Source organism: Streptomyces sp. NPDC028298, assembly GCF_055565895.1.
Map to the genome: position 1 here is coordinate 1,247,902 of NZ_JBVHTL010000002.1, position 56,565 is coordinate 1,304,466.

The 56,565-nt window shown below is 72.0% G+C and carries 47 protein-coding genes, 3 tRNA genes and 1 pseudogene (2 of these 51 cut by a window edge); 31 read left to right on the plus strand and 20 right to left on the minus strand.

The window, feature by feature from the left end; genetic code table 11:
- The 3 genes in view from ACZ4TO_RS13955 to ACZ4TO_RS13965 are tightly spaced (each overlapping or abutting the next) and all read left to right on the plus strand, a layout consistent with a single transcriptional unit that may run on beyond the window.
- Nucleotides 1–1,082: the 3' portion of a lysine N(6)-hydroxylase/L-ornithine N(5)-oxygenase family protein gene (locus ACZ4TO_RS13955; protein WP_385043870.1), read on the plus strand. 169 nt of this gene lie to the left of the window's left edge; 1,082 of the gene's 1,251 nt are visible here — the last part of the coding sequence; its start codon lies beyond the left edge, outside the window; it ends in the stop codon at nt 1,080–1,082.
- Nucleotides 1,079–1,624, plus strand: coding sequence for a GNAT family N-acetyltransferase (locus tag ACZ4TO_RS13960; protein WP_468024249.1), 546 nt, complete (start codon nt 1,079–1,081; stop codon nt 1,622–1,624). The genes ACZ4TO_RS13955 and ACZ4TO_RS13960 overlap by 4 nt, the downstream gene beginning before the upstream one ends.
- On the plus strand, nt 1,621–3,393 hold the full coding sequence (locus ACZ4TO_RS13965) for an IucA/IucC family protein (RefSeq protein WP_385043674.1): 1,773 nt from the start codon (nt 1,621–1,623) through the stop codon (nt 3,391–3,393). The genes ACZ4TO_RS13960 and ACZ4TO_RS13965 overlap by 4 nt, the downstream gene beginning before the upstream one ends.
- Before the next feature lie 79 nt (nt 3,394–3,472).
- Here the strand turns inward: ACZ4TO_RS13965 and ACZ4TO_RS13970 are convergent, their stop codons facing one another.
- A complete protein-coding gene (locus ACZ4TO_RS13970) occupies nt 3,473–5,059 on the minus strand; it encodes a beta-N-acetylhexosaminidase (RefSeq protein WP_468024250.1) in 1,587 nt (528 codons plus the stop codon).
- Nucleotides 5,060–5,195: 136 nt separating this feature from the next.
- Between ACZ4TO_RS13970 and ACZ4TO_RS13975 the strand changes: the two genes are divergently transcribed.
- Nucleotides 5,196–6,074: a DUF4429 domain-containing protein gene (locus ACZ4TO_RS13975; protein ID WP_382789898.1), complete on the plus strand. Its 879-nt coding sequence runs from the start codon at nt 5,196–5,198 to the stop codon at nt 6,072–6,074.
- A 116-nt stretch (nt 6,075–6,190) separates the two neighbouring features.
- On the opposite strand, the gene ACZ4TO_RS13980 is transcribed toward ACZ4TO_RS13975, so the two are convergent.
- A complete protein-coding gene (locus ACZ4TO_RS13980; RefSeq protein WP_468024251.1) occupies nt 6,191–7,759 on the minus strand; it encodes a purple acid phosphatase family protein in 1,569 nt (522 codons plus the stop codon).
- Nucleotides 7,760–7,923: 164 nt separating this feature from the next.
- Here ACZ4TO_RS13980 and ACZ4TO_RS13985 point away from each other — a divergent pair, with 164 nt between their 5' ends.
- The gene (locus ACZ4TO_RS13985; protein ID WP_037619090.1) at nt 7,924–8,181 is read left to right on the plus strand and encodes a hypothetical protein; all 258 of its coding nucleotides are present in this window, start codon (nt 7,924–7,926) and stop codon (nt 8,179–8,181) included.
- Between the two features lie 14 nt (nt 8,182–8,195).
- Nucleotides 8,196–10,013: a glutamine--fructose-6-phosphate transaminase (isomerizing) gene (gene glmS / locus ACZ4TO_RS13990; RefSeq protein WP_382789904.1), complete on the plus strand. Its 1,818-nt coding sequence runs from the start codon at nt 8,196–8,198 to the stop codon at nt 10,011–10,013.
- A 161-nt stretch (nt 10,014–10,174) separates the two neighbouring features.
- Here the strand turns inward: glmS and ACZ4TO_RS13995 are convergent, their stop codons facing one another.
- Together ACZ4TO_RS13995 and ACZ4TO_RS14000 are read right to left on the minus strand one after the other, a co-directional pair.
- Nucleotides 10,175–10,738: a GPR1/FUN34/YaaH family transporter gene (locus ACZ4TO_RS13995; RefSeq protein WP_468024252.1), complete on the minus strand. Its 564-nt coding sequence runs from the start codon at nt 10,736–10,738 to the stop codon at nt 10,175–10,177.
- A gap of 167 nt (nt 10,739–10,905) precedes the next feature.
- Nucleotides 10,906–11,433: a universal stress protein gene (locus tag ACZ4TO_RS14000; RefSeq protein ID WP_382789909.1), complete on the minus strand. Its 528-nt coding sequence runs from the start codon at nt 11,431–11,433 to the stop codon at nt 10,906–10,908.
- A 1,383-nt stretch (nt 11,434–12,816) separates the two neighbouring features.
- On the opposite strand from ACZ4TO_RS14000, the gene ACZ4TO_RS14005 reads away from it, so the two are divergent.
- The 4 genes from ACZ4TO_RS14005 (at nt 12,817) to ACZ4TO_RS14020 (ending at nt 15,585) form a co-directional block, all read left to right on the plus strand.
- Entirely contained in the window at nt 12,817–14,055 is a 1,239-nt protein-coding gene (locus ACZ4TO_RS14005) for a helix-turn-helix domain-containing protein (protein WP_382789912.1), read from the plus strand.
- A gap of 157 nt (nt 14,056–14,212) precedes the next feature.
- Nucleotides 14,213–14,815 (plus strand): oligoribonuclease, encoded by a 603-nt coding sequence (gene orn, locus ACZ4TO_RS14010; RefSeq protein ID WP_339129500.1) that lies wholly within the window; start codon nt 14,213–14,215, stop codon nt 14,813–14,815.
- Between the two features lie 109 nt (nt 14,816–14,924).
- Nucleotides 14,925–14,997, plus strand: a tRNA-His gene (locus tag ACZ4TO_RS14015).
- Between the two features lie 81 nt (nt 14,998–15,078).
- On the plus strand, nt 15,079–15,585 hold the full coding sequence (locus ACZ4TO_RS14020) for a GNAT family N-acetyltransferase (RefSeq protein ID WP_468024253.1): 507 nt from the start codon (nt 15,079–15,081) through the stop codon (nt 15,583–15,585).
- Between the two features lie 332 nt (nt 15,586–15,917).
- On the opposite strand, the gene ACZ4TO_RS14025 is transcribed toward ACZ4TO_RS14020, so the two are convergent.
- The gene (locus ACZ4TO_RS14025) at nt 15,918–16,973 is read right to left on the minus strand and encodes a LacI family DNA-binding transcriptional regulator (protein ID WP_382789920.1); all 1,056 of its coding nucleotides are present in this window, start codon (nt 16,971–16,973) and stop codon (nt 15,918–15,920) included.
- 389 nt (nt 16,974–17,362) lie between these two features.
- Here ACZ4TO_RS14025 and ACZ4TO_RS14030 point away from each other — a divergent pair, with 389 nt between their 5' ends.
- The 4 genes from ACZ4TO_RS14030 (at nt 17,363) to ACZ4TO_RS14045 (ending at nt 22,153) form a co-directional block, all read left to right on the plus strand.
- The gene (locus tag ACZ4TO_RS14030; protein ID WP_382789923.1) at nt 17,363–18,685 is read left to right on the plus strand and encodes an ABC transporter substrate-binding protein; all 1,323 of its coding nucleotides are present in this window, start codon (nt 17,363–17,365) and stop codon (nt 18,683–18,685) included.
- Nucleotides 18,682–19,710 carry a carbohydrate ABC transporter permease gene (locus ACZ4TO_RS14035; protein ID WP_382789926.1) on the plus strand — a complete coding sequence of 343 codons (1,029 nt, stop codon included), beginning with the start codon at nt 18,682–18,684 and terminating at the stop codon, nt 19,708–19,710. Before ACZ4TO_RS14030 ends, ACZ4TO_RS14035 begins: the two co-directional genes overlap by 4 nt.
- Entirely contained in the window at nt 19,707–20,618 is a 912-nt protein-coding gene (locus tag ACZ4TO_RS14040; protein WP_382789929.1) for a carbohydrate ABC transporter permease, read from the plus strand. Before ACZ4TO_RS14035 ends, ACZ4TO_RS14040 begins: the two co-directional genes overlap by 4 nt.
- Nucleotides 20,619–20,722: 104 nt before the next feature.
- The gene (locus ACZ4TO_RS14045) at nt 20,723–22,153 is read left to right on the plus strand and encodes a GH1 family beta-glucosidase (protein ID WP_382789932.1); all 1,431 of its coding nucleotides are present in this window, start codon (nt 20,723–20,725) and stop codon (nt 22,151–22,153) included.
- Between the two features lie 219 nt (nt 22,154–22,372).
- Here the strand turns inward: ACZ4TO_RS14045 and ACZ4TO_RS14050 are convergent, their stop codons facing one another.
- The 3 genes from ACZ4TO_RS14050 to ACZ4TO_RS14060 all read right to left on the minus strand — a co-directional run bounded on the left by ACZ4TO_RS14050 (nt 22,373) and on the right by ACZ4TO_RS14060 (nt 26,132).
- Nucleotides 22,373–23,851, minus strand: coding sequence for a glycoside hydrolase family 18 protein (locus tag ACZ4TO_RS14050; protein ID WP_468024254.1), 1,479 nt, complete (start codon nt 23,849–23,851; stop codon nt 22,373–22,375).
- 206 nt (nt 23,852–24,057) lie between these two features.
- Nucleotides 24,058–25,431 carry a HAMP domain-containing sensor histidine kinase gene (locus ACZ4TO_RS14055; RefSeq protein ID WP_468024255.1) on the minus strand — a complete coding sequence of 458 codons (1,374 nt, stop codon included), beginning with the start codon at nt 25,429–25,431 and terminating at the stop codon, nt 24,058–24,060.
- Nucleotides 25,428–26,132 (minus strand): response regulator transcription factor, encoded by a 705-nt coding sequence (locus tag ACZ4TO_RS14060; protein WP_355770372.1) that lies wholly within the window; start codon nt 26,130–26,132, stop codon nt 25,428–25,430. The genes ACZ4TO_RS14055 and ACZ4TO_RS14060 overlap by 4 nt, the downstream gene beginning before the upstream one ends.
- Before the next feature lie 156 nt (nt 26,133–26,288).
- Between ACZ4TO_RS14060 and ACZ4TO_RS14065 the strand changes: the two genes are divergently transcribed.
- A complete protein-coding gene (locus tag ACZ4TO_RS14065; protein ID WP_468024256.1) occupies nt 26,289–26,831 on the plus strand; it encodes a hypothetical protein in 543 nt (180 codons plus the stop codon).
- Nucleotides 26,832–26,964: 133 nt separating this feature from the next.
- On the opposite strand, the gene ACZ4TO_RS14070 is transcribed toward ACZ4TO_RS14065, so the two are convergent.
- Nucleotides 26,965–27,870: a spermidine synthase gene (locus tag ACZ4TO_RS14070; RefSeq protein WP_382789943.1), complete on the minus strand. Its 906-nt coding sequence runs from the start codon at nt 27,868–27,870 to the stop codon at nt 26,965–26,967.
- Nucleotides 27,871–27,932: 62 nt separating this feature from the next.
- Nucleotides 27,933–28,370 carry a hypothetical protein gene (locus ACZ4TO_RS14075; protein WP_382789946.1) on the minus strand — a complete coding sequence of 146 codons (438 nt, stop codon included), beginning with the start codon at nt 28,368–28,370 and terminating at the stop codon, nt 27,933–27,935.
- A 299-nt stretch (nt 28,371–28,669) separates the two neighbouring features.
- On the opposite strand from ACZ4TO_RS14075, the gene ACZ4TO_RS14080 reads away from it, so the two are divergent.
- The gene (locus ACZ4TO_RS14080) at nt 28,670–30,226 is read left to right on the plus strand and encodes a hypothetical protein (protein WP_468024257.1); all 1,557 of its coding nucleotides are present in this window, start codon (nt 28,670–28,672) and stop codon (nt 30,224–30,226) included.
- Between the two features lie 19 nt (nt 30,227–30,245).
- Here ACZ4TO_RS14080 and ACZ4TO_RS14085 read toward each other — a convergent pair whose 3' ends face one another.
- A complete protein-coding gene (locus ACZ4TO_RS14085) occupies nt 30,246–30,842 on the minus strand; it encodes a histidine phosphatase family protein (RefSeq protein WP_382789951.1) in 597 nt (198 codons plus the stop codon).
- A 242-nt stretch (nt 30,843–31,084) separates the two neighbouring features.
- Here ACZ4TO_RS14085 and ACZ4TO_RS14090 point away from each other — a divergent pair, with 242 nt between their 5' ends.
- From ACZ4TO_RS14090 to ACZ4TO_RS14120, 7 genes are all read left to right on the plus strand, one after another.
- Nucleotides 31,085–32,086 (plus strand): phosphatase PAP2 family protein, encoded by a 1,002-nt coding sequence (locus ACZ4TO_RS14090; RefSeq protein WP_468024258.1) that lies wholly within the window; start codon nt 31,085–31,087, stop codon nt 32,084–32,086.
- Complete coding sequence (locus ACZ4TO_RS14095) at nt 31,983–33,275, plus strand: hypothetical protein (protein WP_468024259.1); 1,293 nt, start codon at nt 31,983–31,985, stop codon at nt 33,273–33,275. The genes ACZ4TO_RS14090 and ACZ4TO_RS14095 overlap by 104 nt, the downstream gene beginning before the upstream one ends.
- Complete coding sequence (locus ACZ4TO_RS14100) at nt 33,266–34,861, plus strand: hypothetical protein (RefSeq protein WP_468024260.1); 1,596 nt, start codon at nt 33,266–33,268, stop codon at nt 34,859–34,861. The genes ACZ4TO_RS14095 and ACZ4TO_RS14100 overlap by 10 nt, the downstream gene beginning before the upstream one ends.
- On the plus strand, nt 34,858–36,192 hold the full coding sequence (locus ACZ4TO_RS14105; protein WP_468024261.1) for an AAA family ATPase: 1,335 nt from the start codon (nt 34,858–34,860) through the stop codon (nt 36,190–36,192). Before ACZ4TO_RS14100 ends, ACZ4TO_RS14105 begins: the two co-directional genes overlap by 4 nt.
- A gap of 137 nt (nt 36,193–36,329) precedes the next feature.
- Complete coding sequence (locus ACZ4TO_RS14110) at nt 36,330–36,707, plus strand: hypothetical protein (protein WP_382789963.1); 378 nt, start codon at nt 36,330–36,332, stop codon at nt 36,705–36,707.
- 234 nt (nt 36,708–36,941) lie between these two features.
- Entirely contained in the window at nt 36,942–37,610 is a 669-nt protein-coding gene (locus ACZ4TO_RS14115) for a bifunctional DNA primase/polymerase (RefSeq protein WP_382789965.1), read from the plus strand.
- Nucleotides 37,601–37,674: transfer RNA gene (locus ACZ4TO_RS14120), tRNA-Lys, on the plus strand. Before ACZ4TO_RS14115 ends, ACZ4TO_RS14120 begins: the two co-directional genes overlap by 10 nt.
- Before the next feature lie 939 nt (nt 37,675–38,613).
- On the opposite strand, the pseudogene ACZ4TO_RS14125 reads toward ACZ4TO_RS14120, so the two are convergent.
- Nucleotides 38,614–39,582 (minus strand): annotated as a pseudogene (locus ACZ4TO_RS14125) (M6 family metalloprotease domain-containing protein); the annotation flags it as partial.
- A 354-nt stretch (nt 39,583–39,936) separates the two neighbouring features.
- Here ACZ4TO_RS14125 and ACZ4TO_RS14130 point away from each other — a divergent pair.
- Complete coding sequence (locus tag ACZ4TO_RS14130) at nt 39,937–41,895, plus strand: putative bifunctional diguanylate cyclase/phosphodiesterase (protein WP_382789968.1); 1,959 nt, start codon at nt 39,937–39,939, stop codon at nt 41,893–41,895.
- Here the strand turns inward: ACZ4TO_RS14130 and ACZ4TO_RS14135 are convergent.
- Both ACZ4TO_RS14135 and ACZ4TO_RS14140 read right to left on the minus strand, forming a co-directional pair.
- A complete protein-coding gene (locus tag ACZ4TO_RS14135) occupies nt 41,856–42,974 on the minus strand; it encodes an LLM class flavin-dependent oxidoreductase (protein WP_468024262.1) in 1,119 nt (372 codons plus the stop codon). The genes ACZ4TO_RS14130 and ACZ4TO_RS14135 overlap by 40 nt on opposite strands.
- A gap of 228 nt (nt 42,975–43,202) precedes the next feature.
- The gene (locus ACZ4TO_RS14140) at nt 43,203–43,934 is read right to left on the minus strand and encodes a maleate cis-trans isomerase family protein (protein WP_382789974.1); all 732 of its coding nucleotides are present in this window, start codon (nt 43,932–43,934) and stop codon (nt 43,203–43,205) included.
- A gap of 246 nt (nt 43,935–44,180) precedes the next feature.
- On the opposite strand from ACZ4TO_RS14140, the gene ACZ4TO_RS14145 reads away from it, so the two are divergent.
- From ACZ4TO_RS14145 to ACZ4TO_RS14175, 7 genes are all read left to right on the plus strand, one after another.
- Nucleotides 44,181–45,164 carry a D-2-hydroxyacid dehydrogenase gene (locus tag ACZ4TO_RS14145; protein WP_468024263.1) on the plus strand — a complete coding sequence of 328 codons (984 nt, stop codon included), beginning with the start codon at nt 44,181–44,183 and terminating at the stop codon, nt 45,162–45,164.
- A 135-nt stretch (nt 45,165–45,299) separates the two neighbouring features.
- The gene (gene ehuB / locus ACZ4TO_RS14150) at nt 45,300–46,229 is read left to right on the plus strand and encodes an ectoine/hydroxyectoine ABC transporter substrate-binding protein EhuB (protein ID WP_382789980.1); all 930 of its coding nucleotides are present in this window, start codon (nt 45,300–45,302) and stop codon (nt 46,227–46,229) included.
- On the plus strand, nt 46,226–46,954 hold the full coding sequence (gene ehuC / locus ACZ4TO_RS14155) for an ectoine/hydroxyectoine ABC transporter permease subunit EhuC (RefSeq protein ID WP_468024264.1): 729 nt from the start codon (nt 46,226–46,228) through the stop codon (nt 46,952–46,954). Before ehuB ends, ehuC begins: the two co-directional genes overlap by 4 nt.
- 58 nt (nt 46,955–47,012) lie before the next feature.
- Nucleotides 47,013–47,663, plus strand: coding sequence for an ectoine/hydroxyectoine ABC transporter permease subunit EhuD (ehuD, locus tag ACZ4TO_RS14160; RefSeq protein ID WP_468024265.1), 651 nt, complete (start codon nt 47,013–47,015; stop codon nt 47,661–47,663).
- Entirely contained in the window at nt 47,653–48,453 is an 801-nt protein-coding gene (locus tag ACZ4TO_RS14165) for an amino acid ABC transporter ATP-binding protein (RefSeq protein WP_468024266.1), read from the plus strand. The genes ehuD and ACZ4TO_RS14165 overlap by 11 nt, the downstream gene beginning before the upstream one ends.
- Nucleotides 48,454–48,706: 253 nt before the next feature.
- The gene (locus ACZ4TO_RS14170) at nt 48,707–49,465 is read left to right on the plus strand and encodes an IclR family transcriptional regulator (RefSeq protein ID WP_382789990.1); all 759 of its coding nucleotides are present in this window, start codon (nt 48,707–48,709) and stop codon (nt 49,463–49,465) included.
- 147 nt (nt 49,466–49,612) lie between these two features.
- Nucleotides 49,613–49,686: transfer RNA gene (locus ACZ4TO_RS14175), tRNA-Lys, on the plus strand.
- Nucleotides 49,687–49,753: 67 nt separating this feature from the next.
- Here the strand turns inward: ACZ4TO_RS14175 and ACZ4TO_RS14180 are convergent.
- From ACZ4TO_RS14180 to ACZ4TO_RS14205, 6 genes are all read right to left on the minus strand, one after another.
- On the minus strand, nt 49,754–51,067 hold the full coding sequence (locus tag ACZ4TO_RS14180; RefSeq protein WP_385043710.1) for a M18 family aminopeptidase: 1,314 nt from the start codon (nt 51,065–51,067) through the stop codon (nt 49,754–49,756).
- A 608-nt stretch (nt 51,068–51,675) separates the two neighbouring features.
- On the minus strand, nt 51,676–53,376 hold the full coding sequence (locus ACZ4TO_RS14185) for an AMP-binding protein (RefSeq protein WP_468024267.1): 1,701 nt from the start codon (nt 53,374–53,376) through the stop codon (nt 51,676–51,678).
- A gap of 94 nt (nt 53,377–53,470) precedes the next feature.
- Entirely contained in the window at nt 53,471–53,941 is a 471-nt protein-coding gene (locus tag ACZ4TO_RS14190) for a DUF3592 domain-containing protein (RefSeq protein ID WP_382789999.1), read from the minus strand.
- 134 nt (nt 53,942–54,075) lie between these two features.
- Complete coding sequence (locus ACZ4TO_RS14195; RefSeq protein ID WP_382790001.1) at nt 54,076–54,729, minus strand: lytic polysaccharide monooxygenase auxiliary activity family 9 protein; 654 nt, start codon at nt 54,727–54,729, stop codon at nt 54,076–54,078.
- A gap of 138 nt (nt 54,730–54,867) precedes the next feature.
- Nucleotides 54,868–56,088: an SPFH domain-containing protein gene (locus ACZ4TO_RS14200; RefSeq protein ID WP_385043714.1), complete on the minus strand. Its 1,221-nt coding sequence runs from the start codon at nt 56,086–56,088 to the stop codon at nt 54,868–54,870.
- A gap of 60 nt (nt 56,089–56,148) precedes the next feature.
- A protein-coding gene (locus ACZ4TO_RS14205) for a peptidoglycan-binding protein (protein ID WP_468024268.1) crosses the window boundary here: on the minus strand, nt 56,149–56,565 show its 3' portion. Its footprint extends 921 nt past the window's final position; only the last 417 of its 1,338 coding nucleotides appear in the window; its start codon lies beyond the right edge, outside the window; its stop codon occupies nt 56,149–56,151.

Here is a 56,565-nt window from a genome sequence, read left to right on the forward strand (position 1 = left end):
CGGACCTGGTGACCCTCGCCGACCCGACCTCCCCGTACTCCTTCCTCAACTACCTGAAGGAATCGGGCCGGCTGTACTCGTTCTACATCCGGGAGAACTTCTACCCGCTGCGCGTCGAGTACGACGACTACTGCCGGTGGGCCGCGTCCAGGCTGAGCAGCGTCCGCTTCGGGACGACGGTCGCGGAGGTGACGTACGAGGACGAGGTGTACACCGTACGGACCGAGGCCGGTGAGCTGTTCCGCGCCCGGCACCTGGTCCTCGGCACCGGCACCTCGCCCCACGTCCCGGACCCCTGCGCCGGCCTCGGCGGCGACTTCATCCACAACTCCCGCTACATGCAGCACAAGCGGGAGCTGCAGGCCAAGGACTCGATCACCCTGGTCGGCAGCGGCCAGTCCGCCGCCGAGATCTTCCTCGACCTGCTCGGCGAGATCGACGTCCACGGCTACCGGCTGAACTGGGTGACCCGCTCGCCGCGCTTCTTCCCCCTCGAATACACCAAGCTCACCCTGGAGATGACCTCCCCGGAGTACATCGACTACTTCCACGCGCTGCCCGAGGCGACGCGCTACCGCCTCCAGTCGGAGCAGAAGGGCCTGTTCAAGGGCATCGACGGGGAGCTGATCGACGCGATCTTCGACCTGCTCTACCAGAAGAACCTCGGCGGCCCGGTCCCCGCCCGGCTGCTGACCAACTCCTCGCTGGAGAGCGCGCGGTACGACGAGGGCACGTACACCCTCGGGTTCCGCCAGCAGGAGCAGGGCAAGGACTACGAGCTGCGCTCGACGGGCCTCGTGCTGGCCACCGGCTACCGCTACGCCGAGCCCGCGTTCCTCGCACCGGTCCGCGACCGGCTCCGCTACGACACCCAGGGCAACTTCGACGTGGCCCGCAACTACGCCATCGACGTCACGGGCGGTGGGATCTTCCTGCAGAACGCGGGCGTCCACACCCACTCGATCACCTCGCCGGACCTCGGCATGGGCCCGTACCGCAACGCGTCCATCATCCGCGAGCTGCTCGGCACCGAGTACTACCCGGTCGAGAAGACCATCGCGTTCCAGGAGTTCACCGTATGACCACCGCCAGCGCCATCGGCGCCTTCACCGTCCGCCCCCTCGACCCGGTCGAGGACGCGCCGGTGCTCCACCGGTGGGTGACCCACCCCAAGGCCGCCTTCTGGATGATGCAGGAGGCGAGACTGCACGACGTGGAGCGCGAGTACATGGCCATCGCCGCCAGTGACCACCACGACGCCTTCCTCGGTCTCCTGGACGGCGAGCCCGTCTTCCTGATGGAGCGCTACGACCCCCGGTACGTCGAACTCGTCGGCCTGTACGAGCCGGAGCCGGGCGATGTCGGCATGCACTTCCTCGTCGCCCCGAGCGACACCCCCGTGCACGGTTTCACCCGGGCCGTGATCACCTCGGTGATGGAGCACCTGTTCGCCGACCCGGCGACCGAACGCGTCGTCGTCGAGCCCGACGTGGCCAACAAGGCCGTGCACGCCCTCAACGAGGCCGTCGGTTTCGTGCCCGTCGAGGAGATCCAGAAGCCGGAGAAGAAGGCGTTGCTGAGCTTCTGCACCCGGGAGCAGTTCGCGAAGGCGGTGGCCGCGTGACCCCCGCCGAGAGCGTCGCCCACCTCTCCCCCGAGCACTGGGCCCACGCCAACCGTCTCCTTCTGCGCAAGGCGCTCGCCGAGTTCGCCCACGAGCGGCTGATCACCCCGCGCGTCCTGGCCGACGGCCGCTACGAGGTCCTCGGCGACGACGGACTGACGAGCTACCGGTTCACCGCGACCCGGCACCTGCTCGACCACTGGCAGGTGGCCGCCGAGTCCATCACCCGGCACCGCGACGGCGCCGAACTCCCCCTGTCGGCACTGGACTTCTTCATCGAGCTGAGGACATCGCTCGGCCTGAGCGACGAGATCCTGCCGGTCTACCTGGAGGAGATCTCCTCCACCCTGGCGGGCACCTGCTACAAGCTCACCAAGCCGCGGATCCCGGTCCGCGAGCTGGCCGGCGCGGGCTTCCAGGCCATCGAGACCGGCATGACCGAGGGCCACCCGTGCTTCGTCGCCAACAACGGGCGGCTGGGCTTCGGTGTGCACGACTACCTCGCCTACGCACCCGAGACCGCGCACCCGGTCCGGCTGGTGTGGCTGGCCGCGCACCGCTCGCGCGCCGCGTTCACGGCGGGCGTCGGCATCACGTACGAGTCCTTCGTGCGCGGCGAGCTGGGCGCGGAGACGGTCGAGCGGTTCGACGGGATCCTGCGCGGACAGGGTCTCGACCCCGAGGACTACCTCCTCATACCCGTGCACCCCTGGCAGTGGTGGAACAAGCTGTCCGTGACGTTCGCGGCCGAGGTCGCCCAGCGGCGCCTGGTCTGTCTCGGCGAGGGCGACGACGAGTACCTGGCCCAGCAGTCCATCCGGACGTTCTTCAACACCAGCAGCCCGCACAAGCACTACGTGAAGACGGCGCTGAGCGTGCTGAACATGGGCTTCATGCGGGGTCTGTCCGCCGCCTACATGGAGGCGACCCCGGCCATCAACGACTGGCTGGTCCAGCTCGTCGAGAGCGACCCGGTGCTGAAGTCCACCGGCCTGTCGGTCATCCGTGAGCGGGCGGCCGTCGGCTACCGGCATCTGGAGTACGAGGCGGCCACCGACCGGTACTCCCCGTACCGCAAGATGCTCGCCGCGCTGTGGCGGGAGAGCCCGGTCCCCTCGCTGGGCGAGGGCGAGTCCCTGGCGACGATGGCGTCCCTCGTCCATGTCGACCACGAGGGCGCCTCGTTCGCGGCCGCGCTGATCGAGCGGTCGGGCCTCGCGCCGGAGGAGTGGCTGCGCGGCTATCTGCGCGCCTACCTCACCCCGCTCCTGCACAGCTTCTACGCGTACGACCTGGTCTACATGCCGCACGGCGAGAACGTCATCCTCGTCCTGGAGGACGGGGCGGTGCGGCGGGCGGTCTACAAGGACATCGCCGAGGAGATCGTGGTCATGGACCCGCAGGCGGTGCTGCCGCCCGCGGTGGAGCGGATCCGCGTCGACGTCCCCGAGGACACGAAGCTGCTGTCCATCTTCACGGACGTCTTCGACTGCTTCTTCCGCTTCCTGGCCGCCCAGCTCGCGGAGGAGGGGGTCCTCGCCGAGGAGGACTTCTGGCGGACGGTCGCCGAGTCGGTGCGCGCGTACCAGGAGGCGACGCCCGAACTCCAGGACAAGTTCAGGCAGTACGACCTGTTCGCGCCCGAGTTCGCGCTGTCCTGCCTCAACCGGCTCCAGCTCCGCGACAACCGGCAGATGGTCGACCTGGCGGATCCCTCGGGCGCGCTGCAACTGGTCGGCACCCTGAAGAACCCGATCGCCGGGTTCTGAGCACCGGGCCCCGCGCGGGGCTCCACAGACGGGCGGGCGCCCCGGAGACGGTCCTCCGGGGCGCCCGTCGGCGTCCGCCCTACCGGGCCGGCCAGGGGACCTGGGGCGAGCGGTAGTACGCGATGCCGAGGGCGTCCCAGCGCGGCGCCTGGGCGGCGAGGCGCACCTTGTAGGTGTCCCAGTCGTGCGTGGCGGCGGGGGACCAGCCGAGTTCGGCGGCCCCGGGCAGCCTGGGGAAGGCCATGACGTCGATGTCCGCGGAGCTCTGGATCGTCTCCGTCCACAGCGGCGCCTCGACGCCCTTGACGGCCTGGGCGGGCACGCCGGGAAGGTAGCTCCCCGGGTCCCAGTCGTAGGAGCGCCGCACTTCCACCAGTCCGGCCCAGTCCTGCCCGAGCGGGGTGTCGGCGGTGTACTTCATGTCGAGGTAGAGCCGGTCCGCGGGCGACAGCACGAGCCCGGTCCCGTTCCGCGCGGCCGCGGCGACCTGCGCCTTCTCCTCGGCACCGGTGTCGTCGAGCCCCCAGTACTGCGCGAGGGCGCCCTTGGCCGGGTCGGCCCCGGTGAGCTGGTGCCAGCCCATGACCTTCTTGCCGTACTTGGCGACGAGGGGCTGCACCTTGTCCATGAAGGTCACGTAGTCGGCGTGGCTGGTGGAGTGCGCCTCGTCGCCGCCGATGTGGAGGTACCCGCCGGGGGTGAGCGCGGCCAGCTCCCGGATGACGTCGTCCACGAAGTCGTACGTCACCGGCTTGCCCACGCACAGCGAGCTGAAGCCGACGTCGGTGCCGGTGTAGAGGTCCGGCGCGACTCCGTCGCAGTTCAGTCGCGCGTACGAGGCGAGGGCGGCGTTGGTGTGTCCGGGCATGTCGATCTCGGGGACGACCTCCAGATAGCGCGAGGAGGCGTACCGGACGATCCGGCGGTAGTCGGCCTTGGTGTAGAAGCCGCCGTGTCCGCCGCCGACCTGGGTGGAGCCGCCGTGGGCCGCGAGCCGGGGCCAGGAGTCGACCGCGATGCGCCAGCCCTGGTCGTCACTCAGGTGCAGATGCAGCTTGTTGACCTTGTAGAGCGCCAGTTCGTCGATGTACCGCTCGACCTGGGCCACGGTGAAGAAGTGGCGGGAGACGTCGAGCATGGCCCCGCGGTAGGCGTAGCGGGGTGTGTCCTCGATGGTGCCGCCGGCGATCAGCCAGGGGCCGCGCTGGACGGAGTCCTTCTCGACGGCGGCGGGCAGGAGCTGCCGCAGGGTCTGGACGCCGTGGAAGAGGCCCGCGGGCTCGCCGGCCGTGATGGTCACGCCCGAGGAGCCGCTGTCGAGGCGGTAGCCCTCGGTGCCGAGCCCCTTGCCGCCGAGCCGGAGCCGGATCGCTCCGGGGCCGTGCGAGGCGACCGGCAGCCGGTAGCCGGTGGAGGGCCGCAGGATGCCCGCGAGGTACTCGCCGACCGCGCGGACCGCGCGCGAGCCGTCGACACGGATGCGGGTGTCTCCCGTGACGCGGTACGGGGCTCCGCCCGGCTCGACGGAGGCGGGGGCCGGGACGACGCGGCCCAGCGGGGCGGCGGCGGCCCGGGTGTGCGGTGCCGCGCCGGCGAGGGAGAAGCCGGCCGCCGCCACGAGCAGCAGCGTACCGAGAAGGCGGGGCGTTCTGTGGTGCTGTCTCACATGCGCTCCCTTCGGTGCCCGGCGCAGGCTCTCCCGGCCCGTCCTCGGCCGTTTCCTGCGCCGTGCCCTTCGTTGTGGTCGATCCTCGAATTGGTCGAGACCACTCTGCCTCAGTCGCGGTGGAACAATCCTCCCCATGGCGGAAATCATCCAGCGGGACGGCACGTGGATCTTCGACGGCGACACTCTGCGGCTGACCCCGGGACGGGACAAGAACGTCAGCCTGCTGCGCCGGACACTGGGTGAACTCACCGTGCCGCTGCACGCGTTGGCGGGCATCTCGCTGGAGCAGGGCAGGAAGGCCGGGCGGCTCAGGCTCCGGCTGCGCGACGGCGCCGACCCGCTGCTGCAGTCGACGGGCGGCAAGCTCGCGGAGCCGAACGACCCGTACCGGCTCACGGTGGAGGCCGACCGGTTCGGCGTCGCCGAGTACCTCGTGGACGAGGTGCGCGGCGCGCTGCTCCTCGACCAGGTCCCCACGGGCCCGGTCGACGGCTATCTGCTGCCCGGGCCGCCGGTGCCGCTGTCCGCGTCCGCGGGGGACGGCACGGCGAGCTTCGACGGCGAGCGCGTACGCCTGGAGTGGAACTGGAAGACGGAGGAGGCGAAGTCCGCGGCGGGTGCCCGGACGCTCGCGCTCGCGGAGATATCGGCCGTCGAGTGGCGGCCCGCGGCCGGGCTGGAGAACGGCTGTCTGCGCTTCACCGTGCGCGGCGCCGACACCAAGGCGCCGCCGAAGTACGACCCCAACTCCGTTGAGCTGTGGGGCTTCAAGCGGGACCCGCTGATGGCGCTGCTCGCCGCGGCCGTGCAGGTGCGGCTTCCGCATCCGGCGTCCGTGGAGGACCGGACGGACGAGGAGCCGGCCCTGGAGGCCGCCGCCGGGCCGGGGCCGGAGGCCGACCACGACGCCCTCCTGCGCAGGCTGCGCGAACTGGGCGAGCTGCGCAAGGAGGGCGTCCTGACGGACGAGGAGTTCGCCCTGGCCAAGCAGGCGGTCCTCAAACGCCTGTAGGAACGGGCGGGCGAGGACCGCCGCGCGGGGACCGGCCGCCGGTCAGGGAGGCGGTACGCCCCGCCTTCCGGGCGTACCTGTGGATCCCTCGCCGGCGTACCCGCTCGGGCCCGGGGCTACTTCGCCCGGCGCGCGATCGTGAAGTGGTCGACCTCGGCACCGGTCTCGGCGATGCCGCGGACCTTCAGGGTGGCCAGGCGTCCCTTCGCGGCCGGCTGGACGTCGACGCGCAGGAACGAGTAGTTGAGGTAGCGCACGCGCGACCAGGTGACCGTCTCGTTCTGCTTGCCGTCCTTGAGGTTGACGAAGGAGGCGACGGACTCGACCTCGTTCTCCTTGCCCTCGTAGGACTCGGGGGCGGTGAACGCGTACAGGCTGCGGCCGGCCGCGCCCGCCGTCACGTACACGACACCCTCGGTCTCGGTGTACGCCGTGCCGCCGATCGGGAGCTTCTTGGTGACCGCGTTCCCCTTGATGACGTCGGTGCGCTCGTACTGGTGGTTGTGGCCGTTGATCACCAGGTCGACGCTGTACTTCTCGAACAGCGGCACCCACTCCTGTCGCACGCCCCCCTCCGAGGCGTGCGCCGTGGAGGTGCAGTACGCGCAGTGGTGGAAGAAGATCACCACGAAGTCGATGTCCTTCGAGGCACGGAACTTCTTGAGCTGGGCCTCCAGCCACTTGGTCTGGGTGCCGCCGGAGATGCCGAGGTTGGCCGGGATCTCGAAGGAGATGTCGTTGGCGTCGAGCGAGATGATCGCCGTGTTGCCGTGGACGAAGGAGTAGACGCCGGGCAGGTTGGCCTTGTCGGGTCCGTTGTCCGGAAGCGTCCAGCGGGCCTGCTCGCCGCCGTAGCCGTTGGGCGAGTACCAGGCCTCCATGTCGTGGTTGCCGTAGGCCGGCATCCACGGCACCTGCTTGGCGACCGTCTCGGTCTGGGCGAGGAACTGGTCCCAGATGCGCGAGTCGAAGCCGGTGTCGGCGGTCTTGCCCTGGCCGGCCGGGTCCGCGTACGCGATGTCGCCCGCGTGCAGGTGGAAGGCGGGGTTCTGGGCGAGCAGCAGGGCGTCGTTGGCGAGGCCGTGGTAGCCGACGCCCTCGTCGCCGAAGGCGGTGAAGGTGAAGGGCTCGGCGCGGTCGGGCGCGGTGGTGAAGGTGCCGAGCGTGCCGAGGAGGTGGGGCTGGGCCGGGTCGAAGCCCGCGTGGCCGACACCGTAGTAGTAGGTCCTGCCGGGGCGCAGGTGGGTGAGCTTGGCGTGCAGGTAGTACTGGGTGTGGTCGCCGCTCGCGCCCACGCCGGCCGGGGTGTACAGGGTGCGCACCTCGGCCTCGATCTTGCGCGAGAGGTCCCAGGGGTGGGCGCCGATGCGGATGTAGGGCTTGCTGACCGCGGCCGGCACCTGCCAGGAGACGGTCATCTCGGTGCGCGGGTCGTTGCCGAAGGCGAGGTGGCGGCCGAAGGGGGCGACGAGCGCGCCGTCGACCTTGTCCGTGGCGGCCGGGGCGGCCGTCCGCTGCGCCGGGACGGCGGCCTGTGCCGCGCCGGGCACGAAGGCGCCGCCCGCGACGGCGCCGATGGTCACGGCGCCGCCTCTGATCATGTTGCGCCGGGAGAATTTGGCGCGAAGGTACTCGTGCTGCTCGGCCATGGTCATCTTCTCGGCGAGCTGCTCGGGTACGCCCATGCGTGGAGTGTCCATGTCCCCTGAAGTTGCTCCGGGCAATCGACGGGGCGCAAGACGCCGGGTGGACAGTCTGTAAACAGCGGCCCATAAGAGATTCAACACCTGCTTGCCCGATATCGGGCAGGATTCTTGCGAATCGTCTTTCCGTGCCCCAGGATCAACGGGTGCACGACGAACTCGTTGATCATTTGACGCGGTCGACGCCCCTGAACCGGGGTGAGGCGCTGCGGGTGGTCCAGGACGTTCTCGCCTATTTCGACGAGACGGCCCAGGAGTTCGTCCGCCGCCGCCACCGTGAGCTCCAGGCCCAGGGCCTGGTGAACGCGTCGATCTTCGAACGGATCGAGGCGGACCTGAAATATCGCGCGGTCGCCCCGCCGGAGCTCACGCTCAGGCAACTGCGCCGCATCGTTTACGGCTGAGGGAATCTACCTGTATGTGCGGAATCGTCGGATACATCGGCAGGCGTGATGTGACCCCGCTGCTCCTCGAAGGCCTCCAGCGCCTGGAGTACCGCGGCTACGACTCGGCGGGCATAGTCGTGACCTCGCCGAAGTCGGCCGGCCTGAAGATGGTCAAGGCGAAGGGCCGCGTCCGCGACCTGGAGGCGAAGGTCCCCAAGCGCTTCGCCGGCACGACGGGCATCGCCCACACCCGCTGGGCCACGCACGGCGCCCCCTCCGACGTGAACGCGCACCCCCACATGTCCGCCGACAACAAGGTCGCGGTCGTCCACAACGGCATCATCGACAACGCCTCCGACCTGCGGAAGAAGCTCGAGGCCGACGGCGTCGAGTTCCTCTCCGAGACGGACACCGAGGTGCTCACCCACCTGGTCGCCCGCTCCCAGCAGGAGAAGCTGGAGGACAAGGTCCGTGAGGCGCTGCGGGTCATAGAGGGCACCTACGGCATCGCGGTGATGCACGCCGACTTCCCCGACCGCATCGTGGTGGCGCGAAACGGCTCCCCCGTCGTGCTCGGCATCGGCGAGAAGGAGATGTTCGTCGCCTCGGACATCGCCGCCCTGGTCACCCACACCCGCCAGATAGTCACGCTGGACGACGGCGAGATGGCCACGCTCAAGGCCGACGACTTCCGGACGTACACCACCGAGGGCACCCGGACGACCTCCGAGCCGACCACCGTCGAGTGGGAGGCCGCCTCGTACGACATGGGCGGCCACGACACGTACATGCACAAGGAGATCCACGAGCAGGTCGAGGCCGTGGACCGCGTGCTGCGCGGCCGGATCGACGACCGGTTCTCGACCGTGCACCTCGGCGGCCTGAACCTGGACGCCCGCGACGCGCGTGCCGTGCGCCGCGTGAAGATCCTCGGCTGCGGCACCTCGTACCACGCGGGCATGATCGGCGCCCAGATGATCGAGGAGCTGGCCCGCATCCCCGCGGACGCCGAGCCGGCCTCCGAGTTCCGCTACCGCAACGCGGTCGTCGACCCCGACACCCTCTACATCGCGGTCTCCCAGTCCGGTGAGACCTACGACGTGCTGGCCGCCGTGCAGGAGCTCAAGCGCAAGGGCGCCCGGGTGCTCGGCGTCGTCAACGTCGTCGGCTCGGCGATCGCCCGCGAGGCGGACGGCGGCATGTACGTGCACGCCGGCCCCGAGGTCTGCGTCGTCTCGACGAAGTGCTTCACCAACACCACCGTCGCCTTCGCGCTGCTCGCCCTGCACCTCGGCCGCACCCGCGACCTCTCGGTCCGCGACGGCAAGCGGATCATCGAGGGCCTGCGCAAGCTGCCCGCCCAGATCGCCGAGATCCTGGAGCAGGAGGACGAGATCAAGAAACTGGCCGAGCAGTACGCCGAGGCCCGCTCGATGCTCTTCATCGGCCGCGTCCGGGGCTACCCGGTGGCCCGTGAGGCCTCGCTGAAGCTCAAGGAGGTCTCGTACATCCACGCCGAGGCGTACCCGGCCTCCGAGCTCAAGCACGGTCCGCTGGCGCTCATCGAGCCGGCGCTCCCCACGGTCGCGATCGTCCCCGACGACGACCTGCTGGAGAAGAACCGCGCCGCCCTGGAGGAGATCAAGGCCCGCAGCGGCCAGATCCTCGCGGTCGCGCACCAGCACCAGGAGAAGGCCGACCAGACGATCGTCGTCCCGAAGAACGAGGACGAGCTCGACCCGATCCTGATGGGCATCCCGCTCCAGCTCCTCGCCTACCACACGGCGCTGGCGCTCGGCCGGGACATCGACAAGCCGCGCAACCTGGCCAAGTCCGTCACCGTCGAGTAGTCACCACCGGGCGGACCACCGGCCGTTGGCCCGCCCGCCCGTCCCTCGCCGCGCAAGTCCCCTGCCGGCGACCGGACATGGACGATCCCCGTGCGCACCACCCGCGCACGGGGATCGTTCTTCAAGGGCCGGAGCCGCCCAAACCCCGGCCCGCGCCGAGGTCAGCCGGTGGCCGTCACCCCCCGGCCGGCGGCGCGTCGCGGAAGTGCGGTGGGCCAGTGGGCGAGAGCGGCGGTCGCCGCGTACCAGGCGACCGCGCCGGCCGCGACGGCGAACCAGCCGCCGGCCTTGCCCAGGACGGTGCTGTCCGCGAAGCGGCCGATGGCCAGAAGCAGCAGGGAGACGAAGAACAGTCCGTAGGCGCCCTGGCCGAGGGTGTCCCCGCCCGCGAGGGCGAGCGAGAGCACGACGAGCGCGAAGAGCAGCAGGAAGAGTCCCGCCGCGTTGTCGGAGACCTGGCCGCCGGCCGAGACGGCCCAGGTGAACCAGAGGGCGCCGATTCCCGTGAAGGCCGTGCCGTTGGCCGTGTCACGGTCGCGGAGAGCGAGCAGACCGGCGACGAACAGCGCGACGCCGCCTACGTAGTGGGCCAGTGACACGGCATCCGCCGCCGTCACTCCGTCGATCAAGTCGGTGTACCCGAGGCCGAAGGCCAGCAGGGTCACGCCGAGCGCGAGTCTTCCGACGATGGTGGTGGTGCTTCCCGCAGAGACGTCGTTGTCCACGGCGGGCTCCCTTCATGCCTGTGCAGTTGTGCTGCGCCGTACCGGTCGCCGCGTAGGACCGGCGTCCCGTATATGCCCTTCACAAAGGCACAAACACCTCTACGCGCCAGTAGGTTCACTCACCGCACGGAGAACCCCGGCGATCGCGTCGCGGACGGCAGCGGGCGTCAGGGAATGACGATGACGGGGCGCTTGGCACGCTTGGCGAGGCGTCCGGCGACCGAGCCGAAGATGCGCCCGACGATGCCGTGCGTGGAGCCCACCACTATCGCGTCCGCCTCGTACTCCCGCCCCACTTCCTCGAGTTCGTGGCAGATGTCGCCGCCGCGCTCGACCAGGATCCAGGGCACCTCGGAGAGGTATTCGGCGCAGGCGAGTTCGAGCCCCAGCACCTCGGTGCGGTGGTCGGGCACGTCGACGAAGACCGGCGGCTCGCAGCCCGCCCACACCGTGGTGGGCAGCCGGTTGGCCACATGGACGATGATCAGGCCCGAGCCGGCGCGGTGCGCCATCCCGATCGCGTAGGCGAGGGCACGCTCGCTGGACGTCGAACCGTCGAAACCGACGACGACGCCGTGCTTGAAGGCGGGATCGCAGGAATGGCGGGGTTCTTCCGCCGCCAGGGGCTCGGCCGCCGTGGGATCGGCGAGCGGGCGCTTGCGGTCCGCGGGATCGAAGAATTCGTGACCGGCCATGGGTGTCTCGGCGTTTGGATCCTCGTGGTGGGGACGACAACGAACGGCAGAGCTGTGTCTGGGAAACATCTTCCCAACCCCATACCCCCAAGGGTACGGCGGCACGCCTCCTCTGCCCAGATCCCGCGCGCCTTACGCGGCATTCCAGGGAGCATGCACGAGAGGGTGCCCGTAACGCAATGGTTAGTGCCCCGTACAGGCGGTTTGCGCAAGGCCCCCCGTGAATTTGCACCGGCGCCCGGGAACGGGGAGTTCCGTCGCCCCGCGGGACCGGACGGCCCCCTGGCGGCCCCCTTGCCGGCGCACGCCCCACCCGCCGGGCAGTGACCGGCGGGTCGAACACGCGTTGAACCGGTCGCAGCCGTCGCCGCGAAGGCACCCCGTGGAGATCACACGCCGTGGGGAGGACGGAGAACACCGGAGCACCAGGGAGCAGTACGTGTCAGGACCCGACACCGCCCCGCGTTCCTCCGCACCCTCCGCACCCTCCGCCCCAGGGGCTCGCCCCGCCCCCTCCCCGTCGCCCGCGCCACCCCGCGGATCCCGCGCGGGATCACACTCCGGATCGCGATCGGGAACACGCTCCGCCTCGCGCCCCCCGGCGCCCGGCGCGGTGGACACGGTGAGCGACGTGGTCCGCTGGGCGGCCTTCGCCTGCGTCCTGGTGCCGGCGGTCCTCCTGTGGTGCGGCGGCTCGCTCGCCGGAGCGGCCGGTACGGCTCTCGGTCTCGCCGCGGTGACCGGGGTCTGTGTGATCCTGCTGCGTCAGTCCGAGCGGGGGGCGGCTCTCCTGGCCGATCAGCGGCGCGGTGCGGCCCGCTCGCACGCCCGCAGGCGGGCCCCGCGCCGGGGCGGACGGCACGGGAGGAGCGGTCCGGGCGGTACGGGGAGCGTGGGGGTCACGGGGCGCGGGAACCCGGCGGGGACGCGGGGCGGCCCACGGGGCGGGAACGGCACGGGAGTTCACCGAGGCGCTCGTCACAGTGGGGGAGGCAAGCCGGTCGACTGACCGGTTTGCGCGTACACCTACGCTTCTTTTCAGCCAACTTCCGGTAGTGGCTCATCCCTTGCTCGAACGACCCCCCAACCCCCGTTCGACCTGCACCTAAAGGGGTTGGGAGGGCTCGCGCACCCTACGTGGATTGGCCACTGCCACGAGGCGCACTTCCCTGCGACGCCCACGAGTGCAACGCTTCGTGATCGAATGCTTCACGCCAAGTTGCCATGTCGACATTCTGCGGAGTACCGAACTGGTCACCTTGGCGCCACGGGACACAGTAGATTCGATCTTGTCTTACGGCGGGGGACTCGTGCAGGACCGAGGGGAAACGTGCAGGAGCGACACAACCGAGGAGCCGCGACCACCGAGGGGGGCTTAGCAGGATGAGCCACGACTCCACTGCCGCGCCGGAAACCGCGGCCCGGAAACTGTCCGGGCGACGCCGCAAGGAGATCGTCGCGGTGCTGCTGTTCAGCGGCGGCCCCATTTTCGAGAGTTCCATTCCGCTGTCGGTGTTCGGGATTGACCGCCAGGACGCCGGCGTGCCGCGCTACCGCCTTTTGGTGTGTGCCGGCGAGGAAGGCCCGCTGCGGACCACAGGGGGCCTGGAACTCACCGCACCACATGGCCTGGAAGCGATCTCCAGGGCAGGCACGGTCGTCGTGCCCGCCTGGCGGTCGATCACCTCGCCACCACCGGAGGAGGCGCTCGACGCACTGCGCCGCGCCCATGAGGAAGGCGCCCGCATAGTCGGGCTGTGCACCGGTGCCTTCGTGCTCGCCGCGGCCGGTTTACTGGACGGCCGTCCGGCGACCACCCACTGGATGTACGCGCCGACGCTGGCCAAGCGCTATCCGTCGGTGCACGTCGACCCCCGCGAGCTCTTCGTGGACGACGGCGACGTGCTGACCTCGGCGGGTACGGCGGCCGGAATCGATCTCTGTCTCCACATCGTGCGGACGGACCACGGCAACGAGGCGGCCGGCGCGCTCGCCCGGCGCCTGGTGGTCCCACCGCGGCGCACCGGAGGCCAGGAGCGCTATCTCGACCGGTCACTGCCGGAGGAGATCGGCGCCGACCCCCTCGCGGAGGTCGTCGCCTGGGCGCTGGAGCATCTCCACGAGCAGTTCGACGTCGAGACGCTGGCGGCTCGCGCCTACATGAGCCGCCGGACCTTCGACCGCCGGTTCCGCTCGCTCACCGGAAGCGCTCCCCTGCAGTGGCTGATCACTCAGCGCGTCCTGCAGGCGCAGCGTCTCCTGGAGACGTCCGACTACTCGGTGGACGAGGTCGCGGGCCGCTGCGGCTTCCGTTCGCCGGTGGCGCTGCGGGGCCACTTCCGGCGGCAGCTCGGCTCGTCGCCGGCCGCGTACCGGGCGGCGTACCGCGCCCGCAGGCCGCAGGCCGAACGGTCCACGGATCCGGACGGCCCGACGGGTCCGGTCGGACCACCGCCGTCGCTGCACCAGGAGCACTCGGGCCCGGTCCCGATGCAGACCCGCCGCACCGCGGCGGCCGGCCTGGGCGCGGCCGCCTCGCTCTCCGCGGAGGCGATGCGGGAGCGGGCGGAGCTGTACGCGGCGGGCAGGCCGAGCCTGCCGGGACAGCGCAGCGCGCCGTAGTCCGGCGCCGGCGACAGCGCGGGGCCCGCACCTTCGGGTGCGGGCTCCTTTCGTATGCGGGCCCCGTCGCCCGCGGGCCCGGATCCGGCGCGATCCGCCGCCCCGGCGGGACGCAGGGGCGGGTTAACCGGAGGGAGCGGGCCGTAGGGTGAGACACATGAACGATCGCATGGTGTGGATCGACTGCGAGATGACGGGACTCTCGCTGTCGGATGACGCGCTCATCGAGGTGGCCGCGCTGGTCACCGACTCTGAGCTGAACGTGCTCGGTGAAGGGGTGGACATCGTGATCCGCCCGCCGGACGCGGCCCTGGAGACGATGCCGGACGTGGTGCGCCAGATGCACACGGCCTCCGGCCTGCTGGAGGAGCTCGCCGGGGGTACGACCCTGGCGGACGCCGAGGAGCAGGTCCTCTCCTACGTACGCGAGCACGTCAAGGAGCCGGGCAAGGCCCCGCTCTGCGGGAACTCCGTCGGCACGGACCGCGGCTTCCTACTGCGGGACATGTCCACGCTGGAGAGCTATCTCCACTACCGCATCGTGGACGTCTCCTCCGTCAAGGAGCTGGCCCGCCGCTGGTACCCCCGGGCGTACTTCAACAGCCCGGAGAAGAACGGCAACCACCGCGCGCTGGCCGACATCCGCGAGTCCATCGCCGAGCTCCGCTACTACCGCGAGGCGATCTTCGTCCCGCAGCCCGGGCCCGACTCGGACACCGCCCGCACCATCGCGGCCAGGCACGTCCTGCCCGTCGAATAGGCCTTTGACGGGGCCCTGCTGGGCCCCGGAAAAAGGTGTGCGCGAGCACCCCTCAGAACCCTGTACACTTTTTCTCGGCCGGTCAGGGAAACCTAGAAGACCGGACATGGTGGGTGTAGCTCAGTTGGTAGAGCACCTGGTTGTGGTCCAGGTGGCCGCGGGTTCAAGTCCCGTCACTCACCCTGAATGATCAGCCGGTGACCTTGTGAAAAGGTCACCGGCTGATTGCGTTCCCGGCCCCACCAGCCCGTACGCTCCCCCTCGTGCCCCACCCCACGGAAGCCTTCGCCACCGCCCGGCTCGACCTCCTGCCGTTGCGGGCCGAGCACGCCGAGGAGATGGCCGGGGTGCTGTCGGACCCGGCGCTGCACACGTTCATCGGCGGGGAACCGCACACTCCGCGGGAGCTGCGGGCCCGGTACGAGCGTCTCGTCGCGGGCTCGCCCGATCCCGCTGTCCTGTGGTGCAACTGGGTGCTGCGGGAGCGGGAGCGGGGATGCCTGGTGGGGACGGTCCAGGCGACCGTCTCGGGCGGGACCGCGGAGGTCGCCTGGGTCGTGGGCACTCCCTGGCAGGGGCGCGGGTACGCGTCGGAGGCGGCCGGGGCACTGGTCCGGCACGTGGTCGGGACGTACCCCGTCCGCACGGTCGTGGCCCATGTCCACCCCGATCACCACGCGTCGGCGGCCGTCGCCGCGGCGGCGGGACTCACCGCGACGGACGAACTCCACGACGGCGAGATCCGCTGGGAGCTGACGGTCCGACGATGACCCCGCCCGGTCCCGGACCGGGCACGACGGCCTCGCCCGGATGCGAGAGCCACCCCTGACGCCGTACGGCGTCGCGGGAGCGGCCACAGTGCGGGAGCACCCTTCGGACGACGAAGGCCGCCCCGGCCGGGGGCCGCGTGACCGGCCCGGCATACGGGGCCGCGTCGCCCCGTGTCACGCGCCGCCCCTCCGGGCGACGGAAACCACCCCGCCCGGCCTGCCGGGTGGCCCCGTCATGCATCGCGGGCCGCCTTCCGGACCACGGAAAGCCGCCCCGCCGGGAGGGTGCCACCCCGGCCCGGACCGGGGACGCCGGACGCCGCGCGCCGGCTTCAGGACGAGGCCCGCACCACCAGTTCCGCGGGCAGGACGAGCTGGCGCTTCTCCAGTCCGCGGGAGGCCACCGGGCGGCGGTCCGCGATCTCGCCGAGGAGGAGGTCGATCATGGCCCGGCCCATCTCCTCGATGGGCTGGCGGACGCTGGTCAGGGGCGGATCCATGTGACGGGCTATGGCGGAGTCGTCGTAGCCGATGAGCGCCACGTCGTCCGGGATGCGCCGGCCGCTCTCGCGCAGCACCTGGCGGGCGCCCGCCGCCATGACGTCGGACCCGGCGAACACCGCGTCGAGGTCGGGGAAGCGCTCGAGGAGCAGGGTCATGGCACGCCGGCCGCCCTCCTCGGTGAAGTCACCGGGGACGATCAGCCGCTCGTCCACCTCACGGCCCGCGTCCCGCAGACCCTGGCGGTAGCCGTCGACGCGCCGCTGGGCGCCGTAGACGTCCATGCGGCCGGCGAGGTGGCCGATCCTGCCGCGCCCCCGGGAGACGAGATGCTCCACGGCCGCGCGCCCGCCGCCGTAGTTGTCGGAGTCCACCGACGGAAGCGTCTCCTCCGCCGAGCGCCGGCCGCTGATCACGGCCGGGATCTCGAGCTGGGAGAGCAGATCGGGCAGCGGATCGTCGGCGTGCACCGAGACCAGCAGGACGCCGTCCACGCGGTGGGCCGCCAGATACTGCGCCAGGCGCTCCCGCTCCCGGTCGCTGCCCGCGAATATCAGCAGCAACTGCATCTCGGTCTCGGAGAGTTCGGCGCCGACACCGCGCAGCATGTCCGAGAAGTACGGTTCCGCGAAGAAGCGCGTCTCCGGCTCGGGGACGACCAGGGCGATCGCGTCCGTGCGGTTGGCCGCGAGGGCGCGCGCCGCCGTGTTCGGGACATAGCCGAGCTCGGCCACCGCCGCCTCGACCGCGGCCCGGGTGGCGTCGCTGACCCGCGGGGAGCCGTTGATCACCCGGGAGACCGTGCCACGGCCCACTCCCGCGCGCGCGGCCACCTCTTCGAGGGTCGGCCGCCCGCCACTGCGGCCCCGCGCTCCGTGGACTGCCATGGCTTCCGCCTCCCGTCGACACCAACCTGGCCTGGAATGTAACAGCCCCGTACGACGGGACCCGCGTCGCTGGGCCGCAGCCCAGGGAGGCGTCCCCTCACGGGTGGCCGCCCCGGGAGCGCCGGACGCGGCATGAGACGCTTCCGGCCATGTGGCGGAATGACATCTTCAGCTAACAGGCCGATAACTGAACGCATCTCTCCGCGCCCTCACCCTTGACACCCCCGCCGGAACCGACGACTCTTCAACACATCACCTGTGGGAGCGCTCCCACAGTACCTGACACATACACATCCCGCACGTTCCCCGCCCGAGCCGCAGCGAGAAACAACGGGCGCCACCAATGCAGTTGGCCGGGGGGTCGGCACGTCAGGCAACAGGAGGACGCAATGCGCACGAGTACCCGCCGGTCCCGCAGGCTGGGGGCCATCGCGGTCGTCGCCGCGCTGGCTACGGGACTGCTGGCCGGCTGTTCCAGCGACCCGGACAACGGCTCGTCGGACAACAACGGTGGTAGCGGCAAGGGCAAGACGACCCTGACCATAGGCACCTTCGGCGTCTTCGGATACAAGCAGGCCGGCCTCTACGACGAGTACACGAAGCTCCACCCCGAGATCTCCATCAAGGAGAACGTCACCACCCGTACCGACGTCTACTGGCCCAAGACGCTGACGCGTCTGCAGGCCGGCTCCGGGACCGACGACATCCAGGCGATCGAGGTCGGCAACATCACCGAGGCCGTCCAGACCCAGGCCGACAAGTTCGTCGACCTCGGCAAGGAGGTGGACAAGTCGCAGTGGCTGGACTGGAAGCTCTCCCAGGCCACCACCAAGGACGGCAAGACCATCGCGCTCGGCACCGACATCGGCCCGATGGCGATCTGCTACCGCAAGGACCTCTTCGAGAAGGCCGGTCTGGAGACCGACCGCACGAAGCTCGCGGAGCAGTGGAAGGGCGACTGGGCGAAGTACGTCGCGCTCGGCAAGGACTACATGAAGAAGGCGCCGAGCGGCACCAAGTTCGTGGACTCCGCCTCCTCGGTGTACAACGCGGCCCTCGGCGGAGAGAGCCAGCGGTACTACGACAAGGACGGCAACGTCATCTGGGACAAGTCCACCGGTGTGAAGAAGTCCTGGAACGCCGCCATGACCGTGGCGACCAGCAACATGTCGGCGAAGCTCAAGCAGTTCGACCCGACGTGGGACCAGGGCTTCGCCAAGGGCTCGTTCGCGACCGTGGCCTGCCCCGCCTGGATGATGGGCTACATCCAGGAGAAGTCCGGTGACGCGGGCAAGGGCAAGTGGGACGTGGCGGCCGCGCCGACCGCGGCCAACTGGGGCGGTTCGTTCATCGGTGTCCCGGTGGCCGGCAAGCACCAGAAGGAGGCCATCGCGCTGGCGAAGTGGCTGACCGCCCCCGAGCAGCAGGCGAAGGTCTTCGCCAAGCAGGCGAGCTTCCCGTCGACCCCGTCGGCCTACTCGAACCTGACGCCGGCCGCCGCCACCACGGAGTACTTCTCCAACGCGCCGATCACGCAGATCTTCGGCGACTCGGCGAAGACCATCCCGGTCCAGTACTTCGGCACCAAGGACCAGCCGATCGGCACCGCGATCACGGACGTCGGCATCCTCCAGGTCGAGCAGAAGGGCAAGACCCCGGCCCAGGGCTGGGACGCGGCAAAGGCTGAGATCAAGGACGTGCTCGGCCAGTGACCAGCTCCAAGCAGGCTCTCGCGCACCCCGCGACGAGCGCCGACGCCGCGCCCGGCTCTCAGCCGGGCGCGGCCCGGGGCGCTCAGGGTCGCGGTAAGCCGCCGCAGGACCCGGGTTCCTGGCGCAGCCGGCTGTACCGCTGGGACATGAAGGCGTCGCCGTACGCATTCATCGCCCCCTTCTTCATCATCTTCGGAGCCTTCGGGCTCGTACCGCTGCTCTACACGGCGTGGTACTCGCTGCACAATGTGCAGCTCTCCGGGCTCGACCACCAGACCTGGGCGGGTCTGGACAACTACAAGAATCTGCTGTCCTCGGAGTTCTTCTGGAACGCCCTGGAGAACACCTTCTCCATCGGCGTGATCTCCACGGTGCCGCAGCTGGTGATGGCGCTCGGGATCGCCCATCTGCTCAACTACCGGCTGCGCGGCTCGACCGTGTGGCGGGTCGTGATGCTCACCCCGTACGCCACCTCGGTGGCGGCGGCGACGCTCGTCTTCACGCTGCTGTACTCGTGGGACGGCGGCATGGTGAACTGGCTGCTCCACTTCGTCGGGGTCCACCCGATCAACTGGCGCGAGTCCGACTGGGGTTCCCAGTTCGCCGTCTCCTCGATCGTGATCTGGCGCTGGACCGGCTACAACGCGCTGATCTACCTCGCGGCCATGCAGGCGATCCCCACGGATCTGTACGAGTCCGCCGCCCTCGACGGCGCCGGCCGCTGGCAGCAGTTCCGCCACGTGACGATCCCCATGCTGCGGCCGACGATCCTGTTCACGGTGGTCGTCTCCACGATCGGCGCGACCCAGCTCTTCGGCGAACCCCTCCTGTTCGGCGGGGTCAGCGGCTCCAAGGGCGGCTCCGCGCACCAGTACCAGACGCTCGGCCTCTACATGTACGACCAGGGCTGGGGCATCGGCAACCTCGGCAAGGCCTCGGCGATCGCATGGACGATGTTCCTGATCCTGCTGATCATCGCCGCGATCAACCTGCTGATCACCCGACGGCTGAGGAAAACCCAATGACCACGACTGAACTGACTGTCACGGCGGAGGACGCGAAGCCGGTCCCGGACAAGCGCGAGCCCGGACGCCGCCGGGTGCTCGGCGCGGGCAAGCAGCTCCACGCGGGTCCGGTCACCTATGTCGTCCTGACCGTGTTCGCGCTGGTCTCGCTCGCTCCGCTGGTCTGGACGGCCATCGCCGCCTCGCGCAACAACACGCGGCTGGCGCAGTCGCCGCCGCCGCTGTGGTTCGGCGGGAACCTGTTCAAGAACCTGGAGGCCGCCTGGGACCAGGCCGGGCTCGGCACCGCGATGATCAACTCCACGATCGTCGCGGGGACCATCACCATCGGCACGGTCGTGTTCTCCACGCTCGCCGGGTTCGCCTTCGCCAAACTGCGGTTCAAGTTCTCCGGACTCCTGCTGCTGCTGACCATCGGCACGATGATGATCCCGCCGCAGCTCGCCGTCGTACCGCTGTACCTGTGGATGAGCAATCTGGGCTGGTCCAACCAGCTCCAGACGGTCATCCTGCCGACCCTGGTGAGCGCCTTCGGCACGTTCTTCATGCGCCAGTACCTGGTGCAGGCCCTGCCCTCCGAACTCATCGAGGCGGCACGGGTGGACGGCGCGAACAGTCTGCGCGTGGTGTGGCACGTCGTCTTCCCGGCGGCCCGCCCGGCGATGGCGGTGCTCGGCCTGCTGACGTTCGTGATGGCCTGGAACGACTTCCTGTGGCCGATCATCGCCCTGAACCAGCAGGAGCCGACGGTCCAGGTCGCCCTCAACGCGCTGGGCACCGGCTACATCCCCGACCAGGCCGTCATCATGGCGGGCGCGCTGCTCGGCACCCTGCCGCTGCTCATCGCCTTCCTCCTGTTCGGCAAGCAGATCGTGGGCGGGATCATGCAGGGCGCGATCAAGGGCTGACCGCCCCTTTCGGGGGCCGGGTCATCGCCGCCTCGGCCCCTCAGTCCCGCCTCACTTCCCCCCTCCAACTCGTCGGTCTTCACGACCCCCTTGGGAGCGCTTCCATGCCTGAGTCCGCAACACCCGTGACGTTTCCTCCGGCCTTCCTCTGGGGTGCGGCGACCTCCGCCTACCAGATCGAGGGCGCGGTGCGGGAAGACGGCCGAACGCCGTCGATCTGGGACACCTTCAGCCATACACCTGGCAAGACGGCCGGCGGCGAGCACGGTGACATCGCTGTCGACCACTATCACCGCTACCGCGACGACGTGGCCCTGATGGCGGACCTCGGCCTCGGCGCGTACCGCTTCTCCGTCTCCTGGTCGCGGGTGCAGCCCACCGGCCGGGGCCCCGCGGTCCAGCGCGGACTGGACTTCTACCGGCGTCTGGTCGACGAGCTGCTGTCGAAGGGCATCAAGCCGGCGATCACCCTCTACCACTGGGACCTGCCGCAGGAGCTGGAGGACGCCGGCGGCTGGCCCGAGCGCGAGACGGCGCTGCGCTTCGCGGAGTACGCGCAGATCGTGGGCGAGGCGCTGGGCGACCGTGTCGAGCAGTGGATCACGCTGAACGAGCCCTGGTGCAGCGCCTTCCTGGGCTACGGCTCCGGTGTGCACGCCCCCGGCCGGACGGACCCGGCGGCGGCGCTGCGCGCGGCCCACCATCTGAACCTCGCGCACGGGCTCGGCACGTCGGCGCTGCGTTCCGTGATGCCCTCCCGCAACTCGGTCGCGGTGAGCCTCAACTCCTGCCCGATCCGGCCGCTCTCGCAGGACCCGGCGGACCTGGCCGCGGTCCAGCGCATCGACGATCTCGCCAACGGCGTCTTCCACGGTCCGATGCTGCACGGCGCCTACCCGGAGACCCTGCTCACGGCGACCCGGTCGATCACCGACTGGTCCTACGTCCAGGACGGCGACCTCGCGCTGATCCACCAGCCGCTGGACGCCCTCGGCCTCAACTACTACACGCCGACGCTGGTCTCGGCCGCCACGGCCGTCTCGGACGGTCCGCGCGCGGACGGCCACGGCTCCAGCGCGCACTCCCCCTGGCCGGGCGCGGACGACGTCGCATTCCACCAGACGCCGGGCGAGCGCACCGAGATGGGCTGGACGATCGAGCCGCAGGGACTGCACGAGCTGATCATGCGGTACACCCGTGAGGCACCGGGTCTGCCCCTGTACATCACGGAGAACGGCGCGGCCTACGACGACAAGCCGGACCCGGACGGCCGCGTCCACGACCCCGAGCGCGTCGCCTACCTGCACGGCCACCTGTCCGCCGTGCACCGCGCGATCGAGGACGGGGCGGACGTCCGCGGCTACTACCTGTGGTCCCTGCTGGACAACTTCGAGTGGGCCTACGGCTACGAGAAGCGCTTCGGAGCGGTGTACGTCGACTACGCGACCCAGAAGCGCACCCCGAAGTCGAGCGCCCACTGGTACAGCCAGGCGGCCCGCACGGGAACGCTGGCTCCGGTGGCGCCCGCCGAGTAGGCCGGCGCCCGGGGACACGGGGGAAACGGGGCGCGACACCCGAGGGGGGTGCCGCGCCCCGGCCCGTGTCCGGGGGCCCGGTGGGAGTGCGAAAGGCGGGGGCCGCACCCGGAAGTCCTCCGGATGCGGCCCCCGCCTTTCATGTCCCGCTACGACGCCCCGGCCGGGTGGGGGGTGGAGAGGTCCGGCCGGGGCGCGCAACCCCCGTTCTCGCGATGGCTACTTGAGAGCGGCGAAGGCCTTGGAGAAGGCGCCGTCGCTCTGGACGATGGAGCTGCAGACCGCGTCCGCGGTGTTCTTGGCACCGCCGGCGCACTGCTTGTCACGGGTGGCGGACCACATCGAGAGCCAGCCGATGCCCTTGGACTTCGCGAAGGTCACGAGCTGCGAGGCGTCGTCGACCTTGAAGATCTCCGAGGACACGTCGTTGACGCCGATCATCGGGGTGATGGCGACCGTCTTCCACGCGGTGCTGTCGGAGAGGCCGAGGACGCTCTTGATCTGCGCCTGGGTGGCCGTGGCGGCCTGCTCGGCGAGGTCGCCCATGTCACCGCTGAAGGCCGGGCCGTAGTCCATCGCCATGATGTTCACGGCGCTGATCTTCACGCCGTTGGACTTGGCGTCGGCGAGCAGGTTGACGCCGTCCTGGGTGAGGCCCTGGGGCAGGACCGGCAGGGTGAAGGAGACGTCCAGGTCCGGGTGCTGCTGCTGCAGCTTGGCGATGGCCTTCGCGCGGTTGGTGTTGGCGGTGGTGTTGGGCAGCGCCCCGCCCTCGATGTCGAAGTCGACCTTCGTCAGCTTGTAGGCGTCCACGGCCTTGCCGTACGCCGCCGCCAGCGCGTCGGCGGAGGAGCAGGTGGTGGCCAGCTCCGAGCCGGAGGCCCCGCCGAAGGAGACCCGGACGTCGCCGCCCTTGGCGCGCAGCGCGCCGATCTGCGCGGCCACCCCATCGCTGGCGAGGTCGCTCACGCCGCCCCACTTCGGCGTGCAGCCGCCGCCGTCGGTGATGAAGGCGAGGTTGTAGTTCTTCACGCCGGTGGAGTCGGCCGCCTTCAGCAGGTCGAACGCCGGGTACAGGGAGGTGTCGACGTAGGGCGCGAAGCCGGCGGTCGTCGTGTTGCCGCTGCCCGAGGTCTGCGTGGGGGTGGGGGTGGCGGTGGCGGTGGCCGTCGGCTTCGGGGTCGCGCTCTGGGTCGCGCTCGCGGTCGGGGTGGGCGTGGCCGTGGCGGTCGCGGTCTGCGTCGGACGGCCGCTCGGCTCGGGCGTCGCACCGTCCACCGAGCACTTGGTGCTGTCGATGACACAGCCCGTCGGGTTCGCGGTGCCGTTCACGACGAAGCCGACGGTGACGGACTCGCCGGCCGCCAGGCCGTCCTTGTCCCAGGACGGCGGGGTCACGGTGACGTGCTGTCCGCTCACCGACGAGGTCGCGTCCCACAGCGAGCTGAGCTTGGAGCCCGAGGGCAGGTCGAACTCCAGCTTCCAGTCCGGCTTGCGCTGGCCGGTGTCGTTGGAGACGACGTACTGCGCGGTGTAGCCCGTGGACCACTCGCTGGTCCTGGTGTACGCGGCGCCGACGCTGGAGGCGTTCGCGACTCCGGTGAACAGGAAGGCGCCGCCGCCGACCACGGCCGCCGCGACGACGCCGCCTATCGCCTTGTTCCTGCCACTGACCTTGCGCCGGTGCGTACTGCTCATCGCGTGTGCCTGCCTTCGCGGAATCACGGGGGGGGATCGCTGGGGTCGTCCCAGGGGGTGCGGGCATCACGCTAGCGATCCGGAATCGGTCAAACCGCGTGATCCGGACGGCGGTTGAGGATCTTAGGGTCCGCTTAAGGAAGGCATCGGGAGACGTTAAAGGTCGAGACCAATGGGGGCGGTTTGCCGTGCGCCCGGCGGCAGGCTCAGCGCACGCCCGCGTTGCGTCTGCGGCGGCGCACCGTGCCCCGGTGGCCGGTGCGGAGGGGCGCTCTGCCGTCGAGCTGGATCCAGATGCGTACCTCGGTCCCGCCGAGCACGGAGGAGCCGATCCGTACGTCCCCGCCCGTCGACTCGGCGAGGCGTCGCACGATGTCGAGGCCGAGGCCCGTCGACCCGTCGGTGCCCGAACCCCGGCCGCGGGCCATCGCCGCCTCCGGGTCCACGATTCCCGCGCCCGCGTCCGAGACCAGCACGATCACGGCGTCCTCGGCGTTGTGCACGTCGACCGCGAAGGCCGTGCCCTCGGGGGTGTGGCGGAAGACGTTGCCGAGGAGGGCGTCGAGCGCGGCGGCGAGGTCGGCGCGGGCCACGGGTATGCGGCACGGCCGGTCCACACCGGCCACCCGGACCTTGCGTCCCTCGTCCTCGGCGAGCGCCGACCAGAAGTCCATGCGCTCACGCACGACTTCGGAGGCGTCGCACCCGGCTCCGGCACCGATCGCCGCGGTCTGCGGCTTGGCCTCCCGGGCCGTCCTGATGATCGTGTCGACCTCGCGTTCGAGCTGCTCGACGGCGGCCCGGGTCTGGTCCGCGGCCGGTCCGTCGCCGAGCGAGGCGGCGTTGAGGCGGAGCACGGTCAGCGGTGTCCGCAGGCGGTGCGAGAGGTCGGCGGCGAGTTCCCGCTCGTTGGCGAGCAGTTGGACGACCTGGTCGGCCATGGAGTTGAACGCGACGGCGGCCTGCCGCAGTTCGGTCGGCCCCTCCTCGGGCACGCGGGAGCCGAGCTTGCCCTCGCCCAGTTCGTGCGCGCTCTCGGCGAGGCGCTGCGCGGGCTGCACCATCCGCACGCCCAGCCGGTCGGCGACCGCGACGGAGCCGATGATCAGGGCGACACCGACCGCGGCGAGGACCGCCCAGGCCGTGCCGACGCCGTTGCTGACCTCGGCCTCGGGGACGTACACCTCGATGACCGCGATGCCGGAGCTGAGGGCGACGGGCTGGAGCAGCGCGGAGCCGCCGGGCACGTCGGCGGTGGAGGCCCGGCCCAGCCGCCGGGTCATGGCGACGTCCTTGCCTGCCGCGCGCTGTTCGCCGATCTCGACGGCCGCCTTGCCGTCGTCGGCGGGGATGTGCACGGCCATCTGCGCGTCCGAGCCGGCCGAGGCGACGACGCGCTCCAGCTCGTCCCGGTCGGTGGTGATGGAGAGCGCGGGCGCGATGGCCGCGGCCTGCCGCTCGGCGTTCGAGAAGGCCCGGTCGCGCGCCATCTCCTTGATCACCAGGCCGAGCGGGACCGCGAACGCGACGACGACCATCGTCGTGACGGCCACGCACACCTTGACGAGTGCCCACCTCACAGCGGCCGCTCCGCTCTCGGGGGCTCCAGCTTCACGCCGACTCCGCGCAGGGTGTGCAGATAGCGCGGGCGTGCCGCCGTCTCCCCCAGTTTCCGGCGCAGCCACGAGAGATGGACGTCTATGGTCTGGTCGTCGCCGTAGGCCTGCTGCCACACCTCGGCGAGCAGCTCCTTGCGCGGCACGACCACACCGGGGCGCCCGGCGAGGAAGGCGAGCAGGTCGAACTCGCGCCGGGTGAGGTCGAGTCGTACGCCGTCCAGTTCCGCCTGGCGGCGCAGCGGGTCGATGGCGAGCCCGCCGACGCGGATGACCGTCGACACGGGGGCCTCGCCCACGGTGGTGCGCGAGCGGCGCAGCACCGCCGCCATGCGCGCGGACAGGTGCTCGACCGAGAACGGCTTGGTCAGATAGTCGTCCGCCCCGGCGTTCAGCAGGCGGACGATCTCCGTCTCGTCGTCCCGCGCGGTGGCGATGATCACCGGGACGTCGGTGATCCCGCGCAGCATCTTCAGCGCCTCGGACCCGTCCAGATCGGGCAGTCCGAGATCGAGGATCACGACGTCGAAGGAGAAATGGGCGACCTCGCGCAGCGCCTCCAGGGCGGTGCCGACGCTGCGCACGATGTGCGCGGCCTCGGTCAGATGCCGGATGAGCGCCGAGCGGACGAACTGATCGTCCTCGACAACGAGCACACTTGCCATGGGCGGCACCGTACGCCATCCGGGGACGGCCGTCCGGGCCTGTGGACAACGCCCGCCAGGCACTTGTGGACAATCCCGGACCGCTCCCCCGGGGACATTCCGGATCCTTCCGGGGCCGTGAGACACCCGTGGTGCTCGTGGTGCAGTATGGCGGCGATGCGCAGAGGACTCGTACACGTACTCGCGTGGTCGCTCGCCACGGGCGCGGCGGTCACGCTGTCCTGGTGGGGTGTCCACACCGTCATGACGGGCACGGCCTACGACCCGCCGCGCGCCCTGCCCATCACGGTGGCGGGCGCGACGGCCGAGGAGACGAAGCCCCTGGCGTCCTCGACCCGGCGGGCCGAGCCGTCGAAGAGCGCCGCGAGCAGGCCGTCCGCGAGCTCGAAGCCGAGCGCGGCGCCCTCGAAGTCCGCCTCGGCGAGCGGCGGTCCGTCACCGGCGCCGTCGGCCCCGGCCGCGTCTCCGTCCCCCTCCGGGCAGGTCAAGAGCTACGACTCCGACGGCGGCCGGGTGGTCTTCGACATCACCGCCACGTACGGGACGCTGGTGTCCGCGACGCCGAACACCGGCTGGTCGATGCAGGTGTGGAAGACCGAGACGTGGATCCGCGTGGAGTTCTCCTCGGGCGCCGACCGGGTGTCGGTGTTCTGCGACTGGCACGACGGGCCACCGCACGTGGACATCGGGACGTACTGAACCGGCCTCCGGGGCGAACGGGCTTACGCGCGGCGGGCCTTGTCGGCGTCCGGCCTCGCCGATGCCTGTCCTGCCCGCGCCCGGCTCCGCGGACGCCGGTCAACTGCCGGGTCCCGGCCCCGCTGACGCCGGGTCAGCGGAACACGGAAGGCGGCGGGGCGGGGGACGCGACCGCCACCGCGTCCGTGACCGGCGCCGCGCCCCCGGTGAAGTCCAGGAGTTCCCTGCCGTGTTCGACCCGGGCGGGATGCGGGTCGGAGGCGGCGCGCCGGGTCAGTTCCGCGATGGGCAGCGGCCGGCCGGAGGCGACGAGGACGGCGTTCCCGAAGCGCTTGCCGCGCAGGACCGTCGGGTCGGCGACCAGGGCGAGCTCGGGGAAGACGGAGGCGACGGTGGCGATCTGCCCGCGGAGGTGGGCGAGCGGGGGTCCGTCGGCGAGGTTCGCGGCGTAGATTCCGGTGTCCTTCACGGTCCGGCGGACCTCCGTGACGAACTCGGCCGACGTCAGATGGGCCGGGGTGCGGGCGCCGCTGAACACGTCGGCGATGACCAGGTCCGCCCAGCCGTCGGGCACCTTGGCGAGACCTTCCCGCGCGTCCACGGACCGCACCCGGATCCGGGCGTTCGGGTCCAGCGGGAGTTCACGGCGGACCAGTTGGACGAGGGCCGCGTCGCGTTCGACGACCTGCTGGGTGGACCGGGGGCGGGTGGCGGCGGTGTAGCGGGCCAGGCTGAGGGCGCCGCCGCCGAGGTGGACGACCTGCACGGGTCTGCCGGGCGGGGCGACGAGGTCGATGACGTGGCCGAGCCGGCGCTGGTACTCGAAGCTCAGGTACGAGGGGTCGTCCAGGTCGACGTGGGACTGCGGGGCTCCGTCGATCAGCAGGGTCCAGGCGCGTGCCCGGTCCCGGTCGGGCAGCAGTTCGGCGAGCCCCCCGTCGACGGGTTCGACGACCGCCTCGGCGGCGCCCTGCCCGCGTCGTCCGCCCCGCCCGGTGTCGCGGCCGTCGTCCGCCCGCTGTTTCCTCGCCCTTGCCATCTGGCCATTATCGGGGCGCGGCGGCGGGTCGGCTCAGCGACCGGTCACCGGGGTGCCGCCGCTCACCGGCAGCCGTCCGCCGCCTCGATCAGCCGGGCGGCCTCGCCCAGCGCGGCCCGCAGCACCGCCGGATCGGTCGCGAGGTCCGCCTCACCGGGCGGGAGCAGCCAGTCCGAGCCCTCGACCGGGGGCTCGGGGGCCGCTCTCAGGCCCCGGCCGTCGGTCTGCGTACAGGTGCTGCCGGGCACGTCCCAGGCGTCGGCGGTGCCGGGCGGCACCAGGAAGCCGAGGGTGTCGCAGCCGTCGTCGTGCAGGACGGGCCCCACGAGGTCGGCCGCGCCGCGGCGCAGGATGTCGACCGCCTCCAGCCCCTGACGGGCCGGGACGGTCACCAGGTCGCACCCGGCGGCGGGCCGCGGCGGCGCGCCGCACTCCGGGGACGGCGCGTGCCGCGCGGTCGACGGCGGCGTACGGAAATCGGTGCTCTGCGTGATCTGCATCCCGGCCTCCAACGGAACCCCTCCTCATGACGAGTGGGTCGGGAGTTCGGGCGGCTCCCGGTCCACCCGGTTCAACGCGCCGGGACGTCAACGGCTACGGCGAAACTCCGCCACAAAGGATGGCAGTTCATGGCAGATCGTGGATGAGATATCCGGTTTGTAGCCAAACCCAGCGTGGCGGCGTTGTCACAACAGGTACGTTCTTGCCCCGCCGGAACCAGGGCACCTTCTGGGTGCAACCAGGTCAACTCAGCCCCGGATCCGGCGTGGTTCGACGGTTCGTAAGAGAGGGCCCGGCCATGACGTCGTCATCGGTGACCTCGTCCCCGTCCCCCCGGCCACCACGGCCGAATCTCGCTTTCCGGCGGTTGCGCGGCCAGCGCTCCCCGGGCGAGTTCGCCGCGCTGGTACGGAGGGCCGCACGCGAGATCGGCGAGCGGGTGAGCTGCGACGCGCGCTACATCGGGCGCGTCGAGGCGGGCGAGATCCGCTGTCCCAACTACGCGTACGAGCGGGTGTTCCTGCACATGTTTCCCGGCCGCACGCTGACGGACCTCGGTTTCACGCCCCGCTCATGGGTACGCGGGCGCGGGGCGCGCGACACGGGGGATTCCCCCCTCGCGCACTCCACGAACCCTCCACACGCCCCTTATGAGACGGACGGGGCGCACGAGACGTATGAGATGCCGGGTCAGCTCCACGCCCCGGCCCCGTACGGCCCGCACACCGCGCACCACACGGACAGCCCGCACGATCCGCACCACCCGCACGATCCGTACGGCCCCCACCCCTTGTGGGATCCGTACGGCCCGTACGAGAAACGCGATCAGAACCACGAGGAGAGCGACGTGCAGCGTCGCGCATTCATGACCGGAGGCACCGCCACCGTGGCGGCGGCCTCACTGGGACCCTTCGGCGGCAGCGCCGCGGCCGCGGAACGACGCGTCCACCGGGCCGGTACGTCCGAGGCGGGCGCCCTCGAGGAGGCCGTCCGCCGGATCCGGCTGCTCGACGACAGACACGGGGCCGACGGTCTCTACCGACGCGCCGCGGCTCCCCTGCGCACCGCGTACGAACTGCTCGACGCGGGCACCACCCGGCAGAGGATCGCCGACCGGCTGTACTCCGGAGCCGGCGAACTGGCCATCTCGGTCGGCTGGCTGGCGCACGACTCCGGACGCTTCGACGACGCCCGTTCCCACTACGCGGAAGCCCTCGCCACCGCCCGGATGGCGGGCGACGCGGGCCTGGAGGCCCACGCCTTCTGCAACACGGCGTTCCTCGCCCGCGACGCGGGGCGCCCGCGCGAGGCCGTGCGCGCGGCCCAGGCGGCCCAGCGCGCCGCACGCCCCCTCGGCTCCTCCCGGCTGCTGTCCCTGCTCGCCCTGCGCGAGGCGGGCGGCTGGGCCGGACTCGCCGACCGCCGGGGATGCGAGCAGGCGATGGCCCGCGCGCAGGCCCTGTACGAACGCGGCCCCTCGGAGACCGACCCCGAGTGGATGACCTTCTACGGGGAGGCCGAGCTGGAGGGCCTGGAGGCGCAGTGCTGGTCGACGCTGGGCGACTGGCCCCGGGCCGCCCGCCACGCACGCCGCGCCGCCCACCTGCAGGACCCGCACTTCACCCGCAACATCGCCCTCTACACCGCGGAACTCGCCGACGACCTCGCCCGCGGCGGCCGCCCCGACGAGGCCGCCGCCGCCGGCCTGCGCGTCCTGGACCTGCTGAACGAGGTGCAGTCCTCCCGCATCCAGACCATGCTGGCGGGAACGGCCCGCGTGCTGCTCCCGCACCGCAGGGCCTCGGGTGTCTCGGCGTTCCTCGACCGCCACGCGAGCCTGCCGCGCATCGCGTGAGGACCACCGTCCGCGCCGGTCAGGCGCTCAGGTGTCCGCAGTCGTTCCAGACCTCGATCGCGGGCTCCCCGTAGGCCCAGCCGAGCACCGACAGCGAGGTCGGGTTGAGGCGGATGCGGGCCGCGAAGTCCAGGGGAAGACCCAGCCAGCGGGCGCCTATGGACCGCAGGATGTGGCCGTGGGCGAAGATCAGCACATCGCGGTCCGCGGAGCGGGCCCACGCGACGACCTCGTCCGCGCGCGCGGTGACCTGCTCCAGGGTCTCCCCCTCGGGGACACCGTCGCGCCAGATGAACCAGCCGGGACGGACGTCCTGGATCTCGGCGGGGGTCATGCCCTCGTAGGCGCCGTAGTCCCACTCGAGGAGCGCGTCCCAGGTCGTCGCCCGCTCCCCGAAACCGGCGAGTTCGCACGTCTCGCTCGCGCGCGCGAGCGGGCTGGTACGCACCTCGGCGGCGGGCAGCGAGTCCAGCGGCGACCGGTGCAGCCGCTCGCCCAGCAGCTTGGCTCCGCGCCGTCCCTCCTCCAGGAGCGGGATGTCGGTCCTGCCGGTGTGCTTTCCGGACAGTGACCATTCGGTCTGTCCGTGCCGGGCCAGCAGGATGCGCGGTGCCATGACGAGGAGCCTTTCCGGGGCGGGCGGCACGGATGAGACGCTGCTCACCCGTGGACGACTGAGGAGTGGGTCACTCCATCATCGCGCACCGCCGTTGCGGGCAACCCGGAGGGCGATCTCCGCGTCTTTGACATCCGGGGCGCCCCTTCGGGGCATTCGCGCACACCGTAAAATCCCCGGGTGGCCACCGACCGCCGGTCACCACAGCAGATGGACACGAGCAGATGGGGGAGGGCGATCGGATGCCGCAGACCGATGCACCGCGTACCGAAGCGGCACCGCGCGTCCGGCCGGGCCGATGGGCCGAGCTGCGCGCGTCCGCCGCGTCGCAGGCGCGTCTGCGCTGGTGGACCGAGGTCCCGCTGATCCTGCTCGTGTACGCGGCGTACACCGCGGGCCGACTGCTCGCCCGGGGCGACGCCTCCGGCGCGACAGACCACGGCCTGGAGATCCTGCGCGTCGAGAAGGCCCTCCACCTCAACGCCGAACATCCGCTGAACCGGCTGTTCACGCGGGAGGCCTGGCTCGGCGTGCCCGCCGACTTCTGGTACGCCTCGCTGCACTACCTGGTGACCCCGGCGATCCTGATATGGCTGTTCCGCTCCCGGTCCGTGCGCTACCGCGCGGCCCGCACCTGGCTGTGGACCTCCACGTTCATCGGCCTGATCGGCTTCACCCTGCTGCCGACCTGCCCGCCCCGGCTGCTGTCGCCCGAGCACGGCTTCGTCGACACGATGGCCCAGTACAGCAGCTACGGCTGGTGGGGCGGCGAGGCGAGCGCGCCGCGCGGCATGGGCGGGATGACGAACCAGTACGCGGCGATGCCGAGCCTGCACGTGGGCTGGGCGCTGTGGTGCGGAGTGATGCTGTGGCGCCACGGCCGTACGCCCGCCGCGAAGGTCGCCGCCGTCGTCTATCCGCTGTTCACCACGATCGTCGTGATGGGCACGGCCAACCACTACTTCCTGGACGCCGTCGCGGGTGTCGCGGTGATGGGGGCCGGTCTTCTGCTGACCCCCTTCGTGATGCGGGCGGCGGACCGGGTGCGGACGCTGCTGGCGGCCGTCGTCCCGTGGGGCGGGGGTGCCTCGGGGGGCGAGGGTTCCGCGATTGTCAGTGCGGGGTGCCAGACTTCCCCGGGTGAACGAATTCCCCGACAGCGCGAGTCCCGACCCGGGCCGGGAGCCGAGCCGGGTTCCGCCGCCACGGACGCGGACGACAGCGCTGCGACAGCAGCTCGCTGAGCTGCGCGGTCCCGACATCGCGCCGAAGGCGCTGGACGCGCGCGCCCTCGCGGCGCTCGCCGCCAACCCGGGGTGCGACCGGCGCGCCCTGCTGGACGGCGTGGGCGTGGACAAGGCGAAGCTGGCCGGTGCGCTCGGCGCGCCGTCCGCGTTCGGGATGTCCCAGTTCGCCTTCATGCGGGGCAACGCGTTCGAGGCGCGGGTCAAGGCCGACGGCGGCGCCGAGCTGCTGCGGCTGGTGCACGAGAGGCTGGACCCGGGCGCCGAGCCGCCCGGCGCCGGTGCCGTGCCCGACCTGAGCGCGATCGGCCCCGAGGGACGCACGGCCCGTACGGAACTGGCGCTGCGCGAGGCCGCCGGGGCCGGCGTCTGGACCCTGCTCGACCACCCGATGCTCGCCCTGGACGTCGCGGGCTCCCCGGCCTTCCTGGAGCCGGACGCGGTGGTCGTGCATCCGGACGGGGACTGGACGGTCGTCGAGATCAAGTCCTTCCCGATGCTCGACGGCTCGGCCGACCCGGCCAAGGTGGGCGCCGCCGCCCGGCAGTCCGCGGTGTACGTCCTGGCCCTGGAGGAGGTCGCGGCCCGCCTCGACCCCGCTCCCGAGGTCCATCACCGGGTCCTGCTGGTCTGCCCGAAGGACTTCTCCAACCTCCCGGCCGCCTCCGCCGTCGACGTGCGCAAGCAGCGCGCGGTCACCCGCCGCCAGCTCGCCCGCCTCACCCGCGTCGAGGACATCGCGGCCGCCCTCCCCGAGGGCACCTGCTTCTCCCCCGGCCTTCCCGCCGAGGAACTGATCACGGCCGTCGAGGCGGTCCCCGCGACCTACGCTCCCGAGTGCCTGTCCGCCTGCGAACTGGCCTTCCACTGCCGGGCCCGGTCGCGCGCCGAGGGCGCGGTGACCTCGCTCGGCCGCTCGCTGCGCGCGGAGCTGGGCGGTCTGACGACCGTCCCCGACGTCCTGGCCGCGGCGCACGGAAAGGCGGGCGATCCCGGGGATCCCGCCGTCGCGGCCCTCCGAAGGGCGGCGGCGCTGCGCGCGGAGGCCCTGCTCGGCACGGCCGCGTCCCGGACCGGCGCGCCGGAGGGCCCCGCGGTCCGGAAGGGCCCGGCGACCGGCCCCGCCGGGGTGCCCACCGTGCCCGCCCCCGGTGTGGCCGACGGCCGGGAGGCGGGCGTATGTCACTGATCACCGCCCTCGCGCGGCTGGAGGCCGTCCAGAGCGGCCGGGCGCAGCCCGCCGCCACCGTGCTCCACCGCCATCTCGCCGAACGGCCCCTGGTGTTCGTGCCGCTGACCACCGCGGGCGAGGCGGGGGCCCCGCTCGGCGCCCTCGTCGGCACCGACCGGGACGCGCCCCGGCTGCTGGTCGTGCCGCAGCCCCGCGACCGCGACCTGCGCTTCGCCTTCCTCGCCGAACTGGCCGACGTCGTCCTGCCGTACATCGACACCTTCGCGGACGTGGTCGAGGCGGCCGAGCGCAGCGAGACGGACCCGGAGACCGGCAAGCGCGTCAAGGTCGAGGTCGAACTGTGCGCGGACGCGCCGCAGATCGTCGTGCCGGGCCGGGCCGGCATCGAGTTCATCCGTCTCCTCGGGCGCTCCACCCGTTTTCGGCGTACCGCCGAGCAGGACCCCGAGACCCCGCATCCGGCGCCTCCCCGGGTGCCGTTGGCCGGGCGCTGGCTGACCCACTTCGGGGAGCGTGCCCGGGTGCCGGGTTCCGCCCTGCTCCTGGCCCTGACCGACGTGCTGTCCCGGCACTGGGCCACCGGGCAGAGCAGCCTGGAGGACCAGCATCTCGGGGCGCTGCTCGCCTGGCTCGATCCGCCGGACGGCGAGCCGGGCGCCGAGGCCGCGGTGCGGGCCGAGCTCCAGCGCGACGCGCGCGGCCAGCTCGTGTGCCCGCCCGCGGGACCGGCCACCGACCCCGCCTTCGACAACGACCTGCTGGCCCCCGCGATCGAACGTTACGACCGCGCGCGGACCGCGCTGGCCGCCGCCGAGGACGGCGTCGAGGCGGACGACCGGCTCGGTGAACTCACCGCCGCGGAGCGGACGATCCGCGAACTGGTCGCGAGCGTCACCCGTCCCACCTGGGACGCGGTCTGGCGCGGCCTGGACCTGCTGCGGGCCCTGCCGGAAGGGGCGCACGCCGCCGACCGCTGGACCCGCGACCGCTGGTCGTTCACCGGACACCGCGACCGGGTCGTGGCGGGCGAGCCGCCGCAGCCGCGCCACGACGACGCGGTCACCGCCGCGAACAAGCTGGCCACGCGCGAGCGGGAGCAGGCCCGGCTGGAGGCGCAGGAGGCCCTCGACGACCCGCTGGTCATGGCGGGCCGGCGACTCGCCGGGGAGGCGTTCGCCGGAGAGGTCACCGAGGTCGTGATGGCCTACGGCGAGGGCAAGCGGCCGAGTCCCCGGCCGCTGGTGACCGTCCGCACGGACGACCGCCCGCACCTGGGGGAACGGGCCAGGGTGTACCGCTCGCTGGGCGGGAAGCCGCAGGCCGCGGAGTTCGTGGGGTACGACCACGAGGGCGCGGCCCTGGTGCTGCGGATCGTCGACAAGATGGGGCGCGGCAAGGAGCCCGAGGCGGGTTCCGTGCCGGAGAAGGGGGATCTCGTCTGCTTCACCCTCTTCGAGCACGAGCAGCGCGGCGGCGCCAAGCTGCCCGACCCGGAGGAGACGCCGTGGACGCACGGAGGGCCGCCCGGTGAGCCCGGCGCCCTGCCGCTGCCGGACCCGGTGACCGAGGAGGACGTCCTGTGACCGCCGTGTTCGACCCGGGTGCCGAGGCCGCCCGCGCCACCGACGCGATCCTGCGCGACACCCTGCACGGCAGCGACCGGGGTGTCGTGGTGGACTCCCCGCCGGGGGCCGGCAAGTCGACCCTCGTCGTCCGGGCCGCTCTCGAACTCGCGGCCGCGGGACGCCCGTTGATGGTGGTCGCGCAGACGAACGCCCAGGTCGACGATCTGGTGCTGCGGCTCGCGGAGAAGGAGCCGGACCTGCCCGTGGGCCGGCTGCACAGCAGCGACTCCGACCCGTACGACAAGGCGCTCGACGGCCTGGACCAGGTGCGCAAGTCCACGAAGGCGGCGGACCTCGCGGGCCTGGACGTCGTCGTCTCGACGGCGGCGAAGTGGGCCCACGTCAAGGGCGTCGAGCCCTGGCGGCACGCGATCGTCGACGAGGCGTACCAGATGCGCTCGGACGCGCTCCTCGCGGTGGCCGGGCTCTTCGAGCGGGCGCTGTTCGTGGGCGACCCCGGCCAGTTGGACCCGTTCTCGATCGTCGGCGCGGAGCAGTGGGCGGGACTGTCGTACGACCCGTCCGCGTCCGCGGTGTCCACCCTGCTCGCGCACAATCCCCGGTTGCCGCAGCACCGGCTGCCGGTGTCCTGGCGGCTGCCGGCGTCGGCCGCGCCCCTGGTCTCGGACGCCTTCTACCCGTACACGCCGTTCCGCAGCGGCACCGGTCACGGCGACCGGCGGCTGAACTTCGGTGTCCCGTCGGACGGTTCGGGCACCGACCGGGTCATCGACGAGGCGGCGGAGTCCGGTTGGGGTCTGCTGGAGCTGCCGGCCCGGCACACCCCGCGCACGGACCCGGAGGCGGTGCACGCGGTGGCCGGGGTCGTACGGCGGCTGCTCGACCGGGGCGGCGCGGCCACCTCGGAGCGGGCGCAGGACCCGGTGCCGCTGACGGCCGAGCGGATCGCGGTGGGCACGGCGCACCGCGACCAGGCAGCGGCCGTACGGGCGGCCCTCGCGGGTCTCGGTGTCACGGACGTCACGGTGGACACGGCGAACCGGCTCCAGGGACGGGAGTTCGACGTCACGGTGGTCCTGCACCCGCTGTCGGGGCGGCCCGACGCCACGGCCTTCCATCTGGAGACCGGACGTCTGTGCGTCCTCGCTTCCCGGCACCGGCACGCGTGCATCGTGATCTGCCGGGAAGGAATCACGGAGTTGCTGGACGACCACCCGTCGACCGAGCCCGTGCAACTGGGGGTGACCGTGAAGTTTCCGGATGGCTGGGAGGCCAATCATTCGGTGCTGTCGCACCTGGCGGAACACCGGGTGGCCCTGCGGTGCTGAGCCCTGCGGTCGCGGATCCGGCGGGGTCCGGGTCCCGGCGGGCGGGCGGGACGCTTCGGCCCACTTGCGCGGGCGCGAGACAATGGACGGTGGCCCTTTGCCGAGAGGGGCCCCGAACCGTACGAGGAGGAGAAGACATGGCGGAGCCCACGCCGCGTCGGAACGAACCGCGGCTACGCCCCGCGCCCCTGCTCTTCGAGCCCGCGGAGGCCGCCGGGGATCCGGAGCATTTCTTCGACCTGGAGTCGATCGACGACCCGCGCGCGCTGCTCGACCGGTCCACGGAGCTGGCGCAGGCGTTTCGCGCCGCGGCCGACCGGGCCGTCGAGTTCCAGGCCATCGCCGCCGCGCAGCTCGCCGATCCGCGCCGTTTCGACCGGCTGACGACCGCCTCGATCGCCGAGCGCGCCGAGTGGACCGAGGACTACGCGAAGAAGATGGTCGAGTTCGGCCAGGGCCTGCTGCGGGGCACGGAGGGCAACGGACACGGCCACGGGGTGACCGACCCGCTCTGACGCGCCCGCCCGGGACGAGGACCGGCAGACGCCCGCCCGGGGTGAGGACCGTCGGACGCCCGCCCGGGGCGAGGACCGTCGGACGCCCGCCCGGGGCGAGGACCGTCGGACGCCCGTTTCCACCCCGTTCCTGGCATATGCCAGCCGGGCAAGATACTCCACCTCGGCCCCGCCTGTCCCGGTTTCGGGCAACCGTCCGGGGCGGGACGCTCACCCCCGGTAGATGTATGCGGCATGAGCAGCACACGGAACGTGCCGAACAGCACCCCGCAGAGCCCCGGGGCGAGGTCGCCCGAGGGGCTCGACGTCTCCGGTGTCACGGCCGAGGGCGCCGCCTGGCTCGCCTCCGCCGGGGCGTATCCGCGCAGCACCCTCGCCCTGTGGCGCGAGCGGCCCGACGCGCCGGTCGTCCTGCTCTGCGGCAGCGCGTTCGACGTCGTCAGCACCTCGGCCCTGTTCGGGCGGCGGATGCTCGACCGGCTCTGGGAGGAGGGGCCGGGCTCGGGCCCGGTGGCGGCCCACCGCGGGCGGATCCTGCTGTTCGCCGCACCCGGCACGGCCCAGCGGCTCCCCTCGCTCATGGAGTGGGAGGAGTGGGGCGCGGAACCGGGCGGCCGGCCGGGGCGGTGCCGGGAGGTGCCGCCGCTGCTCTGCCACGGAACGGGGGACGCGGTCACCGTGCCCCCGCCGGTCCCCGGGGGCGCCGCGCCGGACGCCGTACGGACCGATTCCCGCTGGCTGGTCGCCCCCGACACGCGGCAGCCCTGGCTCCCCGGCCCCGAGATCCTGCTCTGGGCGGCCGTGCGGGCGGCCCGCGCCGCGGCGTCGGCGGCGGTACGGATATCGATTTTTCCTCCCGCCGATCAGGATGCTAAGGTCTACGACGTCAGCAGGCGCCGCTAGCTCAGTTGGTTAGAGCAGCTGACTCTTAATCAGCGGGTCCGGGGTTCGAGTCCCTGGCGGCGCACGCCAACGAGAGCGGGATGATTCGCGGAGACGCGAGCATCCCGCTCTCGTCGTTTCCGCCTTCGCCGGGCCGCTCAGCCGGTCGTGATCCGCACCGTCCTCAGCCGGTCGTGATCCGCACCGTCCAGGCCCCCGAGGCGGTCCGGTCCTCCACCTGGACCCGGATGTCCGCGCCCGGCACCTGGAAGGTCTCCCCGAGGCGCACCGGGGCGTCCGCGAGCGGCGGGTACACCGAGTCCTCCCAGCAGGACTCGGAGCGCGGGTGGGCGTCCAGCACCTGGATGGGGCCGCTGCCCGACTCGGTCCGGCTGCGGACGCGGTAGACCAGGACGCCCCGGTCGCAGGTCGAGCTGTCGTTGCCCACCGGTCCGCGCGCCTCCAGGGCGATCGCGCTGTCCGGGCCCGTCGGGACCACCGCCAGTTTGGTGCCCGAGCCGGCGCCGAAGGTCTGCGAGCCGGGCGGCGCGGCCACACCCACCGCGCTCCGGGACGTGCCCGGCGCGCCCGAACCGCGCGACGACGTCCGCGCCGCGCCCGCGGGCACCCGCGGCCCCTGCCAGGCCCCGCTCGTCCCCGCCGCGCCGGTGACGCCCGTCGCCCCGGTCACCTCGGCGGCCTCGTTCGTCCCGGCCGTACCAGCGGCCCCCTCGGCGGCAACCGTCGTACCGGCCGCGTCGGCGGCACCCTTCGCCCTGGTCTCCCCGGCACCCCCTTCCGTCCCGGCCACCCTGGTGGCACTCTTGCCGGCGTCCTTCGTCCCGGCCGTTCCGGTACCCCCGCCCGTACGGGCCTTTCCAGTGGCCCCGCTCGTACCCGCCGCCCCGGAGGCGACCGCCGCGGTCACCCCTCCCATCGCCGCCATCCCTCCCGTGCCGTCCGCCGCGGCCGGCCCGCTCGTCGCCGGCTCGGCCGGGCGGGAGGCCAGCACCCCGGTTCCGGCCCCTGCGGTGCTCGCGCCGGCCGAAGCCGTCGCGGAGCGCGCGGGTCCCGTCTCCAGCGGCTCCAGCGTCAGCCGGGTGATGCCGGAGCCCATGACGCACGCCACTTGGCGCGGTTCCAGCCATCCCAGCCGCCACTTGTGCCAGCCGAACAGGTCGGGGGCGAGGCCGAACTGGCTGCCCATGAGGTCCCAGTCGCCGACATAGGTGTCCCAGTCGCCCTTGCCGTCGGCGGGGCGGTGGTAGAGGTCGGGCAGGTCGAAGACATGGCCGGTCTCGTGCGCCAGGACGAGGCGGTCCGGCGGATGCTTCTCGAAGACCGTGACGACGCGCCGGATGTCCTTGCCGTCCGCGTGCAGCGGCGTGTCCAGGTTGACGACCTTCGTGGCGTCCGAGTCGACGCCCGGAGCGTCCGGGTCCGCGACGAAGTAGACGACGTCGTAACGGGAGAAGTCGACCTTCGGGTCGGCCACGGCGAGGGCGTCGCGCAGATAGGCGGCACGGTCACCGGCGTTCCAGTCGCGCTGTATGGCGTACGAGGTGGAGGCGTGCGGCATCCGGATCCAGGCGCGCTGGGGGTGCGGCCGGACCGTGAACTTCCCGTACGAGGCCTGCTCGAAGAAGCGGCTGGTGGCGGGGAAGTAGTCGCCCGTCAGCTCGGCGGGCGTGGTGCGCGGGGTGGAGTCCGGGAAGGACAGGAAGACCATCACGGCGTCGAGCGGGCGGGTGGGACGCACGTAGGCGCTGTTCCAGGTGTCGGCGCCCTCCGAGTGGTGCGCCGCGGTCCGCGTCAGGGCGCACGGCGACGCGAGCGGTTCGGCGAGCGCGTGGCCCGGGCCCAGGGAGGTCGCGGCGAGCGCGGTCATCGAGGTGAACATGGCCGCGGTGCTGCGCCAGCGGGGCGCCCCGTCGCGGGCGAGGCCGCGCAGGGCCCCGCGAGCGAGAACCCTCAAGGGGAGCGGACGCGGCACGTCGACCTCCGGATGCGGTTTCGGGACACCGCCTCCAGCCTGCTCGCGTTTGTACTATTTTGCCCTGTTTGTCTGCACCGGAAGAGTGAGCCGACGAGCGGGACGACACCCCCGGACATGCACGGAACGTCACGTGCGGTCGGCGGGAGAAGGAACCCGTCCGGATAACAGGCAGAAACGATCTGTCAGAACAGGTGGTTGTTCCTGGACACTGGACAGTGGCCGCACCGTTTCGCGGGCAGCCTCTATGATCGGCACACTTTCCTGCACGGACCCGGCTTGTGCGGCCGCCCATCACCGGCCGACCGCCCCGAGAGACCCAGACCGAGAACGAGTGCACTGCGGGAGCGAACGGTGAGCGGAACGTCCGAAGGGCCGGCGCCCGCGGGGGACCTCGTCCGGCCGGCCGTCACAGAACGTCACGTCAACGCGTCTTCTCGTACGTCCGCCGGGACCTCTCCCGGCCCACTCTCCCCTTCCGTACCGTCCGTGCTGCCGGAGCCGCCTTCCGGGGCACCGGCACCCCTGGCGGTTCCCGACGGAACGTCACTCCGTACCTTCCACTCGGCGTTCGCCACCGCCCCTCTCGCGATGGCGGTCGTCGACCGCGACGGTCTCGTCGTCACCGCCAACGAGGCACTGAGCGCGCTGCTCGGCACCGGGACGCGGACGCTGACCGGGCGGGCCGCCGCCGACCTGATGGACCTGGCCTCCGACGCCCGCACCTGGCACGCGTACCGCGAGATGCTGGGCGGCAGCCAGGCCCGGCTGCGCTGCACCCGCCGGCTCAAGCACCCCGACGGCCAGGTGATCTGGGCGCAGGTCACGATCGCGCCGCTGCCGCCGCAGGAACAGGCGGTCCTGATCTCGGTCACCGACATCGGCGCGCGCCGTGAACTCCAGGCGCGGCTGCGGCACTTGCAGATGCACGACCCGGTGACCCGGCTGCCCAACCGCACCCTGTTCTTCGAGCGGCTGTCGGCGGCGCTGGAGGCGGAGGCGTACGAGGAGTGCGGAACCGGCCGGATCGGGCTCTGCTATCTGGACCTCGACGGGTTCAAGGCGGTCAACGACACACTCGGCCACCGGGTCGGGGACCGGCTGCTCGCGGCGGTCGCGGAGCGTCTGACCCGCTGCGCGGAGGAGGCCGGCCTCACGAGGGCGGCCGCTCCCCTGGTGGCGCGGCTGGGCGGGGACGAGTTCGCCCTGCTCGTCGAGGACTCCACGGGCACCGACCAGTTGGCGGATCTCGCCGAGTCCGCGCTGAAGGCGCTCCAGGCGCCGTTCGACCTGTCGGGGCAGCGGCTGTCCCTGTCGGCGTCCATCGGGGTCGTCGAGCGGCGCGCCACCGGCACCACCGCGACCGCTCTGATGCAGGCCGCGGACACCACGCTGTACTGGGCGAAGGCGGACGGCAAGGGCCGCTGGACGCTCTTCGACCCGGAGCGCAACGCGCACCGCATGACCCGCCAGGCCCTGTCGGCCACCCTCCGATCGGCCGTCGATCGGGGTGAATTCACCCTGGAGTACCAGCCGTTGGTGGGGATGGAGGACGGCGGGGTGCACGGCGTCGAGGCGCTCGTCCGCTGGAACCACCCGCGGTTCGGGACACTCACACCGAACCGGTTCATCGGACTCGCCGAGGAGAACGGCTCGATCGTCCAGCTCGGCCGCTGGGTCCTGGCCACCGCCTGCCGCCAGGCGCGCCGTTGGCAGCTCGACCGCCCGGACGCGCCACCGATCTTCGTCAGTGTGAACGTCGCCGTGCGCCAGGTCTGGGACTCCGACCTGGTGGCGGACGTGGCGAAGATCCTGGCGGAGACCGGACTGGCCCCGCACCTGCTGCAGTTGGAGCTGACGGAGTCGGCGGTGATGGGCTCCGCGGGCCGCCCGCTCCAGGCACTCCAGGCCCTCAGCGACATGGGTGTCCGCATCGCCATCGACGACTTCGGCACCGGCTACTCGAACCTCGCCTACCTGAGCAGGCTCCCGGTGTCCGTGCTGAAGCTGGACGGCGCCTTCGTCCGCGGCTTCCAGTACGAGAACGCCGACGGTTCCTCCGCCCACCCCAACCCGGCCGACGAGGTCATCGTGGAGGCGCTCATCCAGCTCGCCCACCGGCTCGGCCTGACGGTCACCGCCGAGTGCGTGGAGACCGCCTCGCAGGCCTCACGGCTGCGCGGGATCGGCTGCGACACCGGCCAGGGGTGGCTCTACTCCCGGCCGGTGGCACCCGAACGCATCTCCGCGCTCCTGATGTCGGCGACCCGGCCTCAGGCCTCCTCGGCGGCCGGCTCCCCCGGCAACCCGTAGGCGTCCGCGATCAGTTCGTACGAGCGCAGCCGTACGTCACCGCTGTGCGCGTTGCCCGTGATCATCAACTCGTCGGCGCCGGTGCGCTTCTGGAGGTCGTCGAGGCCGGCGCGCACCTCGGCGGCGGTGCCGTGGATGACGTTGGCGTTCCAGGAACCGATGAACTCCCGCTCCATCGGGCTGAATTCGTACGCCTCCGCCTCCTCCGGGGTGGGCACGAGGCCGGGACGTCCGGTGCGCAGGCGGACCATGCTCAGGGCGGCCGCCAGCACCTGACGGCGGGCCTCCTTCTCCTCGTCGGCGGCGAGGGCGGAGACGCCGATGAGGGCGTACGGGGCGTCGAGGACCGCGCTGGGCCGGAAGGACTCGCGGTAGAGGTCGAGGGCCGGGATCGTGTTCTGCGCCGAGAAGTGGTGCGCGAAGGCGAACGGGAGGCCGAGGACGCCGGCGAGGCGGGCACTGAAGCCGGAGGAACCGAGCAGCCAGACCGGGGGCCGGTGCGGGGACTGGACACCGCCCGGCGAGGTCGCCTGCACGGGCCCGGGGACGGCGTGGATCCGGGTGTAGGGGTGGCCGTCCGGGAAGTCGTCGTCCAGGAAGCGGACGAGCTCCGCGAGCTGTTCGGGGAAGTCGTCGGCGCCCTCGGCCGCCCGCTGGGTGCGGCGCAGCGCGGCGGCCGTGGCGCCGTCCGTGCCCGGGGCCCGGCCGAGGCCCAGGTCGATGCGGTGCGGAGCCAACGCCTCCAGGGTGCCGAACTGCTCCGCGATGACCAGCGGGGCGTGGTTGGGGAGCATCACTCCGCCGGAGCCGAGCCGGATGCGGTGCGTGTGGGCGGCGAGGTGGGCGAGGATCACGGCGGGCGAGGAGCTGGCCACGCCGGGCATCGAGTGGTGTTCGGCCACCCAGTAGCGGTGGAAGCCGCGGGATTCCGCGAGGCGGGCGATCTCCACGCTGGTGCGCAGGGCCTGGGTCGCGGTGCGGCCCGCGCCCACCGTGACCAGGTCCAGTACGGACAGGGGTACGGGGGCGGTGCCCTGTGCTGTGCCGCGGATCTCGTCCGTCTTGGGCGTCTCGTCCACCGGGGGTGCCTCCTGTTGCCTACCAGTTGCGGTCCTTCCGCCGATTAACAGGAGGCCGTCTCCGTTTATTCCCCCGGGCGGGGTGGGGAGCCCGCCCGGGGTACTGGGGAAGCGGTGTTTCGCCCCCTCCGCCCCTGCCCGTCCCGTACCTGGGGCTCCGCCCCAGACCCCGCTCCTCAAACGCCGGAGGGGCTGAAACTATCGCCCGCCGGAGGGGCTGATCCTGTCTCACGCCTGGATGATGGGTTCTCGGGTGAAGAGGGTGCCCAGGTCGGGGGCGTTGACCTTGCGGCCCGTCAGGCGCAGGGCCTCCCAGACGGTGACCTGGGCCGCGGTGAGGACCGGTTTGGCGAGGTCCTTCTCCAGGGCCGTCAGGTGGGAGGCGGTGTGCAGGGCCGTGTCGGGGAGGACGACCGCCCCGGCGTCCGGGTGATCGGCCTCCCGGGCCAGCGCGAGGACCCGGCCGTAGTCCCAGCCGGAGGCCTCCTCGGAGGCGGCGGCACCGAAGCCGCGCACCGCGGCCACCTCCGTGCCGGTCTCCTTCAGGAACGCCGCGAACAGCGCGGCCACGTCGTCGGGCCAGGCCGCCCCGATCGCGACCCGGTCCACGCCGATCTCCCGCGCCGCGTGTGCGAAGGCGAAGGACGTCGAGGACGCGGGCAGTCCGGCCGCCCTGGCGAGGCCGCGGACCTGTTCGTGGGCGCCCTGCACCCCCTGGACGAAACTGCCGGTCGCACACGCCCAGACCACCGCCTCCGCGCCGGACAGGCGCAGCTCCTCGACACCCGCCGCGAGACGGTCGGCCGAGCCCATGTCGAGGAGCGCGTCCATGTGGTGCGCGTCCTCGCCCCCGTCCGTGTGGACGACGGTCAGACGGATGTCGCTGCCGAGGAGCTGCTCGATGCGCGGGTAGTCGTCCTCGGCCGAGTGGCCGGGGTAGAGGAATCCGAGTGCGGTCATGCCCAACCTTCCTGTTCATCGGGAAGTACGGTCCCCGCCGGGCGGCCCGGTCAATCAGCCGCCGGCAAGGGCCCACCGCCCGGGTACCCAGTTGGCGCAGCCCCGCCCATTTCTCCACCTGGTTGGCCGAGACCGCCGCGTGCTCCGCGGTCGCGCCTCCGGCCGGGGACGACGTGGTACGCCGGTGTTGACGGCCGCTGGTTCGGGTGCGAGCGTGGTCGATCCCCTTGCGAAAGGGTTTCCCCCATGAACGCCCGTACGCCCCCCGGCGCGCCCCGCCCGTCGGCTCCGGCGACCCTGCTCGTGCTGGACGCCGACCCGCTCCCCCGGCTGGGCCGGCTCACCGGCCGGGTGCGGATCGAGCACGCCGACGAGTCCACGCTCGCGGAGAAGCTGCCGGACGCGGACGTGCTGCTCGTCTGGGACTTCGCCTCGCAGGCCGTACGCCGTGCCTGGCCGGGCGGGGGCCGGCGGCCACGGTGGGTGCACACGGCCAGCGCGGGCGTGGACCATCTGATGTGTCCCGAGCTCGCCGCCTCCGACACGGTGGTGACCAACGCGCGGGGCGTCTTCGACCGGCCGATCGCCGAGTACGTGGCCGCCCTGGTCCTCGCCATGGCGAAGGATCTGCCTCGGACCCGGGACCTGCAGCGCCGGCACGAGTGGCGGCACCGCGAGTCCCAGCGGGTGGCCGGGACCCGCGCCTGCGTGGTGGGGTCGGGGCCGATCGGGCGGGCGATCGTGCGCGCGCTCAAGGCGCTCGACGTCACCACGGCGCTGGTGGGGCGCGTCCCGCGCACCGGGATCCACGGTCCCGGGGAGCTGGACCGGCTGATGGCACGCGCCGACTGGGTGGTGTCCGCGGCTCCCCTCACCGCCGAGACACGCGGCATGTTCGACGCCCGGCGCTTCGGGATGATGCAGCCCTCGGCCCGCTTCATCAATGTCGGGCGCGGGCAGCTCGTCGTCGAGGAGGCGCTCGCCGAGGCGCTGTCGAAGCGGTGGATCGCGGGCGCGGCCCTCGACGTCTTCGAGCACGAGCCGCTCGGCCACGACAGCCCGTTGTGGGACCTCCCGGGTCTGATCGTGTCACCGCACATGAGCGGGGACACGGTCGGCTGGAGGGACGAACTGGGCGCGCAGTTCGTGGAGTTGTACGAGCGCTGGGCCGCGGGCAAGCCGCTGTCGAACGTGGTCGACAAGAAGCGCGGATACGTGCCGGGACACTGAACCGCCCCGGCGGGACGGAGCGGGGAAGGACCGGGCCGAAAGCCGCCGCGACGACGGCCTTACAGCTCGACGGCCGCCACCGCAAGGACGAATCCGGCCCGCATACATCGCATGGACCCGGGTAGCTGCGCGCCCATGGCTCCACCACTTGGGAAAGCATGTGCGAACGCAACGGGACACGACAGACCGCCGTCCGGGACGACCCGGCGGTCGCTGCTCGCGGGGGTGGCGGCGCTCGGCGCGCTCGGCGCCGCCGGCTGCAGTCGCGTGGCCACGGCGGCGTCGACGGACGGCGGTGATCTCCTCGACCGGCTGAGGGCGCAGGGCGTCGTCCGGCTCGGCATCGCGGGCGAGATCCCCTTCGGTTACATCGACCGGGACGGCCAACTCACCGGAGAGGCGCCGGAACTCGCCAAGGCCGTGTTCAAGCGGCTGGGCGTCGGCCGCGTCCAGCCGGTGCCGACCGAGTTCGGCTCTCTCATACCCGGGCTCGACTCGCAGCAGTTCGACGTCGTCTCCGCCGGGATGTACATCAACGCCGAGCGCTGTGAGCAGGTCATCTTCGCCGACCCGGACTATCAGATGCTCGACGCCTTCATCGTGCGCAAGGGCAACCCGAAGGGGCTGCACGACTACCGGGACGTCGTGGCGAAGAAGGCCAGGTTCGCGACCGGGACCGGCTACGCGGAGATCCAGTACGCGGTCGAGGCGGGGTACGCGGAGAGCGACATCCTGATCGTGCCCGACCAGGTGGCCGGGCTGAACGCGGTCGAGGCGGGGCGCGCCGACGTCTTCGCCGGGACGGCGCTGACCGTCCGCGAGGTGGTGCGGAAGTCCGCGAAGGCCGAGAGCACCAAGGCCTTCGCCCCGCTGGTCAAGGGCAAGCCGCACGTCGACGGCGGCGGTTTCGCGTTCCGTTCGCCGGAGACGCGCCTGCGGGACGCCTTCAACGCCGAGCTGCGGAAGATGAAGCGGAGCGGTGAACTCTTCCGCATCCTGCGGCCGTTCGGCTTCACCAGGGCCGAGATGACCGACATGACCGCGAAGGAGCTGTGCCGCGGATGACATCGGGACTCTGGAAACTCGTCCTGGAAGGGATCTGGGTCACCGTCCAACTGCTGTTCCTCAGCGCACTGTTGGCCGGAGCCATGTCCTTCCTGGCAGGAATCGCCCGCACCTCCGGGTCGTGGGTCGTCCGCTTCCTCGCGGGCCTCTACACCGAGGTGTTCCGTGGCACCTCCGCGCTGATCATGATCTTCTGGGTGTACTTCGTGCTGCCGCTCGCCTTCGGCTGGCAGCTCGTCCCGTTGTGGGCGGGCACGCTGGCGCTCGGGCTGACGTACGGGGCGTACGGATCGGAGATCGTGCGCGGCGCGCTGACCGCGGTCGACCCGGCGCAGCGCGAGGGCGGGATCGCGCTCAGCTTCACGCGCTGGCAGCGGATGCGGCTGATCCTGCTGCCGCAGGCGGTGCCGGAGATGATCCCGCCCTTCTCCAACCTGCTGGTCGAACTGCTCAAGGGCACGGCGCTGGTCTCCGTGATGGGGATGGGGGACCTGACGTTCAGCGCCAACCTGGTGCGGCTCGCCCTCCAGCAGAGCGCGGAGGTCTACACGTACGTCCTGCTCATCTACTTCGTCATCGCCTTCCTGCTCACCCGGCTGATGCGCGGTCTGGAGAAGCGGCTGAAGGCCGGGGTCGGCAGGACGCCGGACAGCATGCCGGCCCGCGAGGAGAAGCGGGCCGCGACGGCCGGCGCGGGTGCCGGCGCGGCCGGAGGTGCCTCATGACCATCACGCTCCTCATGAGCACCACACCCCTCATGGCGACGACGATCGGTGGTGCCTCATGACCTGGGACTGGAGTGCCGTCGGCGACTTCATGCCGCACTTCTGGGACGGTCTGCTGGTCACGCTTCAGGCGCTGGCCCTCGGCTCGGTGATCGCGTTCGTCCTCGGTCTGGTGTGGGCGCTGCTGATGCGCACGCCGACGCGCTGGGTGCGCTGGCCGGTCGGGGTGGCCACCGAGTTCGTGCGCAACACCCCGCTGCTGGTGCAGCTCTTCTTCCTCTTCTACGTGCTGCCCGAGTGGAACGTCACGTTCTCCGCGCTGACCACCGGCGTGATCGCGATCGGGCTGCACTACTCGACGTACACGATGCAGGTCTACCGGGCCGGCATCGAGGGCGTGCCCCCCGGCCAGTGGGAGGCGGCCACGGCGCTCGGCCTTCCCGCGCGGCGCACCTGGACGGCCGTGATCCTGCCGCAGGCGGTCCGCCGTGTGGTGCCGGCGCTCGGCAACTACGTCATCGCGATGCTCAAGGACACCCCGATGCTGATGACGATCACCGTGCTGGAGATGCTCGGCGAGGCGCGGCTGTACTCGCAGCAGCACTTCCAGTTCACGGAGCCGCTCACGGTCATCGGTGTGGCCTTCATCCTCATTTCCTACCCGGCTTCCCTGCTGCTGCGAGCCCTGGAGCGACGCCTTGTCCGCTGACACGAACACCGAGACCAGCTCCCTGGACGACCTCGCCAATCCCCCGGTGGACGGCAGCGAGCTGATCCGCTTCGAGAAGGTCACCAAGCGCTTCGGGGACAACACCGTCCTCGACGAGCTGGACTTCCGCGTCGACTCCGGCAAGCACGTCACGCTGATCGGTCCGTCCGGTTCGGGAAAGACGACGATCCTGCGGCTGCTGATGACGCTGACCCGGCCGGACGAGGGCACGATCACGGTCGCCGGTGACCGGCTCTTCCCCGCCGAGGGGAAGCAGGTCCGCGAGGTCCGCAAGAAGATCGGGATGGTCTTCCAGCAGTTCAACCTGTTCCCGAACATGAGCGTGCTCAGAAACGTCACCGAGGCGCCCGTGACCGTCCTCGGCCTGTCCCGGGACGAGGCCGAGGAACGGGCCCGCGGGCTGCTTGACCTGGTCGGCCTCGCGGACAAGTGCGACGCGCGGCCGGGCCGGCTGTCCGGCGGCCAGCAGCAGCGCGTGGCCATCGCCCGCGCGCTGGCGATGCGCCCGCAGGTGCTGCTGCTCGACGAGGTCACCTCCGCGCTCGATCCCGAGCTGGTCGCGGGCGTCCTCGACGTCCTGAGCGACATCGCCCACACCACGGACATCACGATGCTCTGCGTGACCCACGAGATGAATTTCGCCAGGGACATCTCGGACCAGGTGCTGATGTTCGATTCTGGCCATGTCATCGAATCCGGGCCGCCGGAGAAGATCTTCAGCGACCCGGAGCACGAGCGGACCAGGGAATTTCTCGGCGCGGTCCTCTGAGATCGGCGGCCGGACGAGGGGCCGAGGGTGAGCGCTTACCGCAAGGCGCGAGGTCCGACGCGTGGGGCATGCCCGAAGCGTCATGCCGTTGGCATACGCCAGGGTGGTGCGCTCCTGCTGAGAGGCGTGGAGCGCACCACCAATCTCGTCAACGCACCGCCACAGACGGCGTCTTGACCGTTATCGTGTAGTGAGCCCAGGTGTCCGGGCCGACGTCATTTTTGAGCCGGGCCATGAAGCGCAGGGGGAAACCGTGGCGCTGATGAACGAGCCGACCGCGCCGTACCACTCGGCCCAGGACGCCCTGCGCGTCCTGGAGACCGTGTCGCAGCACACCACCGGCGTCACCGCGACCGAACTCGCCCGCCGGGCCGGCCTCGGCGCCGACCGGCTGACCGTACTGCTGCGCATGCTGCGCCGGGAGGGCTACGTCGAGCAGGTCGCGGACGGCGCGTACGTCACCGGCGCCGCCCTCGGCCGTCTCGGTTCCGCCCACGGCCGCGAGCAGGCGCTGCGCGACAAGCTCCAGCACACGATCGACCGGCTCCGCGACTCGGTCGGCGCCGCGATCTACATCAGCCGGTACATCGACGGCGAGGTGCACGTCACCCAGTACGCGGAGAGCCCGTCCACCCCCGCGGTCAACGAATGGGTCGACTTCCGCTCCTCCGCGCACGCCAGCGCGGTCGGCAAGAGCCTTCTCGGCCAGCTCGACCACAACGGCCGCCGCGACCATCTCGCCCGGCACAAGATGGCCCGGCTCACCTCGCGGACCATCACCAGCGAGCGGCTGCTGCTGTCCCGTCTCGACTCCCAGCCGGCCACCGTGCCCGTGCTCGACCTCCAGGAGTACGCGATCGGCACGGTCTGCGCGGCCGTCCCGATCACCGCCGGCTCCTCCGTCGGCTGCCTGGCCCTCTCGCTCCCGGTCGAACACGCCCACCGGCTCCGCCGCGCCGCCGACACGCTGAACCGCGGGGCCACCCCGGTACTGCTGTCCCTCGCGATCTGAGAGCAGCCCCCGTGCGGGCCCGCATCGCCCGTACGGGCCCGCTCGGGTGGTCCGCGGGCGTGGTCCGCGCGGCTGGTCGGAAGCACCCCCGCGGACCAGGTAGTATTTCCTTCGTCGCCGGCCGCGGAAGCGGAAGGCGGGAGTCATGCGCCGCTAGCTCAGTTGGTTAGAGCAGCTGACTCTTAATCAGCGGGTCCGGGGTTCGAGTCCCTGGCGGCGCACCTTGGTGAAGGCCCTCCACGTCAGTGGGGGGCCTTCACGCGTGTCCGGGGCGCCTCGCGCCCGCGCTCATCCCCCGGACGGTCCCGCCGCCACGAACTCGGTCAGCACCCGTGCCAGCAGCTCCGGGTCCCGGGCCCCGCACAGTTCGCGCGCCGAGTGCATCGACAGCCCGGCCACCCCCACGTCGACCGTCGTCACACCGAGACGGGCCCCGATGACCGGACCGATCGACGTCCCGCAGGGCATCGCGTTGTTCGAGACGAACGGCTGGTACGGCACCCCGGCCCGTTCGCAGGCCGCGGCGAAGGCGGCGACCCCGACTCCGTCGCTCGCGTACCGCTGATTGACGTTCACCTTGATCACCGGACCGCCGTTGGGCAGCGGACGGTGGTCCGGGTCGTGCCGTTCGGTGTAGTTGGGGTGGACCGCGTGGGTCATGTCGGAGGAGACGCACAGGGCACCGGCGAGTGCGCGGTCGAAGTCCTCCCGGCCGCCGCCCCGCACGGTCACGGAGCGGCCGAGGACCCGCTCCAGGAAGGGGCTCCCGGCCCCGGACTCCGATTCGTTGCCGACCTCCTCGTGGTCGAAGGCGGCGAGCACCGGTATGGAGGCGGGCGGCCGTTCCGAGCCGGCCGCCGCGACCAGGGCGGCGACACCGGCGTGCACCGAGATCTGGTTGTCGAGGCGCGGCGCGACGATGAACTCCTCGTCCGCGCCCAGGTATCCGGGCCGCTGGATGTCGTGCAGCATGAGGTCCCAGCCGAGGACCTCCGAGACGTCGGCGCCCGCCTCGTCCGCGACCCGGCCGAGCAGCGCGCCGGGCGCGGAGCCGCCGAGCCCCCACAGCGGGGTCATGTGCCGCTGCCGGTCCAGGGCGAGCCCCTCGTTGACGGTGCGGTCGAGGTGGATGGCGAGCTGCGGCACCCGCAGCAGCGGCTTGTCGACGCGGACCAGCCGGGTCGAACCGTCCCGCAGGACCAGCCGCCCCGAGACGCCGAGATCCCGGTCGAGCCAGGTGTTGAGCGGCACCGCGCCGTAGATCTCCACGGCGATCTGCCGCCACCCCGCCGAGCCGGTGTCGGGCGTGGGCTTGACCCTCAGGTTCGGCGAGTCGGTGTGGGTGCCGACGATCCGGAACGGGGTGTCGGCGGGGGCGCCCGGCGGGACGTACCAGGCGACGAGTGCCCCTCCGCGGACGACGTAACGGCCTCCCTCGGCTCCGGCCGTCCACTCGTCCCGCTCCCGCAGCTCCGCGAACCCCGCCTTCTCCAGGCGCTGCGCCGCGCTCGCCACCACGTGGTACGGCGAGGGGCTGGCTCTGACGAACCCGAGCAGGTCGTCGTTGTGTCCGCGGTCGAGCGGGTCATGCGTGGGGGACATGATGGCCTTTCAGGTGCCGTCGAGGGGGTGGGGGTGGGGGCGTCCGACCGTCCCGTGGAGCACACGGGCGGGCTGGGGCGGCGGTCCTCCCGGGGGCGGCCTGGGGCGCGGGGGCACGACACGTCCCCGGCCGGCTCCGGGCCCCGGAACCGGCGACACCGACGGCGTCACCGGCGCGGACGCGGGCCGGGGCGGCATCGCCCCGCGGCCTGCGTGTCCGCGACCCGGATCAGGCAACGCAACACCCTTCTTCCCTCGGCTCGGACCTGTGGCGCACAGGCTCCTCGGCACACGTGCCCGGATATCCTCCCCGCGGAAGGCGGCGGGGATGCCTCGTGCCGTCACCGTTCACAAGACACCGCCGGATGTCACCGGCCGCCCGCGAACCGTCGGCGACGGACACCACCCACCCCGGACGGTCCGGAACGACGCTCCCCTCTCCCGGGACCGTCCGAGGACGAAGGCCCCGTCACTCCCCCCGGACCACCCGGATCACCCCGACCGCTCGGGCCGAAGGTCACCGGCCCCCGGACCTGTACGGGTACCGGGCGCGGGACGAGCCCCGCTCGCGCGCCACCGGAGCGGCGGCTCCGAAGCCGTCCCGGCGGCTAGCGCGTCAGCAGTTCCTCGCGCCCGTGCGCCCGGTACCGGGTCACCAGGGCGTCCACGTCCGCGGCCGTGAGTCGCCGGTACGCCGCGGCGCCCGGCGGCCGCCACCACACCGGGTCGGCGCAGCGGAAGCCCTCGCGCCGCAGGGCCACCCGGTGGATCTTGTTGGTGGCGGTGACGGGCATCCGCTCCACGATCCGCAGGAACCGGGGTGCCATCTTCGTGCCCAGATCGGGCTGGGCCAGCAGGAACGCGGCGAAGGACGAGGGGCCGAAGCGGGCGCCCGCCTTCAGGGCCAGGGTCGCCATCACCTGGTCGCCGGCCACCGGATCCGGCACGGCGTACACCGCGACGGCGGCGGCGTCCTCGTACCGCGCGAGGATGTTCTCGATCATCGCGGCGGCGAGGTTCTCGCTGTCGACGCGCAGCCGGTCGTCGGCACGTCCGGCGAAGTAGAGGAAGCCGTCGGCGTCGCGGTAGAAGAGGTCGCCGGTCCAGTACCAGCCCTCTCCCGCCCCGCCGTTCCCCTCGCCCGCCCCGGGCGACGCTCCCCGGCGCCGGGCCGCCTCGGCCTCGGGATTGCGCCAGTACCCCTCGAAGAGACTGGCGCCCCGGTTCACCAACTCCCCTATCGCGTCGCCTCCGTTGAGCAGACGTCCGTCCGCGGCGAAGACGGCCGGCGGGCACTCGCGCCGGGTGTCCGGGTCGATCACCGCGAGGTCGTCGGAGGGCGCCGCCCGGCCGATCGCCCCCGCCGGGGTGCCGGGCGCGCGCTGGACGGCGGCGCCGCCCTCGGAGGACCCGTAGCCCTCGACGAGCCGCGCTCCGAAGCGCTTCTCGAAGGCGGCCGCGTCGACCGCCCCGGCCTCCGTCCCGAATCCCAGGCGCAGCGGGTTGTCGCGGTCGTCGGGGCGGGCGGGCGTGGCCAGCAGGTACTGCACGGCACGGCCGACATAGGTGAAGTAGGTGGCCCCGCAGGCCCGTACGTCGGGCAGGAATCCGGAGGCCGAGAAGCGGCGCCGCAGCGCGATGCCGGCACCGGCCGCCAGCGCGGGGGCCCAGTCGGCGATCACGGCGTTGCCGTGGAACATCGGCATGCAGATGTAGTGGGTGTCGTCCGCGCGCACCCCGAAGTGGTCGACGAGCGAGCGGCCGGCCGCCGCGATCCTGCCCTGGGTGCAGATCGCGGCCTTGGGCGCGCCGGTCGAACCGGAGGTGAAGAGCAGCAGGAAGCGGCTGTCCGGGCCCGCCCCGCCCGCGTCCGGCTTCGCGCCCTCGTACGTCCTCAGGAGCTCGGCGTAGGCGTCCGTGTCGGTCACCAGGACCCGCACGCCCGGGAGTTCGAGCCCGTCGAGGAGCGGCAGGTGGGCCCGCTCGGTGACCAGGACGCGGCACTCGGTGTGCAGGATGTCCCGGGCCAGTTCGGGTCCGCGCCGGGTCGGGTTGATCCCCGCGACGGCTGCGCCGGCGAGAGCGGCCGCCCCCAGCCACAGGGGGTATTCGGGGGTGTTGTCGAGCAGCACCCCCACGTGCGGCTCCGCGCCGGACGGCAGCAGCTCGGCGAGCAGGGCCGCGCGGGCCGCCGCGCCCGCCGCGACCCGGTGGTGGCTGACGACCCGGCCCTCGAACCACAGTCCCGGCCGGTGGTCACCCCACCGCTCCCGCACGAGCTCGCCGATGGTGCGCCTGCTGGATGCCATGAGGCCGTACCGTAATTGACGGTCCGTCAGATGAGGAGAGGCGTGCACGCCCTCCGGCCCCGGCAGGCGCCCCGGCCGGCACCGGGGCCGGGCCCTACACCCCGCCGAAGAACCCGTCGACGCCCGAGGACACCTGGTGGTAGGTGATCATGAAGCCGACGCAGAAGCTGACGATCAGACCGAGGAACACCAGCATGCCGACGGTGCCCGCGGCCGCCCTGCCCGGGCTCGGCGACTGCGCCGTGGCCTTCTCGGGGTGCGAGGCGGTGTAGTACACGGGGACGATGTCACCCTCGACGACCGTCCTGCGGCCGTTGGCCTCCTCGAAGCGGACCGCCCGGCCCTCGCGGGTCGTGAACTCGAAGATGTGGTGCAGGGTCGTGGTGACGGAGGTGTCGTTGCCGCCCCCGCTGACCGTCGTGTACGAGCGCAGGCAGCGCGCCTCCGCGGTCAGCCCGCTGCTCCACGCGCTGCGCAGCTCCAGCGAGCGGCGCACGATTCTGGCCGCCGCGATCAGCACCACGACGATGATCAGGCTGGGCAGGGCGTAGAAGAACACACTCATGACGGTCCCCCGGTGGTCGATGTCGTTTCCCCGCACGCCGACCTGGTCGAGTCGGCGTGCGGGGAACATACCCGCGCCGGGGGCACGAGCGCCTCAAGGGAGGCTCAGAACTCGGGCCGCCGGGGCCCCGGTCGTCAGAACGTGACGTCGGCGCAGGAGTAGAACGCGTTCGTCGTGTCGGCGACCGTCCACACGCCGAGGATGACGTGGTGTCCGGTCCTGCCACCGGGCAGGGTGCCGGTGTGCGTGAGCGTGGACGGGGGGCGCTGTCCGTTGTAGGGGACCGTCAGGAACGGGGTGGTCTCCAGGTCCGCGCGGGTCAGCGCGTGGTTCTGGTTCCAGCCGGTCTTGGTGATGAAGTACTTGAAGTCGGTGGTCGCGTGCATGGCGGTGAACTGCCAGCGGAACGTGTAGGACTGGCCCGCCGTGACCTTGGTCGTCGGCCAGGCCGTGCCCGCGGGGGTCCTGGGCTGGTCGAGCTGGCCGAAGTTGGTGTGGCCCGCGGAGCAGATCTGTCCGTCGGCCGGGCCCGCCGCCGGGAAGCCCTTGAGGCCCTCGACGCTCTGCGGTTCCCATTGGATGTCACCGCAGTTGGCCACGACGCCGCCGTTCGCGGCGCACATCTTCTGCCTGCTGAGGGGCTGGTCGGTGTAGCCGTGGGCGCCGGCTCCGCCGGTGGAGAGCACGAAGGTGCCCGCCGTCGCGAGGCCGAGCACCGCCGCGTACATCCTGGCCTTCCGGCCGGTGCGGGGCCGGCCGGTGGGGAGGTGGTTCGTCCGTGTGCGCATGCTGCCGCTCCTGGAGGACGTGGGGGATGTTCCCGTGAGCTGTGCGCGCGATTTTCAGGTCTAGACCAAGTGTCAGATTATTGCGGGTAGTTGAACATGTCCATACCAATAGCGAACCTGTCCGCCCCGCCCGGCCGCCTACGAGGAGACCTCCCCGCGCCCCGTGCAGAACGCCACCGTCAAGTCCTTCACCAACGCCTTGCGTTCGTAGTCGTCCAGTTCGACCAGCCCGCGCAGGGTCAGCCGGGTCACCGTGTCCTCGACCGAGTCGACGACCGAACCCAGCACGCTGTCGCGGTGCTGGGCGTCCAGGGCCGCGATCCGCCGGCGCTGCATCACCGCGGCGATCTCCGGCGCGTACTCGATCCGGGTCGGCTGCGCGGAGAACACCTCCAGTCCGACCGGAGCCGTGTCCGCGGCCACCATCCGGGTCAGCGCCTCGCCGACCGCGTCCGTGTTGCGCAGGGTCAGATCCCTGATCACGGCGGGCGGCAGCTCGGCCGGAAGCTGGGAGAGCACCCGCGACAGGGCCGCCTCCACACATTCGCGCAGATACGTCCGGTGGTCGTCGACCGCGAGCGTGGCCCGCGCGGTGTCCTTGACGCGCCACACGACGAGCACGACGACCCTCAGCTCGACCCCGTTCGCGTCGACGACGGACATCGGCTCGCTGCGCCAGTGCCGCAGCCGTACGTCGACCCGGCGGCGCAGCACCAGGGGGTTGACCCACATGAGACCGGTGCGCCGGACCGTGCCGCGGTAGCGCCCGAACAGACCGAGCACCCAGGCCCGCCCGGTCCGGCCGCGGGCGAGACCGCCGAAGCCGAACAGACCGAGCGCGCCCGCACCGGCGTACGCGGCCCACTGCGCGGGCCCGAGTCCGGTGCCCGCGCGCCCGTGCAGCTCCAGCGCCGCCAGCACGGAGGGCGGCAGGAGCCCGGCCCACCAGGTGGTGAGGGCACATCCGGCCACCCCGCAGACCCCGGCCAGCACACCCGCCGCTCCGGGCAGCACCCGTGCGGGCCGTTCGACCAGCTCGGGGTCCGCCTCGGGCACCGGGCGCGGAGGGGGGCCGGGCACGGGCCGCCTGATCCGCGGTTGCTCCCCGGTCCCGCGCCGCCGGCCCACGACGGCCGGCGCCAGCGGCACGGACACCGGGTCGGGGTCGTCGCGGAAGAGCAGATGGACGGGGATCTCGGTGGTGGCCTCGTTGTGGATGAGCCGCGCGGCCCGGTGGCCACCGCCTCCCTCGGCCGCGGTCTCCGGCCGGTGACCGCCACCCCCGGCCGCCGTTTCGGGCCCGGCTTCCGCCGGAGCCGTCCCCTCGGGCTCCGGGGTGTCTGACGTCGTCGTACTCATAGCTGCCTCCATGCCTCCGCGCCTGGAAGTGTGGTGCCGAGCCGTGCGGAACCCGGCCGCTCAGGAGAAGAGCCGTCGCCAGGTCTCCGGTCCCGGATAGCCGTCCGCCGCCCCGCCGCGCCAGCCCTGGGCCCGCTGGAACGCCTCGACGTTGCGCCGGTCCGCCTCGCCCCAGCGGGGCCCGGGGCCGGAGGTGTAGTGCGTGCCGAACCCCTTCTTGACGAGCTGTCTTCCCAGCTCGGTCACGTGGGGGTCGTTCGCCCCGGGCCGGAACACCGCGCGCCCCGGATAGCCGGGCGCGGTGCCCGAGGAGCCCGGTCCGGCCGTCACGGCGGGGATGTTCCTGCCCTTCTTGCCGACCAGGTACGACCAGGTCTTCGGTCCCGGCAGCCCGTCCGCGTCGGCCCCCTTCCAGCCCTGCGCCCGCTGGAACGCCTGCGTGGCCCGCCGGTCCGCGGCCGACCAGCGCGGCCCCGG

Coding starts and splice junctions, on each gene's coding strand:
- ACZ4TO_RS13960 (WP_468024249.1), top strand. CDS start 1,079: ATGACCACCGCCAGCGCCATCGGCGCCTTCACCGTCCGCCCCCTCGAC.
- ACZ4TO_RS13975 (WP_382789898.1), top strand. CDS start 5,196: ATGGCGGAAATCATCCAGCGGGACGGCACGTGGATCTTCGACGGCGAC.
- ACZ4TO_RS13980 (WP_468024251.1), bottom strand. CDS start 7,759: ATGGGCGTACCCGAGCAGCTCGCCGAGAAGATGACCATGGCCGAGCAG.
- glmS (WP_382789904.1), top strand. CDS start 8,196: ATGTGCGGAATCGTCGGATACATCGGCAGGCGTGATGTGACCCCGCTG.
- ACZ4TO_RS14000 (WP_382789909.1), bottom strand. CDS start 11,433: ATGGCCGGTCACGAATTCTTCGATCCCGCGGACCGCAAGCGCCCGCTC.
- ACZ4TO_RS14005 (WP_382789912.1), top strand. CDS start 12,817: ATGAGCCACGACTCCACTGCCGCGCCGGAAACCGCGGCCCGGAAACTG.
- orn (WP_339129500.1), top strand. CDS start 14,213: ATGAACGATCGCATGGTGTGGATCGACTGCGAGATGACGGGACTCTCG.
- ACZ4TO_RS14025 (WP_382789920.1), bottom strand. CDS start 16,973: ATGGCAGTCCACGGAGCGCGGGGCCGCAGTGGCGGGCGGCCGACCCTC.
- ACZ4TO_RS14030 (WP_382789923.1), top strand. CDS start 17,363: ATGCGCACGAGTACCCGCCGGTCCCGCAGGCTGGGGGCCATCGCGGTC.
- ACZ4TO_RS14040 (WP_382789929.1), top strand. CDS start 19,707: ATGACCACGACTGAACTGACTGTCACGGCGGAGGACGCGAAGCCGGTC.
- ACZ4TO_RS14045 (WP_382789932.1), top strand. CDS start 20,723: ATGCCTGAGTCCGCAACACCCGTGACGTTTCCTCCGGCCTTCCTCTGG.
- ACZ4TO_RS14050 (WP_468024254.1), bottom strand. CDS start 23,851: ATGAGCAGTACGCACCGGCGCAAGGTCAGTGGCAGGAACAAGGCGATA.
- ACZ4TO_RS14060 (WP_355770372.1), bottom strand. CDS start 26,132: ATGGCAAGTGTGCTCGTTGTCGAGGACGATCAGTTCGTCCGCTCGGCG.
- ACZ4TO_RS14065 (WP_468024256.1), top strand. CDS start 26,289: ATGCGCAGAGGACTCGTACACGTACTCGCGTGGTCGCTCGCCACGGGC.
- ACZ4TO_RS14070 (WP_382789943.1), bottom strand. CDS start 27,870: ATGGCAAGGGCGAGGAAACAGCGGGCGGACGACGGCCGCGACACCGGG.
- ACZ4TO_RS14075 (WP_382789946.1), bottom strand. CDS start 28,370: ATGCAGATCACGCAGAGCACCGATTTCCGTACGCCGCCGTCGACCGCG.
- ACZ4TO_RS14080 (WP_468024257.1), top strand. CDS start 28,670: ATGACGTCGTCATCGGTGACCTCGTCCCCGTCCCCCCGGCCACCACGG.
- ACZ4TO_RS14085 (WP_382789951.1), bottom strand. CDS start 30,842: ATGGCACCGCGCATCCTGCTGGCCCGGCACGGACAGACCGAATGGTCA.
- ACZ4TO_RS14090 (WP_468024258.1), top strand. CDS start 31,085: ATGCCGCAGACCGATGCACCGCGTACCGAAGCGGCACCGCGCGTCCGG.
- ACZ4TO_RS14100 (WP_468024260.1), top strand. CDS start 33,266: ATGTCACTGATCACCGCCCTCGCGCGGCTGGAGGCCGTCCAGAGCGGC.
- ACZ4TO_RS14110 (WP_382789963.1), top strand. CDS start 36,330: ATGGCGGAGCCCACGCCGCGTCGGAACGAACCGCGGCTACGCCCCGCG.
- ACZ4TO_RS14115 (WP_382789965.1), top strand. CDS start 36,942: ATGAGCAGCACACGGAACGTGCCGAACAGCACCCCGCAGAGCCCCGGG.
- ACZ4TO_RS14140 (WP_382789974.1), bottom strand. CDS start 43,934: ATGACCGCACTCGGATTCCTCTACCCCGGCCACTCGGCCGAGGACGAC.
- ACZ4TO_RS14145 (WP_468024263.1), top strand. CDS start 44,181: ATGAACGCCCGTACGCCCCCCGGCGCGCCCCGCCCGTCGGCTCCGGCG.
- ehuB (WP_382789980.1), top strand. CDS start 45,300: ATGGCTCCACCACTTGGGAAAGCATGTGCGAACGCAACGGGACACGAC.
- ehuC (WP_468024264.1), top strand. CDS start 46,226: ATGACATCGGGACTCTGGAAACTCGTCCTGGAAGGGATCTGGGTCACC.
- ehuD (WP_468024265.1), top strand. CDS start 47,013: ATGACCTGGGACTGGAGTGCCGTCGGCGACTTCATGCCGCACTTCTGG.
- ACZ4TO_RS14180 (WP_385043710.1), bottom strand. CDS start 51,067: ATGTCCCCCACGCATGACCCGCTCGACCGCGGACACAACGACGACCTG.
- ACZ4TO_RS14185 (WP_468024267.1), bottom strand. CDS start 53,376: ATGGCATCCAGCAGGCGCACCATCGGCGAGCTCGTGCGGGAGCGGTGG.
- ACZ4TO_RS14190 (WP_382789999.1), bottom strand. CDS start 53,941: ATGAGTGTGTTCTTCTACGCCCTGCCCAGCCTGATCATCGTCGTGGTG.
- ACZ4TO_RS14195 (WP_382790001.1), bottom strand. CDS start 54,729: ATGCGCACACGGACGAACCACCTCCCCACCGGCCGGCCCCGCACCGGC.
- ACZ4TO_RS14200 (WP_385043714.1), bottom strand. CDS start 56,088: ATGAGTACGACGACGTCAGACACCCCGGAGCCCGAGGGGACGGCTCCG.